At 58.7% G+C, this 42,160-nt stretch carries 48 protein-coding genes and 4 pseudogenes; 27 read left to right on the forward strand and 25 right to left on the reverse strand.

Annotation, left to right across the window (positions count from 1 at the left end):
- Positions 1 to 122: 122 nt before the first annotated feature.
- On the forward strand, positions 123 to 476 hold the full coding sequence (locus NKJ28_RS30140) for a hypothetical protein (RefSeq protein WP_352638184.1): 354 nt from the start codon (positions 123 to 125) through the stop codon (positions 474 to 476).
- Between the two features lie 213 nt (positions 477 to 689).
- Here the strand turns inward: NKJ28_RS30140 and NKJ28_RS30145 are convergent, their stop codons facing one another.
- Positions 690 to 980, reverse strand: coding sequence for a helix-turn-helix domain-containing protein (locus NKJ28_RS30145; protein WP_352638185.1), 291 nt, complete (start codon positions 978 to 980; stop codon positions 690 to 692).
- 651 nt (positions 981 to 1,631) lie between these two features.
- Here NKJ28_RS30145 and NKJ28_RS33095 point away from each other — a divergent pair.
- Together NKJ28_RS33095 and NKJ28_RS30155 are read left to right on the forward strand one after the other, a co-directional pair.
- A complete protein-coding gene (locus tag NKJ28_RS33095; protein ID WP_502899169.1) occupies positions 1,632 to 2,015 on the forward strand; it encodes a DUF6074 family protein in 384 nt (127 codons plus the stop codon).
- Between the two features lie 101 nt (positions 2,016 to 2,116).
- Positions 2,117 to 2,302: a hypothetical protein gene (locus tag NKJ28_RS30155; RefSeq protein WP_352579783.1), complete on the forward strand. Its 186-nt coding sequence runs from the start codon at positions 2,117 to 2,119 to the stop codon at positions 2,300 to 2,302.
- Between the two features lie 30 nt (positions 2,303 to 2,332).
- On the opposite strand, the gene NKJ28_RS30160 is transcribed toward NKJ28_RS30155, so the two are convergent.
- The 12 genes and pseudogenes from NKJ28_RS30160 to NKJ28_RS30215 form a co-directional block, all read right to left on the reverse strand.
- Positions 2,333 to 2,530, reverse strand: coding sequence for a hypothetical protein (locus NKJ28_RS30160; protein ID WP_352572056.1), 198 nt, complete (start codon positions 2,528 to 2,530; stop codon positions 2,333 to 2,335).
- 116 nt (positions 2,531 to 2,646) lie between these two features.
- A complete protein-coding gene (locus NKJ28_RS30165) occupies positions 2,647 to 2,886 on the reverse strand; it encodes a DUF982 domain-containing protein (protein WP_352456143.1) in 240 nt (79 codons plus the stop codon).
- 8 nt (positions 2,887 to 2,894) lie between these two features.
- The gene (locus NKJ28_RS30170) at positions 2,895 to 3,140 is read right to left on the reverse strand and encodes a DUF982 domain-containing protein (RefSeq protein WP_352638187.1); all 246 of its coding nucleotides are present in this window, start codon (positions 3,138 to 3,140) and stop codon (positions 2,895 to 2,897) included.
- An 8-nt stretch (positions 3,141 to 3,148) separates the two neighbouring features.
- Positions 3,149 to 3,394 carry a DUF982 domain-containing protein gene (locus NKJ28_RS30175; protein WP_352479083.1) on the reverse strand — a complete coding sequence of 82 codons (246 nt, stop codon included), beginning with the start codon at positions 3,392 to 3,394 and terminating at the stop codon, positions 3,149 to 3,151.
- A 232-nt stretch (positions 3,395 to 3,626) separates the two neighbouring features.
- A complete protein-coding gene (locus NKJ28_RS30180; protein ID WP_352450353.1) occupies positions 3,627 to 3,869 on the reverse strand; it encodes a DUF982 domain-containing protein in 243 nt (80 codons plus the stop codon).
- A 353-nt stretch (positions 3,870 to 4,222) separates the two neighbouring features.
- On the reverse strand, positions 4,223 to 4,450 hold the full coding sequence (locus tag NKJ28_RS30185) for a hypothetical protein (protein ID WP_352638188.1): 228 nt from the start codon (positions 4,448 to 4,450) through the stop codon (positions 4,223 to 4,225).
- A gap of 1,297 nt (positions 4,451 to 5,747) precedes the next feature.
- Positions 5,748 to 6,064, reverse strand: a pseudogene (gene tnpB / locus NKJ28_RS30190) (IS66 family insertion sequence element accessory protein TnpB); the annotation flags it as partial.
- Positions 6,065 to 6,110: 46 nt separating this feature from the next.
- Positions 6,111 to 6,518, reverse strand: a pseudogene (gene tnpA / locus NKJ28_RS33100) (IS66-like element accessory protein TnpA); the annotation flags it as partial.
- A gap of 160 nt (positions 6,519 to 6,678) precedes the next feature.
- Positions 6,679 to 6,918, reverse strand: coding sequence for a hypothetical protein (locus NKJ28_RS30200; protein WP_352458821.1), 240 nt, complete (start codon positions 6,916 to 6,918; stop codon positions 6,679 to 6,681).
- Between the two features lie 240 nt (positions 6,919 to 7,158).
- Positions 7,159 to 7,959, reverse strand: a complete 801-nt coding sequence (locus tag NKJ28_RS30205) for a DUF4336 domain-containing protein (protein ID WP_352638190.1) — start codon at positions 7,957 to 7,959, stop codon at positions 7,159 to 7,161.
- Positions 7,960 to 8,030: 71 nt separating this feature from the next.
- Positions 8,031 to 8,294 carry a hypothetical protein gene (locus NKJ28_RS30210; protein WP_352579249.1) on the reverse strand — a complete coding sequence of 88 codons (264 nt, stop codon included), beginning with the start codon at positions 8,292 to 8,294 and terminating at the stop codon, positions 8,031 to 8,033.
- An 851-nt stretch (positions 8,295 to 9,145) separates the two neighbouring features.
- On the reverse strand, positions 9,146 to 9,445 hold the full coding sequence (locus tag NKJ28_RS30215) for a hypothetical protein (RefSeq protein ID WP_352638192.1): 300 nt from the start codon (positions 9,443 to 9,445) through the stop codon (positions 9,146 to 9,148).
- 231 nt (positions 9,446 to 9,676) lie between these two features.
- Here NKJ28_RS30215 and NKJ28_RS30220 point away from each other — a divergent pair, with 231 nt between their 5' ends.
- The 7 genes from NKJ28_RS30220 (at position 9,677) to NKJ28_RS30250 (ending at position 18,025) form a co-directional block, all read left to right on the forward strand.
- Positions 9,677 to 10,819: a helix-turn-helix domain-containing protein gene (locus NKJ28_RS30220; protein ID WP_352638194.1), complete on the forward strand. Its 1,143-nt coding sequence runs from the start codon at positions 9,677 to 9,679 to the stop codon at positions 10,817 to 10,819.
- A 307-nt stretch (positions 10,820 to 11,126) separates the two neighbouring features.
- On the forward strand, positions 11,127 to 12,869 hold the full coding sequence (locus tag NKJ28_RS30225; protein WP_502899171.1) for a putative bifunctional diguanylate cyclase/phosphodiesterase: 1,743 nt from the start codon (positions 11,127 to 11,129) through the stop codon (positions 12,867 to 12,869).
- Between the two features lie 176 nt (positions 12,870 to 13,045).
- On the forward strand, positions 13,046 to 13,567 hold the full coding sequence (locus NKJ28_RS30230; protein WP_352638230.1) for a ubiquinone biosynthesis methyltransferase UbiE: 522 nt from the start codon (positions 13,046 to 13,048) through the stop codon (positions 13,565 to 13,567).
- Positions 13,564 to 14,742, forward strand: coding sequence for a class I SAM-dependent methyltransferase (locus tag NKJ28_RS30235; RefSeq protein WP_352638195.1), 1,179 nt, complete (start codon positions 13,564 to 13,566; stop codon positions 14,740 to 14,742). The genes NKJ28_RS30230 and NKJ28_RS30235 overlap by 4 nt, the downstream gene beginning before the upstream one ends.
- Positions 14,739 to 17,105 carry a SpoIIE family protein phosphatase gene (locus tag NKJ28_RS30240; protein ID WP_352638197.1) on the forward strand — a complete coding sequence of 789 codons (2,367 nt, stop codon included), beginning with the start codon at positions 14,739 to 14,741 and terminating at the stop codon, positions 17,103 to 17,105. Before NKJ28_RS30235 ends, NKJ28_RS30240 begins: the two co-directional genes overlap by 4 nt.
- Before the next feature lie 2 nt (positions 17,106 to 17,107).
- Positions 17,108 to 17,668, forward strand: coding sequence for a slr1658 superfamily regulator (locus tag NKJ28_RS30245; protein ID WP_352638198.1), 561 nt, complete (start codon positions 17,108 to 17,110; stop codon positions 17,666 to 17,668).
- An 18-nt stretch (positions 17,669 to 17,686) separates the two neighbouring features.
- Positions 17,687 to 18,025 (forward strand): slr1659 superfamily regulator, encoded by a 339-nt coding sequence (locus tag NKJ28_RS30250; protein ID WP_352450368.1) that lies wholly within the window; start codon positions 17,687 to 17,689, stop codon positions 18,023 to 18,025.
- Between the two features lie 213 nt (positions 18,026 to 18,238).
- Here the strand turns inward: NKJ28_RS30250 and NKJ28_RS30255 are convergent, their stop codons facing one another.
- Positions 18,239 to 18,403 (reverse strand): hypothetical protein, encoded by a 165-nt coding sequence (locus NKJ28_RS30255; RefSeq protein WP_352638235.1) that lies wholly within the window; start codon positions 18,401 to 18,403, stop codon positions 18,239 to 18,241.
- A gap of 77 nt (positions 18,404 to 18,480) precedes the next feature.
- Positions 18,481 to 18,932: pseudogene (locus tag NKJ28_RS30260) on the reverse strand (transposase); the annotation flags it as partial.
- Between the two features lie 91 nt (positions 18,933 to 19,023).
- Here NKJ28_RS30260 and NKJ28_RS30265 point away from each other — a divergent pair.
- Positions 19,024 to 19,493 (forward strand): annotated as a pseudogene (locus NKJ28_RS30265) (SOS response-associated peptidase); the annotation flags it as partial.
- A 546-nt stretch (positions 19,494 to 20,039) separates the two neighbouring features.
- Here NKJ28_RS30265 and NKJ28_RS30270 read toward each other — a convergent pair.
- A complete protein-coding gene (locus NKJ28_RS30270) occupies positions 20,040 to 20,564 on the reverse strand; it encodes a helix-turn-helix transcriptional regulator (RefSeq protein WP_352638199.1) in 525 nt (174 codons plus the stop codon).
- Between the two features lie 1,194 nt (positions 20,565 to 21,758).
- Between NKJ28_RS30270 and NKJ28_RS30275 the strand changes: the two genes are divergently transcribed.
- The 3 genes from NKJ28_RS30275 (at position 21,759) to NKJ28_RS30285 (ending at position 22,982) form a co-directional block, all read left to right on the forward strand.
- On the forward strand, positions 21,759 to 22,100 hold the full coding sequence (locus NKJ28_RS30275) for a hypothetical protein (RefSeq protein ID WP_352638200.1): 342 nt from the start codon (positions 21,759 to 21,761) through the stop codon (positions 22,098 to 22,100).
- A 357-nt stretch (positions 22,101 to 22,457) separates the two neighbouring features.
- Positions 22,458 to 22,640: an excalibur calcium-binding domain-containing protein gene (locus NKJ28_RS30280; RefSeq protein ID WP_352638232.1), complete on the forward strand. Its 183-nt coding sequence runs from the start codon at positions 22,458 to 22,460 to the stop codon at positions 22,638 to 22,640.
- Positions 22,641 to 22,661: 21 nt separating this feature from the next.
- Positions 22,662 to 22,982 carry a hypothetical protein gene (locus NKJ28_RS30285; RefSeq protein ID WP_352638201.1) on the forward strand — a complete coding sequence of 107 codons (321 nt, stop codon included), beginning with the start codon at positions 22,662 to 22,664 and terminating at the stop codon, positions 22,980 to 22,982.
- Between the two features lie 312 nt (positions 22,983 to 23,294).
- Here the strand turns inward: NKJ28_RS30285 and NKJ28_RS30290 are convergent, their stop codons facing one another.
- A complete protein-coding gene (locus NKJ28_RS30290; protein WP_352638202.1) occupies positions 23,295 to 23,681 on the reverse strand; it encodes a hypothetical protein in 387 nt (128 codons plus the stop codon).
- 146 nt (positions 23,682 to 23,827) lie between these two features.
- On the opposite strand from NKJ28_RS30290, the gene NKJ28_RS33105 reads away from it, so the two are divergent.
- The 3 genes from NKJ28_RS33105 to NKJ28_RS30305 all read left to right on the forward strand — a co-directional run bounded on the left by NKJ28_RS33105 (position 23,828) and on the right by NKJ28_RS30305 (position 25,103).
- Entirely contained in the window at positions 23,828 to 24,334 is a 507-nt protein-coding gene (locus tag NKJ28_RS33105; protein WP_502899138.1) for a hypothetical protein, read from the forward strand.
- Positions 24,327 to 24,590: a hypothetical protein gene (locus NKJ28_RS30300; RefSeq protein ID WP_352638204.1), complete on the forward strand. Its 264-nt coding sequence runs from the start codon at positions 24,327 to 24,329 to the stop codon at positions 24,588 to 24,590. Before NKJ28_RS33105 ends, NKJ28_RS30300 begins: the two co-directional genes overlap by 8 nt.
- 258 nt (positions 24,591 to 24,848) lie before the next feature.
- Positions 24,849 to 25,103, forward strand: coding sequence for a DUF982 domain-containing protein (locus NKJ28_RS30305; RefSeq protein ID WP_352638206.1), 255 nt, complete (start codon positions 24,849 to 24,851; stop codon positions 25,101 to 25,103).
- 352 nt (positions 25,104 to 25,455) lie between these two features.
- Here NKJ28_RS30305 and NKJ28_RS30310 read toward each other — a convergent pair whose 3' ends face one another.
- Complete coding sequence (locus NKJ28_RS30310; protein WP_352638208.1) at positions 25,456 to 25,932, reverse strand: Ros/MucR family transcriptional regulator; 477 nt, start codon at positions 25,930 to 25,932, stop codon at positions 25,456 to 25,458.
- A gap of 580 nt (positions 25,933 to 26,512) precedes the next feature.
- Complete coding sequence (locus NKJ28_RS30315) at positions 26,513 to 28,903, reverse strand: thiamine pyrophosphate-binding protein (protein WP_352638209.1); 2,391 nt, start codon at positions 28,901 to 28,903, stop codon at positions 26,513 to 26,515.
- Positions 28,904 to 29,032: 129 nt separating this feature from the next.
- Between NKJ28_RS30315 and NKJ28_RS30320 the strand changes: the two genes are divergently transcribed.
- Positions 29,033 to 29,506, forward strand: a complete 474-nt coding sequence (locus tag NKJ28_RS30320; RefSeq protein WP_352595435.1) for an Lrp/AsnC family transcriptional regulator — start codon at positions 29,033 to 29,035, stop codon at positions 29,504 to 29,506.
- 196 nt (positions 29,507 to 29,702) lie between these two features.
- On the opposite strand, the gene NKJ28_RS30325 is transcribed toward NKJ28_RS30320, so the two are convergent.
- Positions 29,703 to 30,335, reverse strand: a complete 633-nt coding sequence (locus NKJ28_RS30325; RefSeq protein ID WP_352638211.1) for an acyl-homoserine-lactone synthase — start codon at positions 30,333 to 30,335, stop codon at positions 29,703 to 29,705.
- Between the two features lie 73 nt (positions 30,336 to 30,408).
- Positions 30,409 to 31,158, reverse strand: a complete 750-nt coding sequence (locus tag NKJ28_RS30330; RefSeq protein WP_352638212.1) for an autoinducer binding domain-containing protein — start codon at positions 31,156 to 31,158, stop codon at positions 30,409 to 30,411.
- A gap of 128 nt (positions 31,159 to 31,286) precedes the next feature.
- Between NKJ28_RS30330 and NKJ28_RS30335 the strand changes: the two genes are divergently transcribed.
- Entirely contained in the window at positions 31,287 to 31,502 is a 216-nt protein-coding gene (locus NKJ28_RS30335; RefSeq protein WP_352595442.1) for a helix-turn-helix domain-containing protein, read from the forward strand.
- 27 nt (positions 31,503 to 31,529) lie between these two features.
- Here the strand turns inward: NKJ28_RS30335 and NKJ28_RS30340 are convergent, their stop codons facing one another.
- Complete coding sequence (locus tag NKJ28_RS30340; RefSeq protein ID WP_352638213.1) at positions 31,530 to 31,790, reverse strand: helix-turn-helix domain-containing protein; 261 nt, start codon at positions 31,788 to 31,790, stop codon at positions 31,530 to 31,532.
- 128 nt (positions 31,791 to 31,918) lie between these two features.
- Here NKJ28_RS30340 and NKJ28_RS30345 point away from each other — a divergent pair, with 128 nt between their 5' ends.
- The 6 genes from NKJ28_RS30345 (at position 31,919) to NKJ28_RS30370 (ending at position 37,584) form a co-directional block, all read left to right on the forward strand.
- Positions 31,919 to 32,710, forward strand: coding sequence for an IclR family transcriptional regulator (locus tag NKJ28_RS30345; RefSeq protein ID WP_352638215.1), 792 nt, complete (start codon positions 31,919 to 31,921; stop codon positions 32,708 to 32,710).
- The gene (locus NKJ28_RS30350; RefSeq protein ID WP_352638216.1) at positions 32,700 to 33,893 is read left to right on the forward strand and encodes a M24 family metallopeptidase; all 1,194 of its coding nucleotides are present in this window, start codon (positions 32,700 to 32,702) and stop codon (positions 33,891 to 33,893) included. Before NKJ28_RS30345 ends, NKJ28_RS30350 begins: the two co-directional genes overlap by 11 nt.
- On the forward strand, positions 33,890 to 35,182 hold the full coding sequence (locus NKJ28_RS30355; protein ID WP_352638217.1) for a threonine synthase: 1,293 nt from the start codon (positions 33,890 to 33,892) through the stop codon (positions 35,180 to 35,182). The genes NKJ28_RS30350 and NKJ28_RS30355 overlap by 4 nt, the downstream gene beginning before the upstream one ends.
- A 163-nt stretch (positions 35,183 to 35,345) precedes the next feature.
- Positions 35,346 to 36,092: a substrate-binding periplasmic protein gene (locus tag NKJ28_RS30360; protein ID WP_352458030.1), complete on the forward strand. Its 747-nt coding sequence runs from the start codon at positions 35,346 to 35,348 to the stop codon at positions 36,090 to 36,092.
- Positions 36,093 to 36,199: 107 nt separating this feature from the next.
- Positions 36,200 to 36,856 (forward strand): amino acid ABC transporter permease, encoded by a 657-nt coding sequence (locus tag NKJ28_RS30365; RefSeq protein ID WP_352458031.1) that lies wholly within the window; start codon positions 36,200 to 36,202, stop codon positions 36,854 to 36,856.
- On the forward strand, positions 36,853 to 37,584 hold the full coding sequence (locus tag NKJ28_RS30370) for an amino acid ABC transporter ATP-binding protein (protein WP_352638218.1): 732 nt from the start codon (positions 36,853 to 36,855) through the stop codon (positions 37,582 to 37,584). The genes NKJ28_RS30365 and NKJ28_RS30370 overlap by 4 nt, the downstream gene beginning before the upstream one ends.
- A 40-nt stretch (positions 37,585 to 37,624) precedes the next feature.
- Here the strand turns inward: NKJ28_RS30370 and NKJ28_RS30375 are convergent, their stop codons facing one another.
- Positions 37,625 to 38,680, reverse strand: a complete 1,056-nt coding sequence (locus tag NKJ28_RS30375) for a PLP-dependent cysteine synthase family protein (RefSeq protein ID WP_352638219.1) — start codon at positions 38,678 to 38,680, stop codon at positions 37,625 to 37,627.
- Positions 38,677 to 39,657 (reverse strand): GHMP family kinase ATP-binding protein, encoded by a 981-nt coding sequence (locus NKJ28_RS30380; RefSeq protein WP_502902234.1) that lies wholly within the window; start codon positions 39,655 to 39,657, stop codon positions 38,677 to 38,679. Before NKJ28_RS30380 ends, NKJ28_RS30375 begins: the two co-directional genes overlap by 4 nt.
- Before the next feature lie 394 nt (positions 39,658 to 40,051).
- Between NKJ28_RS30380 and NKJ28_RS33110 the strand changes: the two genes are divergently transcribed.
- Positions 40,052 to 40,717, forward strand: a complete 666-nt coding sequence (locus NKJ28_RS33110) for a LysR family transcriptional regulator (protein ID WP_502902235.1) — start codon at positions 40,052 to 40,054, stop codon at positions 40,715 to 40,717.
- Between the two features lie 126 nt (positions 40,718 to 40,843).
- Positions 40,844 to 41,392: an AAA family ATPase gene (locus NKJ28_RS30395; protein ID WP_352638222.1), complete on the forward strand. Its 549-nt coding sequence runs from the start codon at positions 40,844 to 40,846 to the stop codon at positions 41,390 to 41,392.
- Between the two features lie 228 nt (positions 41,393 to 41,620).
- Here NKJ28_RS30395 and NKJ28_RS30400 read toward each other — a convergent pair whose 3' ends face one another.
- The gene (locus NKJ28_RS30400) at positions 41,621 to 42,049 is read right to left on the reverse strand and encodes an MBL fold metallo-hydrolase (protein WP_352638224.1); all 429 of its coding nucleotides are present in this window, start codon (positions 42,047 to 42,049) and stop codon (positions 41,621 to 41,623) included.
- Positions 42,050 to 42,160: the final 111 nt, after the last annotated feature.

Genomic DNA, 42,160 nt, shown 5'->3' on the forward strand with positions numbered 1-42,160 from the left:
GGCCATCCTAAGGCTGACCTACGACCAGAGTTACAAAAGTTGAACTTCATCGGGGAACACTCCTTCTGTCTGCCTGTTCAATTTGCCAGGCGCATCCCGCGCATTCAGACAGGAGAAAGAAGATGAAACGCATCCTTTTGGCTTCGGCCGTGCTGGCGGTGTCGGCCGGGCTTTCCGTTGCCCAGACGACCAGCGGAACTTCGAGCGGAACCTCGACGAGCGGAACCTCGACCACGACGCCCATGCCCAGTACGACGGATCAGGGCACCGGCACGACGAGCAGCGGCACCAACATGTCCGGCGATCAGGGCACCGACACGACCACCACCAGCGGCACCACGAATCCGAACTCGGCCAGGGACTGCGCGCCCGGCCAGCAGACTGGCAGCGCTCAGCAGGCGGCGCCAGGTCAGCAGGACACGACAGCCAACACCGCCGCGCCGGGCCAGGTGAAAAAGACCGACCAAGCTTGCTGATTGGCATTCGCGCATCTTGCCTGAAGGGAGCTGCGGCCGCGCTCAGAGGAGAGGCTAACAGGTGATTTCGATCGACGCGCTGTATTGCCGATAGTGCTAGAGCGATTCGAACCCTACATCGGACAACGTCTTCGGGGTTGATCGTTGCGGCCGGCTTTGCAGTGGTTCCGGAGGAACGGAGCTTCCGCCGCGTTGCCCGGCGGGCTCAACCCACTACTGACTTCTGCGAGCCAAAGCCGGCGATCTCAACTCGTAGAAGTGAGCGGACCGTCTCGCCAGCTCGCAAAATCCCGTTGGTGTCAGACCTGTAAAACGGCGGAACTCATGAACGGCCTGCGATTGATCAAAGTAGGCCTCATCGACAAGCTGCGTAAATTTCTCGTTCGGATCTTGCAATATCGCTTTGATAGTTCGTCTCAACCGCGCAAGTTGGCGAAAGCGGACCGGCGAATTTGCCGTTGCTCTCCTGAAACGGTTCTCAAGCTGTCTCTCGCTCAGTCCCACAAGATCGCAGATTTTGGAGATCGATGATGTTCCCGTCTCGAGAAGTCGGAAGGCGGCATCGAGGGTGCGCCGCTCTGCTCGGGGATTGAGACGTTGCTGTAGAAAATGGTTCAGCAGGTGGACCCGCGTGCTGTCAAGCGCCGTGGTTACGACCGAAGCTGCGTCGCATTGTAGAAATGCGAAATGGCAGCGAAATCACGCGTGGCTCCGGACGCGTCAGCAACATTGTAGATCCACCGGCCTGCTGCGGCTCGGGATCAGCACCGACGCTGCACGTGCCAAACAACAGGAGGAAGGCCGGAAGCTGAGCCAGACTCTCTTTAACGGGTTCGCCGTTGACGGGATCCTGTAGAATTCGCGGCTGACCGGAGCGGAATGCGTGGCGGTCTACGACCGCGCCGTTGACGGCAGGCTCAGGGCCCGACGGGCCACGGCGCTCATGCGGAACTCGTGCCGGCGCTAAGGCAGCTGAACGTCCGGGTTATCCGTGGCGACATTGCGTAAGGGGCCGTCGGGCTATCTCTAGGTTGCCCCCTGCCCGACGCTAGGTCCCACCCATCGCACAGTACCGATGGTCATGTAGACCGCGGCCCCACGACTTGCCCCAGTTACTTGAAGGTAGTCCGCGAGTTGGCTGGGTGCTGCCACGGCTTGGATGGAAGAGGTCGGAGCCCGCAACGGGAGGGGTTCGTTACCTACAGCAGGGCAGCGGATACGGGCCTCTTCAATCAGGGCTGGAAGGACAGTGCCGATGCGATCTTTCCATACCGACGGCACTGTTCCCAAGGGACCGATCGCCTTAGTCGAGGCGCAAGGTTACGTCTTCGCAGCATACCAACCGCGCTGAACGCTCGCACCTACCAAGCCGGACAGCGCTACTGGTCGCTGCATGTTGCACCGGAGCGGAAGAAGCTCGAACGCCGAGGCTTTACCTCAAGCCAGATCGACGCCGAGATCAGCCGCTATGCGACGGCGATCAGCCGCATCCTTCGCTCTCAAAAGCAATATGGCTCAACACCGGATAGTGCCGCATGAGCGAGGGAGCGAGCATATCCGTCCGCGAAGCGGAACGGAGTGGGGGTGTGGGGCCTCAGGCCCCGCGTCTTCCTTCTGTTGGCGCTAACGCCGCCCGCGCGATGGCATTTCGTTCCGCCGTCGCTTGGATCGACCAGTCGCTCGCGCATGTCGCCGAGGCAGTGGAGCGCATGCCCGATGACAGGTTCCTCGCCGAGCACCAGGCCGCGCACGATGAGCCGCGCTCGCCGTCTGTCGACCTGGTTGCCGCCGTGCTTGAGCGCGAGTGGTGGCGCCGGGTGGCCTGAAGGTCGCGACGAATGAAACGCCGGCCCAGTTCAATCCGCGCGACGTCCTTCAAAGCTGGGGGGATCGATCTTCACCAAGCGGTCTGCGGCCTCGACCGCAGTTCGTATCCTGCTGCACAGCGCGAGATTTTCGGCCAGCATTTCTTCAGTGCGTTGAAGCGCGAGCTCGGTCCGGTGGATGCGCTGCCTGGCATTGGCAACTTCCGATGCCAAAAGATCGGCCGCCATCCCGTGGCCGTGGGGTTCCATAGTGTCCATGGGTTTCTAATACATGGGGGGCGATATCGTTCCCTGATGTCGGGCGAAACGGCGGGCCGCAGAAAAGCGCGATGGGCACCGGCCTGCTACTCACGGAGCACCCCCTCCTCCTTGGCAGCAGCCTCGAAAGCCTGACGGACCTCTTCCGGAGTCACACGGTCCTGAAGGGCGTCGGCGCACAGTTGCACAGCCTTCCTCCACTTAGGTCCCATCTTGGTCCACTTCATGAGTTCCTCGGCGGCACCCTCGACGTTGTTGCACCCGTAGGTGACCCCAGGTCGGTCGGTCTTAACGTACACCGGAGGGGAGAACCAATGGGTTACCACGACACCTCCTACTCAGGGGAGAGATACACGTTGGCCTCCTTAGCGGCAGCCTCAAAGGCCTTTCGTATTATGTGGGGGTCAATCGAATCGCCCTCCAAGGCTGACAGGCAGAGGGTCACCGCCTTATGCCAGCGAGGCCCTCGGCGGGTCCACATTTTGAGGTGCTCAAGGGCTTCCTTCGCATTGTCGCAGCCATGCCTGACACCGGTTTCAGTCTTCACGAACACCGGAGGGACGAACCAGATGGGCGCCATGATACCTCCTACTCAGGGGAGAGATACACGTTGGCCTCCTTGGCAGCCGCCTCAAAGGCTTCACGGACCTCATGGGGGGAGGCTCTGCCCTCGAACGCATCCACGCAGGATTGGACCGCCTTGGTCCACTTGGGGCCGTTTGTGTCCCACGCCATGAGTTCCTCGGCGGCTCCCTCGACGTGGCTGACCCCATTGCGAATGCCCGGACGTTTCGTCTTCACGTAGACCGGTGGAGAGAACCAGAGAGGACCCATAAGGGGGAACTTAGAGCGGCAAGAGCCCGCCGACCAACCCCGAATTTAGCCGCAGCTAAGGGAACGATGTAGGCCCACGCGGGTTTAGAGATGGCAGCGGGATTCTTCGTGGATGTGCAGCCGCTGTGGGGGGGTCCGTCGCCTCTCCCTCACCGGCGGCGGGCTCCTTTCGCGAAGGCGGTGTTGGTAATAGACACCTAGAACCTTATACCGCATCCAATTTAGCTAGTTCTCATTGGGGGAGTAATGTCCCCTCCTCTTTTGCAGCAGCCAGGAATGCCTTGCGGGCCTCCTCAGGTTCCATCTCGTCGAAAATCACGGCCATGCAAACGCGCACCGCGAGGTCCCAGCAAGGGCCACGCTTGGTCCACTTCATCAGCTCCTCGCCGGCAGTCTCGGCGTTGTTGACGTTGTGGATGATCCCGGGACGTTCGGTCTTGACCGGGACCGGAGGGTTGAACCAGTGGAGAGCCATGCGGTCACTCTTTGTCGGCCCGATCAAGTTCCTCCAGCAAATACTTTTGCTCAGCCCAGTTCCCGTTCTACAGGCAGAGTGAGCAGGTTGCGAAGGTAATTGCGGATTACTCCTCTAGCTATTGAAAATGGCGCAGGACGGCGCGCTTTCGTTGCGGCCACAGTGACTGAAGTTGGCTGACAGCTACTCGCGACAGTCGAAAGCCACGCAGAGGCATGGCAGTTGCTGCCTCGACGATCGCCTCGGTTAGTTCTTCGTCGGAGGCCACCAAGCAAGGCGCAGCCTCCCGAGCTTCGCGTAGTGCAGCTTTGATCGAGACCGTGTCGCCACGGTCCGCCCTGTTGAGGAGGCGGTTATTCGCGAAGATCGAACCCGACGAACAGGCCAAAGGCTGGGGCAACATTGACAATAAGCTCCACCAGCTCGCAGTCAGTTTCCGCCAGGTGTGGCCCGTCTCGGCGCACCGCTGCAATAGTCTCTTTGACGGAGATGATTTGGCCGCGACGGGCTTGTAGGATTAGCTCGTGAACAAGGTGTTTGGCAGTCACTTTGTCGGGTCGGCAGTTCATCCAAACGTTCATACAAGGCCTCCCACCTCAGCGAGAACCCAAGGGAACATTCATGATCCTCTGTCGAGAAAAATCAAGAAGAATGTTTGATAACTTCGGAGTGGGAATCAGGGGGACAAGCCACGAAGCGAGCCTCTATACTCTTTGACCTGACGCTCAGCCAGCCGGCTAGGGACCTTCTTCCGTCGGGCCCTGTTTGGCCCGATCAATAGCCGCAAGTAATGACTGTAGGGTTGGCGGCAGTTCTGGTTCGACCTCCAGATTTAAGAATGTTTGTACGTGATGACGATAGCCTTCGGAACGGATCAGTTTCCGAAACGCTTCGGAGACAGACTGATGGTCTGCTTTGTTGCTCGTTGTCATGTTCGGGAAGTCCGTCCCAATGAGCCGCAACTCGCCCGCAACGAATGGGTTCCATCAGGAGGTCGGAATATTTGGCTGAATTTTCTGAGCGGGAGATCGGATAACTGGCTCGCGCGAAGACCCCCCGTGCCCCCTTCGTTTGCCGCAGCATTAATCCTCGCTCTTTGAACTGAAGATTCATGTCGATCTAGCGTCGGTGTTGCACATCGTGAATCTTGCACGAGTCCAGCCTAGTGCGTCGCTCGCGTCTTCGGACTACTGGTGAAGCAAGTCCGATGTGGGCCTATCGCGACCCCGCTTCACCTGCCGTCCAGCCGTTCGCGCATTCGCGATCGTCGCTCTCGGCAACAGGCGGCGCGCCCGGCCAGGACGTGTCGCATGTGCGCGCTGTCGAAGGAGGCGCGCAGCAACATTTCGCGTGAAGCCAACGCGGGCATCCGATCGATCGTAACCTTTCTCTGCAATGAGCGCCTTGTTGCCGGCGATGGGCCTTCGGCTCTTACGCATTATGGACCACATGGTGGTCCCGGCACCCGATGCCGGCAACAGGTCTGCTTCGGAGCGTCGTGACAGAACTGGGCGACATGGTTGCGGTGGAGTAGGCGCCGTCGCCCTGGATGAACAACAACCTGTCGCATGCGGTGCATGCGTTGTCGAAGCTTTCGGTCGGTCATGCCGCGGCCGCATCGACAACAACCGCAACGGCATCAAGTCGTTGCTGAAAGCGCGCAAGGTATCTGTCACGACATAGCGTGCCGGCGAAGGTCCGCCCTCGCGACAGGGATTCGTTCTAGGCCAATCAGTCGGCAACGCGTCCGGCCAGATGAGCGAGAGCTTACCCTCGGTGTTGGTCTCGACCCGGCTCGCATAGAGGTGCCGTGAAGGGACATCTCCAAACGCTCATCGACGGTCGTCGATCACTGCCGACTACGAATCGAGATCGTATGGCTCGTGGCCTAGCTCGTTGTGATGAAGCGCGGACGCGCCGCCAGTCGAGATCTTCGGTAGCGCCGAGAGCTGCGCGGCCGTCAGCCGCATCATGCCGTCATGCACTTTCGGCCAGCGGAACTCCCCATCCTCCAAACGCTTGGCATAGAGGCAGACGCCGGTGCCATCCCAGAAGATCAGCTTGATCCGGTCGGTGCGCTTGGCCCGGAAGACGTAGACCGCGCCGCTGAACGGATCGGCGCCCAACGTCTCGCGCACCAGCGCCGCCAATCCCTCCGCGCCCTTGCGGAAGTCGACCGGCTTCGTCGCCACCATGACCTTGACCGCACCCGTCGGCCGACGTCGCCTTCAGCGCGCGGATCACCGCCGCCACCGTCCTGGTATCGGCGCCACGGCCGACCCGCATGGCGATGCCGTCGATCTCAAGCTCGATCACTCCGGCGTCTCGAGTGGCTTGCCGTTTCCGCTGCTTCGGTGGATGCCTGGCTACAGGCTCCGCCGCCGTCGCAACCGCCGGCACGAAGGCAGGAGAATCTTGCTGCACCGAAGCGGCCTGTTTGCGCGCTTCGCGGCGCCAAGCGAAGACCTGCTGCGGCCTGAGGCCATACCGGCGGGCGACCTCGGAAACGACTGCGTTCGGCTCCAGCGTCTCCGCGATGATCCGCGCCTTGTCATCCACCGACCAATGACGCCGACCGCCAGCGCCGTTGATCACCTCGAAACGTCGAGGCTGCCGCCCCGGGTCAAGCGTAAGGTCAAGTCCAGACACAAGCCGATCTCCGATCCCATTACTGAACCGGCAACCTCACAGATCGCGACCACTCCCGAAAGGTGGTCCCAAAACAGCGCTTACGAAAAGACCGCCTTAGCCAATCCTCAACATGCCAGCGACCGACGCGTCGCGCCATTTCCGGGCGAAGGCTTATCCCCTATGTTCCAACACAGGCGAAGGTCAAATGATCGGTTTGAACGAAAGTTGCCGTCGTCTGCGCGATGACAGAAATTAAAGCACGGTATTGTGCTGGAGAACCGAAAGCACTCCCACTACCGCCTGCAGCAGTGCGATCACCACCGAGAAGGTTATTCAGCTTCGAAGAGGCATGGCGGCTCGTCCCATAAGCGGCACGCGGCAACACTACTTCGAGCGTGTAGGCTTCGCCAGTGGCCATCCGATTATCGACGTAGATTGCAGGATGAGGGCCGAGGAGGTGCTGCAAGGTCACTACTGCCCAGATGCGGCAGAGACCACGTGCTACACTGACAGCCAGCGTCGGCTGGAGTGTGAACTTTGCCGTTCGTCTCGTCCATCGAAACGAGCAAGGAGCGCCAGGAGCGCTCATAAAGCGATAGGGGCGAGCGGCGGAGCCGACCCGAAATGGACATTTGGCTTCCCCCAAACCACTGCGTTACTAAGCCGACTTTCCGAATATTCTACGGACAATCTCGTCTTCATTCGCATCGAAGCAGCGGCCGTGACTGAGAATCACCCGCCGCGGTTGCCACGACCGGAGTTTGCTTATTACTGCCTGTGTCTTCCGTCGATGCAGGAGAATTGGCAGCCGCATGCCAAAGAAAGTCCGCCCGTGCGGGTAAGCCATCCGAGTCAGGTTGGTCACCGTGCGCCAAGGCTCATCGATCATGTCCAATTCGAGATTGATGATCGTGTCTGTAAGGATCAGCGTCTTTGAAGCGTGGTGGAAGAATATGAACTCTTTGAAGTAGCTACCGGGAAACAGCATCTGGTCCATGTCCCGCCGCCACTCCTCCGGCGGATCGGCTTTCAACTCTCGTGCAAACGTCACATCCGCGTGCCGTGCGCGTGCTCTTTGGCGGACTCCGGGCGATGCCCATGTTGTTGCCTCAGGGAAAGCCTTCCACCACTCACCGATATGAGCGTAGTGAAACTGGTTGGGTGACACGAGGTGGCGAATTCTGCCCAAGTTCCGTAACTCTTCGGCCAACCTCGAAGCAAACTTGATGGGCGAATGAAGGAACAGATCGCCGTTCGATAGGCGCACCACCGTCATCCGAGTGGTGAATGGCAGCGGAAGTTTTATTCCTGCTACCGTCAGATACTCAAACGGACCGTCAACGACGCCGATATCGGGTCCCTGAGGTTTGTAGACGTTCACCGGCTCGTAAAGGGACGCACTCACAGCCCATTCCACTTCACCAGCTCGGCGCAAGGCGATGCACGCTATCTGGGCCAAGTTTCGTCATGCCGAACCGCAGCACCTGCTGCTTCTGGTGGAGCAACAAAACTTGCGCTCGAGGGCAAGTCTCAAGACGTGCGTGCCAAGGCAATCGAGATCACATCGTCCGTGTCAATGTCAGGCAAATCGAAGATCATTGGCAATTGCCGCGTCATGGCCATCTTCACGATCAACTCTTCCATCGATTCAACCGGAAGGCTGGCGTTTGAACGCTGCCGCATTAACAATGCAAGCTTGTGGACCGGCACGGGCGTCGACTTCGCGCGGTCATCTAAAAGCCTGCCGATTTCGATCAGAACGTCTGCGTCGATGGTGTTGGGCAATTCGCGCATGGTCTATTACTCCCTGCCCCTGACCATGCGCGCCGCGGGCAGCCGAGTCTCGGGAAACCTCCGTACGTTTTTAACGATGTTGAAGAGCGTAAATGCAACTCTCTGGCTGCAGAGTGGCGTGAGCCGATAGGCTCGGCTGATGTTCACCACCGGTCGGCCCGCCTTGCCGTGTGAATTTGTACCCCCTTTAGAGTCGTGAGACCATTCTGCGAGAATGTCTGGAAACGAGCTCATATTTGCCGGTGCTCGATCGGTGACGAAAGCGAGACGGACGCGACCGAATAGGGACTTAGGTGATAACCGCGAAACCATCGGCGTACTCGCTTGCGCCAAGATGCCAGCGATCGAGACTTCCGCGACAGCAACGTCCGCTTGCACCAAAAAGAGCTTCCGAAGCAAATATCAACCGCTGGAGGGAGTAGTATTGAAAGCACTGTGAACCCGTGCCCGCGGCGGTTTTCAAGTCCGGTGTCTTGGCAACAGCGCGTCGCGACTGAACGGATTCATGCGACGCGCCTTCCCGCAGCCGTTTGCCGATGAGACTTGACAGCCACAAGTAGTTCGCGCTCGCTGGTGTGAGCATTTCGAAAAATGGCCACGACCATTACTGTCAAGATTTCGGCCGCCGGGTCCAAAGGGTCGAGATGCTCATCCGCGCAGACCTGATCGAACACGCGTTCGCAAATAGCCAGATCATGAGGGCTGAGGCAGGTGCGATTGAAATGCCGAGGCAGCATCTGTGCGAACCTTTCAGGGCCCGCTATGGTGCTTGCGGCGGGCCTTTTGCTGATGAACCGCTGAAGCGGTGGCTGTCAAAATGACATTGTCATCTGCAGTGACTAGGAATCAATTTAGTTGGTTCCTGATTGCTCCTTTATTAATCCTAGCATAAGCGCACACTCACGGGCTTTATATTGTCCGGTAATCATAAGTCTATAGTAATCCTGCCGCTTGTTTTCCGGGACGTGAAATCCGCGCCGAAATTCGGCTGCCTCTTTCGGAGTTCGAGTGCAACCGAGTTTGCTGGCGGTGACTTTCAAACTCGCCAGTGAGCATCCGACCTTTGCCGCAATATTTTTCAACGGCTCGTTGTTGCCGTATCCATCCAGAATTATCCTCCGACGAGCTTCGCTGTTGAGCCTAGTGGCCATTTTGGTGGTCTCCTCAACTAATATTCCACGATGCCCGATTCTATACGCACCAGGCTGAAGAGTGTCGTTGGCGTCACATCCAGAAACTTATCTCGGCATGCATTTCTGACTGTAATCCAGCGTGATCGCCGTTTCAGTCGCCTCGAGTCGGCCAGTCTTGCCAGATGCCTGAGGTACACCACATGATTGAGAGGGGCATGGGCATACCCGAATCGGATATGACACCACGCGATGGATGCTAAAAGGCAAGAGGAGGCGCTTGCGAGGCAGGCGCTGGAGCGTGATCGACGTCGTTGGCCGCGCGAAGCTCAACCTTACAATGAGGGTGCCCCGTCACTTGCGCCGGCGCTCGAACCTTTGCCCTTTTCAACGCTCGAACTGGCGCCAGAGGATCAATTCGCCGCTTGGCAGGCGCATATGGCACCGCTCGTCGAGGTCAGGTTGCCGGATGACAAATCGCTCGACGATGGCTTTCCCGCCGACCACACGGCTTGGAACCTCGACGGCATGCTGATCGTTCAACAGCGCGCACCGGCACATAGTTATATGCGTTCTGCCGCGAAGCTTCGGTCCAGCTCGATCGATCACTGGTATATCGCCTTGCCACGTACTGGCCGGTCGTGGACGGAGGTCGATCGCCGTGTAGCGGAGAACCAGCCGGGTAAATTGGAGATCAGATCGCTTGGCTACCCGTTTCGCGGGAGGACAACGGACTCCGAAAGTCTCTTTGTCTATTTGCCGCGCGATTTGTTCGCCGATGCGGCGGCAACCCTGGACGCCAAGAACAATTCAATTCTGTCGGGCAACTTTGCCAACCTCTTGCTCGATTACGTCAACAGCATCGAAGCAAGACTGCGCAGCCTCACGGCTGACGATCTGCCCCGCATCGTGCACGCAACACGCAGCATGATCATTGCCTGCCTCGGGCCTCCGGCGGAACAGGTTGCGGCCGCCGAACTATTGACGAGTGTCGCGCTAATGGAGCGAGCGCGTCGATACGTCCACCACAATCTGGATGCGGCTCATTTGACACCGGATTCAATGTGCCGGGCGCTCGGCGTCTCGCGCTCTCGTCTCTATCAGTTGTTCGAACCAAGCGGCGGTGTTCTCCATTACATACAAAGTCGCCGCCTTCTAGCAGCCCATATTGCGCTAAGCGATCCGGCGGACAGCCGGCGCATTGTTGAAATTGCTGAAGCCTTCGGGTTTAGTTCAGCGGCTAATTTCAGCCGGGCATTCAGCAAGGAATTCGGTTACAGCCCCCGCGAAGGCCGCAGCACTGTGGTGTTGCCGCGCCCCGCCAACTCTGTTTCGCTTGCCGGACAGGAGAAGGCCTCTTCCTTTGAAGATTGGCTCAAAGCGCTCGGAAGCTGAGTACAGGATCGGCGATGCTGATGGAGCGGGCTCAAAACAGCGGGGAAGGCCACGCCGCACAATATCTTCGTGTCGCGACCACCGCGCCATCAATCACATAGCTGATTCCCGCCAATTCACGATTTATTAACGAACTGTGACTGTTCGTCGTTACCGATAATTTGCCGCCAATCACGGCGGAGCGTACATTGCAATTACGCTGCATGCCGCGCTTGTTAAGAATTCGAGTTGAAAGTTTGCTAAGATTGACAGTTATGCTATTTCTAGACTGGGGCGCGCGAATTTGCACCGCCTATGGAGGTGGCTCTTGCGCCCAAAGGCATCAGGCGTCGGCACGGAGAGTGAGGGGCCTTCCTCGAGCGATGCTCTACGTGGCGGCGATGGGGTTCTCGCTGACCTTTTGGCGAACACGACCGAACTTTTGTCGATCTATGACCGCGACTTCCGCTTGACGCACTATGCAACCAGGCTCAAGGGCGTGTACGGAGGCGCGGTGGCGCTGGGCGCCGCCATCTGGGAGATCTACCCGAGCTTTCTCAATGCGAGGTATCGCGACGATTTCCTTCGTGTGTTCCAGGGCGGCTCTCCGGCGCGGATCGACTTGCCGCCATCATCAGGCGAAGCGCCCCGGTCCGTTTTCGTCTTCGCCACTGCAAATGGTGTGGGAATCATCGAATCAAGGGCGCACGGCGGGCGGAGCGCTGCGGAGGAGCAAGAGCATGTAATTCTGCTCCATCAGGCGACGCACGACGTGCTGACCGGACTGCAGAATCGGCGACAATTCGGCGAGCGGCTCCAGCAAGCACTGGCGGCCCTCGGCGGACCAAAGCCTAAAGCCGCCCTGTTGCAAATCGACCTTGACGATTTCAAAGCGGTCAACGACACGCTCGGCCATGGAGCAGGCGACACTCTTCTTCAACTCGCGGCGGGTCGTATCCGCGACGCGCTGCAGGACGGCGAATCCGCATACCGGTATGCGGGCGATGAGTTCGCTGTCATCCAATTGGGAAAGGAGCAGCCAGCAGAGGCTGAACGCCTCGCCGGATCTCTAGTCGACGCGTTCAAGGACCCGTTCGTCATCAACGGCATTCCCGTGTTCGTCGGCTCGAGTATCGGAATTGCTTTCGGGCCGGAGCACGGGACCGATGGCGAACAGTTGATGAAAGCCGCTGACATTGCTCTTTACGCGGCCAAGACAGATGGACGCGGCTGCGCTCGAACATTCAACCGTTCGATGCTGCTCTTGCTCGAGCAACGCGAGAATCTCAGGCGCAGCCTTCGAACCGCGCTGGAGCGCGGCGAGCTTTATTTGGAGTATCAGCCGCTCATTCGGCCTCCCTCGTCAGTGACCGGTTTCGAAGCGCTGCTGCGGTGGCGGCACCCTGAGGTCGGAATCATTCCACCCAACGTGTTCATACCGATCGCCGAAGCCGACGGTCTGATGGACGAGATTGGACGATGGGTGCTCGAGGAAGCCTGTCGCCAGGCGTTGACGTGGCCTTCCTCGCTGACAGTCGCAGTGAACCTGTCGCCGGCTCAGTTCCTTAGCGGTTCGCTGACGGACACCGTCGCTCAGGTCATCGACGCAGTTGGGATTGAAGCCGACAGACTTGAACTTGAGATAACCGAGAGGGTTCTACTTGAGAAGACGATCGACAATATAGACACATTGAATACGCTGAATGTCTTGGGAATACGAATATCGCTAGACGATTTTGGAACATACTATTCATCGTTGAGCTACCTTAAAAATTTTCCCTTCGATACGTTGAAGATAGATCAGTACTTTATTGCGGACTTGGAGACCGATCTCAAAAGCCAAACGATCGTGCGATCGATCATGAATCTGGCGCACGGCCTCGGGATAAATGTCACTGCCGAGGGGGTCGAGACCCCGGCACAGGCACGGTGGCTGATCAAGGAGAATTGCGATTGCCTGCAAGGCAACTTCCTGGGTAAGCCGCTTGGAGCCGAGGCGATCAGCGGTTTCATCAGGCGGTCCCCGCTGAGGGTGGTACGCGCGATGGAGGAATCAAAACAAGCGCTCTAGCGCCTTGCGCCCTTCGTTAACGGTGAGGCGGAGATTTCTAGAACGATCGAGGCAGATATCGCGCAATTCTTCGAGTCGGTGCGAGACTGACTCATTACGGGGCGCGGAGAAATTTTTCATGGCGGAGGCCATCACCCCGCGAGAGCTCAATACTGATGGAACAAGTGAGGATGCCGATGGGACCTGTTCATCATGACCTGGCTGGCGAGCCGACTTTTGAGCCGATGATCCAGATCGACATGGAAATCAAAGCTTTTGTCTCCGCTTGGAAGCATTGCGATTATGTCTCGACATACGTGGCCCGGATGATCAGTCAAAACAGGTCAGACTCGGTCCACCATTCAAATCTCTTTTCCTCTGCCTTCAACGAATTGCTGGAAGTCGCCTTTCGTACTCGCCATGCCGACGGCGAACTGGCATGCAGGGTGTCTCGCCATGGCGCGACGGATAGGATCGAGTTAACATTTCCTTGCGTGCCAGAGGAGCGCCAATTCTACGAAGAAGCCGTGTCGCAGTTCGTAGGAATGGAGGCCAGAGAGCGGTATCTCAATTCGGTGTCGGGAGATCTCGCGCCCAGCCGCGAGGTCGTACTCCTGGAACTGGCTGTTGACTACAACGCGACACTCTGGATCGAGGACGCCGACGGCGATGCAATCAAGCTTGTCGTGGACCTTCCGCTTGAGGGCTTGCAACATTGAGCCCTTACGACCTTCTCCCGCGCTTCAAGGCGCAATACGACGCCAACAACCAGGAGTTCTCCATTTCGGGAGTGGTCCGGCCTCAGGCGATCGATGAGCTTGGGCCGAGCATAGCATTGCTCCGCGATGCGATCGGCCATGTGCGCGGCGTTCTCTACGTCAATGTCAGGCGCCTGACGCAGATGAACAACGCTGCGTTTCACAGCTTTTCGAGGATCATCATCGACGCTTGTCGCGCTCGACCCGATCTCAAATTCGTGGTCATCACGTCAAGCGTCGTCGGATGGACCTCGCGAAAATTCGGTCGCCTGAGCGGAATCGAACCGAACATCACGGTCGAGGAGTATGACACTGAATTCTATCCGGGGCAGGGTTTTCTTGAGGAAGGCGGGTTCGTACCCATCCTGCGCACTCAGACAAAGATGACTTGGCGCCACGAGCGCACAATCTTGCCGCGACACGGCATGAGGCCCGGGATCGTCATGGCCGACATCTGTTGCGGGATCGGTGATTTCGCCGTGCTCGCGCAGAAGGAGTTCCAGCCATCGCGGATCGTCGCCCTCGACCACTCCATATCAAGCCTGAACTATGCTCGACAAGTGATGCGGGAATTCGACATCCGGGGCATCGAATATAGCTATGGCGATGCCTCGGAGATGCTGCTCGACGAAGCGCAGTTCGACTTGGTCACCTGCCGACATTCCCTTCAAATCTTCAATCGACCTGAACTCATTCTCAAGGAGCTCTACCGCATCTGCAAGCCAGGCGGGCGGGTCTATATCACCAACGAGAAGAATTCGCATTGCCTCGGCGAGCCGCGCGCCGAAAGCATTCGTTGGACCTACAACGAGGTGGCGAAGCTGTTCGGGCATTTCGAGATGGATGTCGAGCTTGGGCCCAAGAGCCGGCGATACCTGATCGAAGCCGGATTCGAAGACATCCGTGTGGAGACCTTCATGGTCACTAACCTGGACGGGGATCCGCAGGACTTCGCCGATGTCATTGCGGCCTGGGCGGACGTCTATGCGGGCGAGATGGCGACCAGACGCGGCGATGGACCGGAGTTCGTCGCACGCTTCCGGCAGGGCTTCGAGGATCATGTTTTCGCTGCGCTCCACCCCAAGGGTTATGCGGGTTGGCCGATCTGGGTCGCATCGGGGCGACGGCCGCAATGAAAGCCGACGATGAGCCTACACCGCGATTCGGCCTGCGCTCCTTTCGAGCGAAATTCGTATTGGTCGTTGGCGGCGCGGTATTGTTCGACCTCCTTTTGAGCGGTGGCCTGGCGCTTTGGAATGTTCAAAAGCTGTCGCGCGACGCAACCTCCGAAGTCGGTGAGGGCCTGACGATCGCAAACCAGGAATACATTCGTTCCTATGCCGAATCGACAGCGTTAAGCGTCGACCTGCTGCTCGATCGAGTCCATGGGGACGTCAAGGCGTTGGCCGGCGTGCTGCAGGCCCAGATCGACGATCCAAGCAGGCAACAACAGGTCGGAGCCACGCTTTCGCAGGAGGCGCCGGGCTCCGTGAAGGTCGTCTACGACTCGCGGGGCGATTGGGCGCAGAACCTGCCGGGAGCGCCTTCCGTGGTCAGCGTCTGGGGCTACCTGCTGGGCGCCGACCACAGTCCGCTGCCAAGCGTTCAGCAGGAAATAGAAGACAGCACCGTGCTGGACCTCGTTGCGCCGACGCTCATGGCCAGCGGGTCATCCAAGCTGCAAATGTATTATATTGGTCCAAAGGAACGGCCGATTTTCAGGACGGTACCGTATACGGACCAGGCACAGACCTTCGACCGGCTCTACCCAGGCCACAACAAGGCAGAGTTCTGGGAGTTTTTCTTTCCGGGAATCTATGGGTCATGGCAGCAATGGGCCAGGGATCCAGCCTCACGTCCGGTCTCTGACGATATCACCCAGACAGCGCCTTACACCGATGCGATCACGGGAAAGCTAATCGTCAGCTTTTTCCACCCGCTGTGGACGCGCGATCGCACCGGTATCGCTGGTACGGCGGGAGCAGACATCACTCTCGATCAACTCGCGGAAGTCGTCGAACGTGTGAAGATCGCTGAGACCGGGTTCGGCTTTCTCACAATGTCGACTGGCAACGTCGTGGCGATCAATCCGTCAGGCCAGGCAATCATCGGCCTGACTTCATCGAGCGATGCGGGCACCCAGGGCGTCACCGGCCTGGAGAGGTCCCTGCGGGGAAGTACGCAGCCGGCTATCGCGTTGCTGCCTCTCGACCAGAACAATGACGGTGTCATTCAGCATGTCATGCTCGCCGACAAGGGCGAACGCGTACCCTACATTGTTGTCCTCAAAAGATTAAAGCCGACCAATCTTTGGAGTTCGGGACCGATCAAGTCCGAAATGATGTCGGTCGGGATTGTCGTTCCCGAACGAGAGATCTATGCATCCCTGTTCGCCGCGCAGAGGAGTATTTCCCGCGCAACCAATCGTATCCTGCTCTTTCAGATCGCCGCGATCGTCGTTTCGCTTCTGATAGTTTTTGCCGCCGTGCTCGGAATTTCGAAGCGGATCACGGCAGGCCTCAGGGCGCTTGCCAGCGCCGCCCAGCGGCTCCAGTCCAAAGATTATTCAGTCCGCGTGAGCATTCCAACGCGCGATGAGGTTGGAGCGGCGGGAATCGCTTTCAACCGGATGGCCGAGCAGATCAGCTTTCACACGGAAAACCTCGAGCAACTCGTTGACGAACGAACCAGGGAACTTGGGGACGCAAATCAGGAGATTTCCGCACTCAACGAAAAGCTGCAGGACGAGAACGTCCGACTTGGCGCCGAACTCGCGGTCGCCAGGCAGATCCAGATGATGGTCCTGCCGAAACAATTCGAACTCGAAGCTATTCCGGGGCTGGAGATAGCGGCCTACATGCGGCCGGCCGACGAGGTCGGCGGTGACTATTATGATGTCCTGCAGAACGGGTCGCGGGTCAAGATCGGCATCGGCGACGTGACCGGCCATGGTCTGGAGAGCGGCGTGCTGATGCTGATGGTCCAATCCGTTGCACGGGCGCTGCAGGAGACCAACGAGGAGGATCCGCACCAATTTCTGGATCGGCTGAACAGAGCGATCTACAAGAACATCGAGCGGACGAACACCGGCAAGCATCTCTCGCTGGCCTTTCTTGACTTCGAAGATGAGCGGGTAACGCTATCCGGCCAGCATGAGGACGTTCTCGTCGTGCGTGCGGACGGAGACGTCGAACGTATCGATACGATGGATCTGGGTCTGCCGGTCGGCCTCGAGAATGATATCTCGAAGTTCATTGCCACGCGTGACATCCTGTTCGGAAGCGGGGACGTGATCGTGCTGCACACCGACGGTGTGACCGAGGCCGAGGATCAAGACAAAACTCTGTTCGGGTTCGAGCGCCTCTGCCAGAGCGCGCAAAAACGTCACGGCAGTAGCGCCGAGGACATCAAGACCGGCATCATCGACGATCTGATGGCTCATATCGGGATCCAGAAGATCCACGACGACATCACCCTCGTGATCATAAGGCACAAATAGCAATGACAACGCTGTTCGGTACCCCTGACATTGCAATCGGGATGAAAGAGAGCGTCAGTCGCGTGCGGCTGTTCGACGGACCTCTCGACTTGAGTTGGCGTCATTGTGCCACGACCTCGGACTTCATCGCCGATCTTTTCGCGTTGCGCTTCCGGTCGTCCCGCAATGACTACTTGGAAGTGCGACACAGCATCGGATATCTGGTCAACGAACTCATCGAAAATGCCGTCAAGTTTCGCGCACCGGGTGAGATCGTGATCGAGGCGTCGATGGATTCGGAGTGCTTCAAGCTCAAGGTGTCGAATGACGTCGATGGTGAAGATGCGTCTGAGTTCCAAAGTCTCCTGGCGGACATCACGGTTGGCGACCCCGTGGACCTGCTGATACAGCGAATTGAAGAGAATGCCGCGAACCCCGACATGGCAGGCTCCGGACTTGGATTGCTGACGTTGATGAGCGACTACGGCGCACGCCTGGCTTGGATATTCAGCGCCGCCGATGAAAGCGATCGGATTTGCGTGGAGACATATGCGTCCATTCCGATCTCGCAAATTCACAACTAAATGAAACGAAGCAAGACCATGGAAATCAAGACAGACGACTACCGTGTGTGGACTGAAGGAAGCGAAATTTTCTTCGACGGTGCGATGCGGCTTGCCAGTTCCGAGGCCGGTGCGCCTATCTCGGCGTTGGCGACCAGTGTTCTTGCCTGTAATCCGGCTTCCATTACGCTCAATCTTAAGGATCTTCACTTTCTAAACTCTTCCGGCATCAACCTGCTCGCGAAATTTACCATCGAGGTGCGCAAGCATCCCGATGTTCGACTCGTCGTGCGTGGAACGCCAGACATACCCTGGCAATCGAAATCATTGCCGAATCTGAAGAAGCTGCATCCCGCTGTGGTGCTTTTGATGGACTGACGAAGGTCGTCCGAAATTAGCCAAAGGACGGCGTGCAAGAGCGCTGCAAGAGCGAGATATGTACGCCCGGATAAGTATTCGGATGCGAAGCTAACGACAATTTGGCCACGTGCGCAGATGCTCGCAATGGCTTGGCGAGGGCTGGCACAGGCGGCAGGCGTCCGGGTTGGGGGGATGTCGGGCCGCCTGTGCCGATCAGCCGTCGCTGCGCAGTCAGAAGTGTGGCGTCGTGCAGTCGCGGTCCACGACCGTGAGATAGATCTTGTCGCTCGACGGCGCGGGCGACTTCGGCAGTGGCACGCGCTTGCCGGGATCAAGCAACTTCGCGAGCTTCCTCGCAAAGCCCTTGTCGAGCAGCCCCGCGACCGGCTCACGCATGTAGGCAGGAATCCGCGATGTGCGTGTCCCGTACGCCGAATGCAAGCCGCGCGGCTTCGAACGCGAGATGCAGCCGCTCCGAAGTTCGGTAGCAAGCCGCGGGGATCGTTCTCAACGGCAATGGCCTTTTCCTGCAAGAGCTTGCGGGCGGTCAGCAGCGCCCGGCGCTTCTGGCTCGTCAGGGTCTTCACATGCACCGGGCGAAACAGGTTGACCCGCATCATCTGCGCATCTGCGCAATGCCGCGGGCATCATTGCGATCGGTTTGTTCACCTGCGCCTTAAGGAATGCCTTGGTGTGGCGGGTCTCGATGCAGATCACCGGCAGGCCGGCCCTGGCCGGCCTTCGAACAACCACTGCGACAAAGGCCCGGCTTCAAGCCCAACCCGCTCAACCCACCAGGTGGGCTCCTTGAGCACCCGTGCCAGATCCTCCGGATGGCTCGCCACCTTTATCTCGCGGCAAATCTGGCGGCAAATCTGGCTTCGTCGATAATGCAAATGGCGGTCTCTTTCACTGACACATCCAATCACGCGTAATGATTCATGCTGCGCTTCTCCCTTCTGATGCTTGTGGCTGCCCATGCAGACCACGTTTATCATCAGCTCGAAGCGCAGCGCGCCAAGAGCGAGACCGTAAAGACCAACGGCATGTTCAAAGCCGCCTATCAGTCACGCCGCGCGCTGATGCCGATCGACGGCTTCTTTGAATGGAAGGACCGCTTTGGCACGGGCAAGAACAAACAGCCCTATGCCATCCCGATGAAGTCGGGCGAGCCGTTCGCCTTGGCGGCGCTCTGGGAGGATTGGCGCGACCCCGCTACCGGCGACAACATCCGCACCTTCACGCTGCTGACCTGTGAGCCGAATCCGCTCATGGCGACGATCCACAACCCTATGGCGGTGATTCTGACGCCCGAAGACTACATCACCCTGACGACCCCGGCCCGGAACATCTCATGAAGCCGTTTCCAGAAGAGCTGATGACCATGTGGAAGATATATTTTCTCTCGTTGTTACGTTGTGAGCATGCTTCTGAATCCGGTTCTTTGGCCATTATGAGGGGCACAGACAGGCAGGCAAAAGCATAATCACAACGTGACAACCGGCGGTTCAATCTGAGGAGAGAAAATAGAAAACGACATGATCGCCCTAACCACCCAATTCGATGCCATCCACCCGGAAAGCGGACGGATAGTCAAGGTCGTCGGCACCGACGGCACCAGCGCATTCTCGCCGAAACTTGTGCTTCGTCACAGCTGTCGACGGGACGCACGTCGAGGCTTTGGACTACGTCAAGAACAAGCGGCCGGGGGCATAATAGAGCAACCACAAGGCCGGTGATATCTAAGGATTCTGCGTGCGGTAGAAGGCGCAAATTACAAACGCGATGCCGATGAGGCGCATCAAACCAGGGGAATATGAATAGGCTACGAAATAGGCGATCCCAAGCACAGCAGTAGCTATCAACTACCTGGCTGTGTGCTTGTCCGTAGACGCCATTGCGGCTTTGGTGCCTGCGAGTGATTCTCTTTTTCGAGATTCATACTCCTCTGCCCGCCCCGCGCCATCGCCCAGCGGAAAATCAAAGCGTTTCGGGATTGGCTGTCTGCTGAGATGGATCCAAACGACGGCCCTTATGGCAAGACTGAAATGCGCCCAAGAAGAGCCACCAGTTCCGCCTGACGTTTCGTTTCGGTCTTGGCGAACAGCGAGGCAAGCTGGGAGCGGATCGTGGTGCGGCTGAGGCGCCAACTGCGGGCGATCTCCAGCGGCGCATCGCCCTGAGCCAAGCGCAATGCCAAGTGCGTTTCCGCGCTCGTCAAGCCAAACATCTTTTGCAGTGTCTGAGGATTTGGCCCCGACCTGTTCTCGCGGTCCAGTAACGCCACAATGCTCGTTCCGTCAGGAGCGATAAACCCGTTCTCGTTCAATATCACCGGCTTGTCGCCGTTGCTGCGGATCACCACCCACGATAGTGAGCCCGGCAGGAAATGGGCCGGAACATTCGCGATCAGCCGCCTCAAGGCCACCGAAAGACCGCTGGCCGTATCGGCCACTTCTCCCTGGCGCTCCAGCGTGGTTTGAGCGGCTGCGTTCCATTCGACCACTTTCCTCTCGCGGTTCAGCACGAGATAGCCGCAGCCGATGCGATCAAGCATGCCGGTTATGGATTCCAGGCTGCGTGCTCTTGGCTCCCCGACCCCTGCGCCCGATGCACGATCTGGAGGAAAAACATAAGAAGGCCGCGTCGTATGCGCCTCATGGTTATACTTGGTCGTTGTCGCAATATATCGGCTACCCGAAACAGCATCGCTGTGTCTATCCATCAGAGTCATTTTCTACCCCTACCCAACGTTTCACCAGCCAGAATAAAGTTATTCGTGATCTACAGAAAGTCTTCAAGTTATAATATCCATTCCGTAATAATCTTACTCGAAATCTGATAATTACACTGTTAAGATTCCCAGAATTTGCCCGCAATCGCGAGATTTATACCGTCCATAGATCATCAGCTGGTTGTAATCTTCCCGTTTGTGTTCCGGCATATGAAAGCCACGCCGAAATTCCGCCGCCTCCGTCGGGGTTCGAGTGCAACCGAGTTTACTGGCGCTGACTCTTAAACTCGCCAGTGAGCATCCGATCTTGGTCGCAATATCTTTCAAGGTTTGTTATTAAGGTATCGATGAAGAATTACCTTGCGGCGGGCTTCGCTTTTGAGCTTTGCGTTCATTTCGGGGGCTCCTCAACTATGCGTTCACAACACGCGATTCTATACGAATAAAATTGAAGATTGTCGTTAGCTTCACATCCAGAAACGTATCTCGGAATGCATTTTTTAAGATTTCTTCATGCCGCCAAGCTGCCAATAATATTCCTGCTCACCTGTTTCCGAATGCGCTCAAGTAAATGATCGTCCTCAAGGTCCATCTTCAGGGCCGTCTTCAACGCACTCTCGACACCGCGTCGGGCGGTCCGCTAAGAGGAACGACAATGAGCATCATTCGCTTGGATCGCGAAACCAAAGCTGAACTGCATTCTGAAGCGGTTAAGCTCATCGCCGGGCAGCCCCCTAAAGACGATAAAGGCGCTCATGGCGTATAAGTGCGAGCTTGAGACTCAAATTCTGGCTCTCGCTCACCGGCACCCTGGATTGGTGACCCTCGGGTATGACGACACGCGGCCAACCTTGGAATGAGCCATGGACGTCTGTCATGACGGCGAGCGACCCGGGACTTTTGACTTACAAGGAACCCAAACGGTCCGGAACAAGAAATGCCGGGCGGAGAATTCGAGGCCGAGGCAGCCGGTCATGACTGCTATCTTGTTTGCAGCACGACGGGGTCGAGTTGACGATGCACGATCTTATCAGTTTTTTGGAAGCGAACTCCACGCTGGTGCTGGCGAACCCGGCCGTCTTTGCCAGTTTTGCCGTTCTCTTCGGAGGAGGCGGATTTGAGGTCGGCCGCTATTTGTTGACCGAACGTCTCGCGAATCTGGAAAGCCGCATTGCCAGACGTGACGAGGAAATTACTGAACTAAAGGCAAAGAAGAAAGTACAAGATCGGGAGCCGCCGATGGTGCCGATAATCGGTACTATTGCAATTGGTCCCACCAACCGAAGTGACCCTGTAAATGTGGCAATTGGACAAGCTCGATGCAGAAGCGGCCGGGCGACTGCCAATGGAAGTCGATGAGCGTGTCAAAGGGCAGCCATCCGGCTTGTCGGGAAACCCACGAGAGCCACTGGGCGAATGGATCGACAGTTGCGCTAACGCGCTGGTTGAGGCGATCATCGCCGTCACGTCTGTCGTCGACATCAAGGCAATCATCTCGACAGCATCTGCGGCCCTCCGTGGGCGAACGGTCTAGCCGAGACTTTGGCCGATTTTCAAAACCCACCCGGCACGACTGGCAACTGCGTCGCCACCTTGGGCGTATTGCATGCCCGCTTAGCTTGCCGCATGTTCGGATGGGGCTTGGGAGGGCTGAAAATGCTGTTCTTCGTGGCGGTTTGCTTCTCTGCCAGCGCGACAACCTATCCAACTTATCCGATGAGCGCTTCGCCAAATGAACACATCGCTCAATCGTGGAGCTGTAGCCCGCGAACGACGTGCGGAAAGATTCGGTCCTGTGCGGAGGCAATCTGGTACCTGCAGAATTGCCCGTGGGGAGGCAATCTCGACCGCGATGGCGACGGAGCACCCTGCGAAAACCTTTGCGGCAGCAGCAATTGAGTACCACCACGGACTTGGCCAATGACACGCGGATCTTTCGCGGAAGATCTCGAAACCGCCGCTGAGCGCATAGCCGACATGCCTCGCGCGGATTTGCAGATTGTCCTGCGTCGCGCTGCTTTGATGCTAAGAAACGTCGGTGGCGTGCCGCTTGAGCCAGCAACCGCAGACGCACTCGATTCCATAGCAGCCGAGATGAAAATCGGCAGGCCGGAGCTTATCCAGATCAATCTGCGAGAATGGCTTGAGGCCAACGCGTATTTGCCGTTTCGGACTATCGACGAGGAAAGCGAGACGGGAGCGCCTAAACAAGGTCTGCTAGTTCCGACCTCCAACGGATGACCGATTTCCGCGTCTTTCAAGGCGCTGCATTCAAAGCGCACGTGCTTTGTTTCGGGCGTCACCTAGGGAAGGGCAACAGGAAAACATTTCCAACCATTAGCTTGTTGCGCCCACATTCTGGCGGCGGTCTATCTGGTGCGCATGCCGATCTTACATGCATGCCGAAGTCTGCCGGAAAACTTCCTTCGCCTGGCCGGTGCTGCCATTGGTGGCCGGCGCCAGCGACGGCCGAGACGCGCCCGGCCCTGGCGGCCCAGCGGTGTACCGGCCAACAGCCGCATTCCCGCAGCCGGGCTCGATCGAAAAATGCCGTCACTCGTCCCTCCACACGACGCGCCGCTCCCATCTGATTTCAACCAGCCGGCGGAAGCGGATCGTCTCCAATTCCTGACCGACAGGATGGAAAAGTTCGGCTCTCATCCATTCGTTGCGACCGCATTTTTCGCAACGGACCTTTGCCCGCACCTGGTCAATGGTGACGTTGCCGATCACCTTCCGCAGCTCCAGCGGCTTGTAAAAACGCTTGATGTTGCAGTGGCCGCAGCTGATGCGGGCCACCTGCCCCGTATTGTGGGCATGCATCAACGTCCATGGCGCGCCCCTCGGCCACTTTTCGGGTTGTTCTGGCATGCCTAGAAATGAGGAACATTTTCCTCGTCCGTCAAGGCGCTCTTGACTTTTTGTTCTGTTTTTGTTCACTTGCAACGTCAACAGCAAAAGGAGGCAGATATGAACCTGCTTTTGCGCGTCAAGGGTACCTCGGGCGAGGAGATTTTGCGTGGGTTATTGGCCCCCGAGGCTGTATTGGAGCGTGCCGGCATCACAGCAGACAAGCAGCAGAAGGCATGTTCGCGCTCGAGGGCTGGGACATAAGTGGTTTTCCCGATGACGGCCAGCCGACAGAAAAAGAAGACAAAGCCGCTCAAATCTGGATGAAAGCCCAGCTAGCGGCGCTTGAGGCATGTTGCGCTGGTTGGTCTGCCGAGAAAAGGCCGGGTGCCGCAGATTTGGAATTGCCGACCGACCCGGAAGCACAACTCGCCGACCTAGATGTCCGCCTCCTTCGCGACCTCAACGAAAGCCTTACGGGCAAGGTGAGCTTTCTTCAGTCCTTTGAGAGCACCAAGACAGGCTTTCTGGGCCGCGACGTGCTTCTTGCTGGTCGTCGTCGGCCATCTGTTCAGAAGGATATCGGCGGCTTGGGCAACCCGCTCCACAGTGCAGATAGTGTTCCGCGACCTGCCGAGTGCAACGCGCACAGGCTCCTCAAAACGATGCTCTTGCAGGCGCACCTCCCGAGTCTGGAACGTGACTCAATCCTCGGTCATGTGATAGGTTCCCGCCATGTCTGATCATGTTCTGCCCGGTCAAAAGAAGCCCAAGCTAATCGTCGTGGTGGCGTTCGATCGAGGCGAGGACGGCGAACTGTTTTCCGCCTTTGGTCCGGCCGATCAGCAAAGCGAGGAACGCGCCATCCGCACCGGTCAGGCGCTCGCAGGGAAGCACGTTGGCGTAATAGCATGGAGCCGCGACGCCGACCCGGCCGTTGGCGACTACGGTCCGCCGACCGTGCTATTCACCAGCGGTGACGTGCCGGATATGGAGTAAATTCAGCCCCGAGATCCATTTCGCGGTGTTCGGAGAACTCCCCTTCACTGGGTATTTGTGGATCATTTATTGGGTAACGCCGCTCTTGGCGAGGCGCTCTTCGAAAGTAGGGGGCCAAGCCCGACGTGCTGAAGCACTGGCCAGCGTCCATCGCGGCGGCAGCTTCTGGGCCAAGCGGATGCCTTCAGTTACTTGCGGACGTTTGATGTGGCGCAAAGGATCCGCAGAAGCTAACATAACTTGTTCTTGGAGGCTGTCGTGCGTACGAGACGTTTCAGAAAGCCCGTCGTCGTTCAACCCGGCCGGATCGATCGCGACAGAGTTGTTGCGTCGGTATCCGACGCGGCCGAAGTTCTGCTGAGGGATTGGCCGAGGCCGGAGGGCAAGTCGCGGCTGGCCGCAATCGAAGCATGCCTTGCCGTAATCCGTGGAGAAAAACCACCAAGGATAGCGCGCCAGGCGTTCATCGCTGCTGCCAAGGAGGCCAGGATATTGCTCGGGGAAGAAATTTAGGCTTACCCAGCACCCGTATGGCCATGCCCTTGAAGCACGGAGCGCTGCTGGATTCAGCGGCTTTGTTGCTTTGTGGCATCGAGCAGAGCGAGATGTATCGATGTAGTGCGATTTTACCGATATGATTTGATTGTCTGTTGAGGGCGACGATGTATCCGGTCGACTTATCGATCGCACATTGATCGACCTCTCCTGCCCCCGCCAGGATACGAGGACATGAAGACACAAGCCGTGCTGAAGCCTGTGTTGTGGCGTGAGCGGCGCTTACTAAACCGCAAAGCCAGGCAGCTCATTCCCAGCCACGCCACCTAGACCATCTAGACCTGACGGCATGGCCCGAAGTCGCGCACTGTCAGGCTTTGGCCTTGCGCTTTGTCGGCGCTTTCCTTGGCGGCGTTTTGGCAACCGCCTTGCGGCCGAGACCGGCAGCCTTGGCAAGCGCAGACCGCTGAGCCGCATAGCTGGGCGCTACCATAGGATAGTCCCACGCCAAACCCCACTTGGCTCTGTACTCATCAGGCGTCATGCCAAGCAAGCCCAGGTGGCGCTTCATCGACTTGAACTTGCGCCCGTCCTCAAGGCTTATAATGTATTCGGGAAAGATCGACTTCTTAGGATTTACCGCAGGCGTAAGTATTGGCGATGGTGCAGCGACCGGCCTAGCCAGGCCAGACAACGCAGAATTAACGCTGGCGATCAGATTCGGCAGATCCGCCACGGGCGTTGCGTTGCTCTGGACATAGGCTGCGACGATATCTGCTGTCATCCCTAGCAGATCGGCATTTCTCTGCCCAATTGCTTCCTTCATCAAAATCGTTCCCTTGTTCATCTCCGGGGTTCCTATTTGGAAAATTCGGCCTGCGCAATTGCAAAACAACGACGCTGGATTGCTCCAAGCACCGACTTCGGTGTACTGACGCCTGGCTCAGAAGAAAAATGAGATCGGTCGGCCCGCTCTCGACGGTCGACCCCAAGTACACCACGCACGGGCATCGCCGTGCGCTGCGAGAGCGGGCGCAGTTCAAACTCCGGGCAGACTTTCAAGGTTGTGAGGCGCCGATCACGTCTGCGCACTTGCGCACCTTGGATCCTGCCGCGAGATCGTGCAGCGCGAGCCTGTGGCCTGTTTCGAGTGACGCATGGAGCTCAGAACCAGCCCGGCCCGCGCGCCAAGCGATCACGGCGAAGTAGATAGCCATTTTCAACGCAGCACGGCCGTTGAAGGAGGCAGTGAACCGTGCAGAAGGAACACGAATTGGCCTGTGCTGTTAGCGAACACGAGATGCCAACCTCCCGCAGGCTGGTGCGGGAAAGATGTCCGGCACCACCCATGGCGGGTGACCCTCGCTTCGCCGCGGACGGGACTGGCGGCTGGCCACGCCGACGATCCCGGACGGCGACGCGCAGCATCAATCCAGCGCGCGCAGGTAGCGGATGGGGCGGCCAACAGCAATGCGATCTGCGGCCGTGGCGATGGAATTGGCGTCGATGCCGAAGTGGCGGTAAAGGTCACCGATCGTCCCCGACTGGCCAAAGTGCTCGACGCCGAGACTGCGCGTGCGGTGGCCGTACACCGAGCCCAGCCAGCCGAGCACCGCCGGATGACCGTCGGTGACGGAGACGATCGCGCAATGCGCAGGGAGATTGGCAAACAGCCTTTCGATATGGCTCCTTGCATGGACGAGGCCGCGTTCGCGCGCGCGACTTGCCGCCGTCCAGCCTGCGTTCAAGCGATCGGCCGAAGTCACGGTCAAAAGACCGACGTCCCGACGGTCCTCGGCCATCATGCCGACCGCCTCGATGGCTTCCGGCGCGACGGTGCCGGTGTAGGCAACGATCACTTCGGCATTGGGACCTGGACGCCGCAGCCAATAGCCACCATCGACAATGTCCTGCTCGAGCTGTGGCGTCATGGGACGAATGATCTGCTCGACCGGGCGCGTCGAGAGCCGCAGATAGACCGAGCCGCCGGTCTCGTCGCGCAGCCAGGTGCGCTCCGACTGCACGGCGTCGCCGTCGCGCTGCATATAATCCAGCGCAAAGCGCATGATGACGCCCAACTCGTCGACGAAGGCCGGCTCGTAGGCGGCAAGCCCGTCTTGCGCTATGCCGATCAGCGGTGTGGCGATCGACTGATGCGCCCCGCCTTCCGGCGCCAATGTGACCCCGGACGGCGTGGCGACAAGGAGGAAGCGCGCATCCTGGTAGCAGGCATAGTTGAGCGCATCGAGACCACGCTGGATGAACGGATCGTAGAGCGTGCCGATCGGCAGCAGCCGTTTGCCGAAAATCGAATGCGACAGCCCAAGTGCCGACAGCAGGATGAACAGATTGTTCTCTGCGATGCCGAGTTCGATGTGCTGGCCGGAGGTGCCGAATTCCCATTTCTGCGCCGAGGCGATGCGTTCGCTGCGGAAAGTGTCCGCGAGTGACTGACGCGCGAACAGGCCGCGCCGGTTGACCCAGGGGCCCAGATTCGTCGAAACGGTGACATCGGGCGACGTGGTGACGATCGCGTCAGCGAGGGCGCCGCCGGCCCGTGCAATCTCGTCCAGCATCCTGCCGAAGCCGACCTGGGTGGAGACACGGCCTTTGGCTTCCGCGACGAGACGATCAGGGATCACAATGTGCTGGGCGTGCCGGCGCCGCTGGCCCTTTGCGCCGAACGGCACTGCATCGAGGAAGCGCCGCAAGTCCCTCTCGTCGATATCGAGCCCCTCGAAGGCATCCCACTCGCGCCCTTCCCTGACCGACATCGAGGCGCGAAAGACTTCCATCTGATCCCTGGTCATCAATCCGGCGTGATTGTCTTTGTGGCCGGCGAGCGGCAGGCAGAAGCCTTTTATAGTGTAGGCGATGAAGCAGGTCGGCTGGTCATTGCCGCGTGCGGTCTCGAAAGCTTCGATCAGGCATGGCAGGTCGTGGCCGCCGAGATTTGTCATCAGCGCGGCGAGTTCGGCATCGGACCGCCGCTCGAGAAGCGATTTCAGTCCCGGTTTTTCACCGATGTCGGCCAACAGCCGCTTGCGCCAGGCGCCGCCGCCTTGAAAGGTCAGCGCCGAATAAAGCTGGTTCGGGCAGGCGTCGATCCAGGCCCTCAGCGCCTCGCCGCCCGGCTCGGCAAAAGCGGCTTCGAGCAGCTTGCCGTATTTCAGGATGACGACGTCCCAGCCGAAATTGCGGAAAATGTTCTCGAAGCGTTCCCAAAGGCCTTCGCGAACCACGGCATCGAGGCTCTGTCGGTTGTAGTCGACGATCCACCAGCAGTTACGCAGGCCGTGTTTCCACCCCTCCAACAGCGCCTCGAAGATGTTGCCTTCGTCCATCTCGGCGTCGCCGATCAGCGCCACCATGCGGCCCTCGGGCATGCTTTGGTCGCGAGCGCCGAGATAATCCTGCACAAGCGAGGCAAACAGCGTCTGCGCGACACCAAGCCCAACGGAGCCGGTCGAGAAATCCACGTCGTCGACATCCTTGGTCCGCGACGGATAGCTTTGCGCGCCACCGAGGGCGCGAAACCGTTCGAGCTTCTCCCTCGTCTGGTTCCCAAGGAGATACTGGATGGCGTGGAATACCGGCGAGGCATGCGGCTTCACCGCAACGCGGTCGTGTGGCCTCAGCACCGACAAATATAGCGCGGTCATGATCGTCACCAGCGAGGCCGAGGACGCCTGGTGTCCGCCAACCTTCAAGCCGTCCGTATTTTCGCGCAGGTGATTGGCGTTATGGATCATCCATGTCGACAGCCAGAGCACCTTTTTCTCCAGCGCCGAAAGTGCCTCCAGTTTTTGTTTGTCCATGCTGCAAGACTCCCGGTTGCGATCGTCGCAATCATAGGGCTGAGCAAGAACCGATTGTCGCTAATCTTGCATGAGATTGGCAGCTGCGTTAGCTGGTTTCCGCAATATCGACCAATGGAGTAACGTTCCATGCCAAAAACTCGACTAGACGGTATCGACCGAAAGATCATTGCTGCGCTGCAGGTCGATGGCAGGATGACGGCCCAGCAGCTTGCCGAGCGGGTCGGCCTTTCGGCCTCGCCCTGCGCCCGCCGGGTCCGCCTGATGGAGGATATGGGCGTGATCACCGGCTATGCCGCCCTGATTGACCAGGACATGGTCGATCTGCCGATCTCGGTGTTTGCCTCAATCAAGCTTGAGCGCCAGCGCGAGAACGAGCTGAAGCGGTTCAACGCGGCGATCGCACGCTGGCCGGAGGTGGTCGATTGCTATCTGATGACTGGCCAGCGCGACTATCTGTTGCGTGTGGTGGTGCGCGACCTGCACGCCTATGAGCGCTTCCTGAAGGAAAAGCTGACGCGGCTCGATGGCGTCTCCTCCATCGAGTCCAGCTTCGCGCTTGCGCAGATCAAGCGGTCGAACCGGCTGCCGGTCGAGACATGATTTTTTCCAAACGTTGGCAAGTCAATCGCTTAGTTTTCGGTTTCGAACAGCACGATTTCGCCCGGTGGTGACTGGAGCGGCCGTTTTTGCGATTAGCGTTTCGGCTGACAGGTAGATGCACGATCGCCGGCATCCACCAACTTGTCTGCCAGGCAGCCTGTTCGTTCGAGGCGTAACGCCCAACTGCGGCCCGCGGTCAGGCCAGCCGCTTGATTGGCGTTTCGGCCCAAAGCACGGGGTCGGTTATGCGGTAGAATTGTCGCGTCGCGGCCAAGGCGGACGGGCCGACGTCGACCATCACGCCGATGATGGTCATGTCATCGCATTTGAATGGAGCGCCGAGCCTTTTCGGGCACCACCCGATCGATGCCAAGCGGTCGAACCAGTAGTCCTCACAGACAATCGTCAGATTGCTAATGCCTCTTTGAATGCAGAATTCCAGAATTCCGCAGTAGATCACGCCGGCGACCTGGCAGGGCCGGCCGGGCTCGCGAAAATCCCGGGCCACGAAAAATCTCGTCCACTCATAGATATCGGGTCGGCGCGGAACGCCACCATCGGCAAGTTGCGGAAAGATTTCGCTCATCAGATGCGGTCTGAGGCTCGGCACCAGGCGGGATCCGGCAACGACACCTCTTCCCGGCTGGATACCGAGCAGATGAATCGCCTCGGATGTATCAAACGGGTCGATCTCGCGACTGTCGGGGCGCCTCAGCTCATGCCAGCCACGTTCATCGACATAGATTTCATGCCGCAGGCGGAAGTAGCTGTCGAGATCCCCTCGATAGGCAAAGCTGTTTGACGCGTCGACGACATGGACCTGAATCATTGCGGTTCCTCGAGATGGAAACCCATCCGACCACGCGACGATTGCCCGTGAAATACCCAGATCTGAGGATGGATCAAAGCTCGATTTCGTGCCTGCGAAAAGCCTCGACGATTGCGTGCACGACGTTGGCGGTGCTGAGCTTCTGCTTGATGTTGCGCAGGTGGGTAGTCACAGTGTTTTCCGAGATGCCAAGTATTCGGGAAACCTCCCATGCGGTCTTTCCTCCCGCGACCCACTGCAGGATTTCACGTTCTCGCTGGGAAAGCTTTTGTCTCGGCCGCCCGAGCGAGCTGCCAACGAGTCGTTCGGCAGCCGAGTAGGCATGGCGCGCAAGCGCATGAACGGTGCAGCGCACCGTCGGCGCCAAATCAATTTCGCGTCCGGCAACCGTTACGCAGGCCGGATTGCCAAATGATGCCTGGATTGGGATGCAGATCCCGTCCCAAAGCCCAAATTCTTTTGCCTCATCCATCACCCTCCTGGCATTGCTGTTCGTCAAGCCGTGATGGACGTCCCTCCAAAGGAACGGCCCGATTGCACCACGGCACAAAGCAACGCAAGGGTCATGGCGGTAGTGTCCGACAGCCCTGTAGTGGTCGTACCATTCCTGCGGCCAACCGTTGACAAGGATGTGTCCATCCAGCGATCCGGTGTCCTGGCGTGGCAATTCGGTGACGAGACAGGCTGCGTAGCCGTGACGTTCGATGCTCTTGCGCAGTTGCCGAATGATCTCGGCGGCGCTGGTTGCACGGTCAATCTGCGCGGTTGCTTCAAAGATTTGTATTAGCTGATCCTGTAAGACGCTCCCGTGAACCGCCGCCATTGTAGGCCCTTTCAATGTACTGAGACAAAGAAAACAATAAATAACTTAGGTCCGGCCGCAACATGCGCCATGACGTTTGACTACTATAGTAGGTGGCACTAAAGGGCGCGTTCTGACTGCCTCGCAGCATGAGGCTGAGGTCGGTTTTTGCTCGCAATCTGAGATTGCTACGCCAAGGCACGGGCCTGTCGCAGGAGCAGCTCGCGGACCTTGCCGGCCTTGATCGCAACTATGTCGGCAAGCTCGAGCGGGAGGAGAACTCACCGACCCTCGATACGCTGGAGGTACTGGCGTTGGCATTGCAGGTTGACGTGGAGCAGCTCGTCCGTCGCAACTCGCCGTGATCCACCGGCCAAGAGGCCGCGGGAGGATCAGGATTTTCTGCTGCGCCGCCCACGTTGCACCACAGCTGGGGCGTCTTTGCCTGGCCGTTTGGTCAATTCCTCGATGTCGACGCTTAATGCAGTGGCAAGCTTTGCAAGCGACAGAAGTGTGGGGTTGCGCCGGCCGGACTCCAGACCACTCAGGTAGGCGCGCGTGAACCCTGAACGGAACGACAGTTCCTCCTGAGAGAGGGCTTGTGCGCGCCGAATCCTCTGTACGTTCAAGCCGACAACCACCCGTAGGTCCATGAGGGCATGGTCGTCGCTGCGTACACTTTAGGACGACACACTATAGTGAACATTCGGCATTGACAGGCGCTGCCATTGCTGCTTTTCTCGTCATATTACGGAACGCCATTCCGAAATAAGGAACGCCAGTGACAGGAAATCTTTCGTTGGAACGTGGGCTTGCGGTTCTCAATGTCCTCAAGGAAGCGGACGAAGCGGTCGGGGTGCGCGAACTCGCCCGCCGGCTTGAGCAGAGTGCTCCCGCCGTGCAGCGAATTCTGAATACCCTGGCAGAGCAGGGCTATGTCGAGCAGTCGCCAGACTCGCGGCGCTACCGGCTGGGTCACTCCGTGCTGGCGCTGGCGCGGAAGGTCCTGGGCAGAGATCGCCTGGTTGGTTTGGCTGAAATCGAACTGCAGGCGCTGGCCGCCGAAGGGTGCTTCAACGCATTCCTCGGCATCAGGCGCGGCAATTGCGGAATTTATCTGCTGACCGTGCAAAGCAAGAGTCCGGTCGTCATTCGTTCTTCACCTGGCGAGACCTTCCCCTTGCACTCCACCGCGTTGGGCAAGGCGCTCCTGATGGAGCTGAGCGGCGAGGCGGTCATCGGGATCCTTGGACGCGGTCCACTGGAGCAGGTTGCCGTACGCACAGTCACCGATCCGCACAAGCTCGTTGCTCAAATCAGAGCGTCCGAGCCCATCGGCTACACAACATCCCTGGACGAGAATTTTACCGGGCTGATTGCGGTCGGCGCACCGCTTCGCGATGCATCAGGCACAATCATGGCTGCGATAAGTGTGGCCTACCCCCGGTCTGTGGGGCCGCATGTGGAGATCGCCGAGGTTGGAGAGTCAGTAATGGCAGCTGCGGCGCGCATCTCAGCAGGCCTCGGCTTTCTGGAAGCAAAACAGGCTCGGGATTCCCACCATGCTGCTTAACGAGGCCCGCCTGAAACAATGCATGTCGGCAGCCCGGTTTGATGCCGTCATAGCGACGATGCCGGAAAACGTGACCTATATGAGCGGCTTCTGGGCTCTGCCGCAATGGATCCGTCGTGGTCCGCAGGCCTATGTGGTGTGGCCAGCTCCCGACAAGGGCACGCCTGAAATCATCGCCAGCTCCAGCACCCTCGACCTCGTTGCCGATCAGGAACTGTGGGTAAGCAAGGTTCGGCGCTATGGCGACTTTTACGCCAATGTCGGTTCCTCGGCCACCGTGGACCTCGCCAATGAACGACACCTCCAGCTTCGAGACCTGCCGAGGCATGGCGATGCCATTGCGGCTTTGGTCGCCGCATTGGAGGAAGCCAAGCTCACCCGTGGGCGGATCGGCATAGACGAGGCGGGGCTCGCGCCAGGATACCAGGAAACCCTCAGAGCCCATTTTCCCAATGCGTCGTTCCTACCAGCCACCGCATTGCTTCGCGAGGTTCGTGCCGTAAAAACGGCAGATGAAATCGAACGGCTCGGCCAAGTTGCCCAGATTGCCGAACGCTCCATTCAAGCAGCACTCGGCGTTGCTCAGGAAGGCGCCACCGAAGCAGATCTGGCGCGCGCTTTTCATGTCAGGACGGTCGAGGAAGGCGCCCTGCCCGTACTGGGATGCATCGGCTTTGGCGAGCGCAGCGCGCTCATGAACGTCCAGCCGTCTGACCGCAGGTTGCGCGCTGGAGAAATCATCCGCTTCGACGTCGGTGGCCGGTTTCGGCACTACCGCGCCGACATTGCCCGCATCGCCGCGCTGGGCGAGCCGCCGCCGCAGGCGCATCGGCTTCAGCAGGCGCTGCTGCGCGGCGTTCAGCATGCCTGCGACATTATCCGGCCGGGCATGGCAGCAGCACAGCTCTTCGAGACGGTCGTGCGTGTGGTGAAGCGCGAAGGAATTGCCCACTACGAGCGCGATCACGTCGGACATGGCATCGGCCTTGATGGTTATGATGCGCCGACGCTCTCGGCGCGCAGTACAGACATCCTTGAAGAAGGAATGGTGCTGTGCGTGGAGACCCCCTACTACGAAATCGGCCGCTGGGGACTCCAGGTGGAGGACATGGTGGTTGTTCGCCAGCGCGGAGTGGAGCGGCTGACGCAGACGCACGATGCAATCACCCGGGTGCCGTTATGAGCCGCGCGGCAGGGTTTTCCTGTATTCGATGCGGCGCCTTGTTCCGGATCGATACCAAAATCGACTCACGCGGCTGCCCGATATGCTGTGCCGAAGCACCGGCCAATCTTAAGGTCGCCTACAATCCATCCGGAGCTACATCGGCCGCTTCCGCAGCGGGTGCCGCCCTGCCCTCGCTCTGGCGCTATGCCGACATGCTTCCTTGTGGACTCAGCGATGCAATCTCCTTGGGCGAGGGCCTGACGCCGTTGCTGAGCGCCGAGAAGCTGGGAAAGCAGCTCGGCGTCCCCAAGCTTCTTATCAAGGACGAGGGCGCAAACCCTACCTGGTCCCACAAGGACCGCTTCTCGACCGTGGCGGTGTCGATGGCACGTTTGAGTGGCGCACGCGTGGTGGCGACTGCTTCGTCGGGGAACGCCGGGGCCTCACTTGCCGCCTATGCTGCACGGGCGGGCCTGAAATGCGTCGTTGTCACATTCTCAGGCACCGCCGGCGCAATGTTGGCGCAGATCCGCAAATACGGCGCAAGCGTCGTATCCCTGGCCGACAAGTCCCATCGCTGGCCATTGCTTGCCGCTGGTACCGAGCGCCTCGGATGGTTTGCAACATCACCGTTTCACAGCCCCGTGGTGGGCAGTCATCCTGTCGGGATCGAGGGCTACAAGACCCTGGCTTACGAAATCGTCGAACAAATGCACGGTGCCGTGCCGGACTGGTGCGCCTTGCCTGTTTGCTATGGGGACGCGCTTGCCGGGCTGTGGGCCGGATTTAAGGACCTTCTTAGCCAAGGCAAGATCGAGCGGTTGCCGAGACTCGTGGCGGCGGAAGTGCATGGATCTTTGGCCAGAGCCCTTGCCGGCAAGGGAGATCTGGTTGCCGAAGTCCCCGCAAGCTTCGACACGCTTGCCATCTCGATCGGCACCACACGAAGCACGTTTCAGGCGCTCAACGCCCTGCGTGAATCTGGCGGCACGGCAATGCCGGTCGGCAATATCGGCTTGATAGCCATGCAGCAGCAGCTTGCGGCCACCGAGGGTGTTTTTGCCGAGCTTGCCTCGGTGACGCCATTTGCAGCTATCGAATCCTTGAGGCGAGAAGGCACCATCGCGCGGTCGGACAGCGTCGTTGCCATCGTGACAGCGAGCGGCCTCAAGGATTTGGATCGTTCGACCGGCGCGGGCCAAGCACAACAATCGTTTCGGTCAGTTGCCGAAGCGTGGGAACACCTTGCCCAGGACAGCGACTATTTCACGCCCTCTGATGAACAACGCGCGGCCAAGATGTCCTGAAGAGAAGATAGAGACGATCATGAACAGATACGACTTCTGATCGACTGATGATCTCGTCCACCACTGGACGGAATTGCGACTTCCAAAAGCTATCCACGAGAGGCAAATTCAACTCGCTTAGCGAGCGGAACCTCGATTCAAACATGATGAAAGGGGAATTTTCATGCTTCGCAAAACACTCATCGGCTGGCTCGCAGCCCTCAGTGTCGCAATGGCAACTCAGACGATGGCTGAGGAAACGCTCAGAGTCGGCGTCACGCCAACCGGAGTGCCGTTCACGTTTGTCGACACCGCAACCCAAAAGCCGACAGGCGCGATGGTCGATCTGGCAAGTGCGATTGCCGCGAGCCTTGGTACGACCGCCGATTTTCAAATAAACGCTTTTCCAGCCCTGATCCCGGCATTGACGACCGACAAAATCAATCTGATTTCCGCCAGCATGTTCATAACGGACAAACGAAAGCAGGTGATCGATTTCAGCACGCCGGTTTACGCGTATGGCGAGGCGATGTTTGTTGCTGCCGGCGATAGCAAAAACTACACGATCGAGGAGCTCAGAGGTGCGACCGTCGGGGCGCAGATCGGCTCGACCTACGCTGACGCTCTGGAAGCGCTTGGCGTCTTCGGTCAAGTCAAGCTCTACGACTCAATCGCTGACATGATGCGCGATGTGGTTCTGGGCCGCATCAAGGCCGGTTTCGGTGACGCCCCGATCGTCGCATATCAGCTTTCAAAGAATCCCGACCTGGGTGTTCGCCTCGTCGACGGCTATCAGCCGATGAAAAAAGGCGAGGTCGCGTTGGCGGTTGCCAAGGAAAATCCACTGCTTCTCGAAAAGGTGAATGCCTCCATCGCCAAGCTGAAGGAAAGCGGCGAATTAAGCCGAATATTTGCCAAATATGGCCTTTGAGGCCAACCCGCACTGACCTCGACAGAAGCGCCGGCTGGCAGGACCAAAGGATCGCATCGGAATGACCGGCTTTGACGGCCGGGGTACGTGCCAAGAGGAAGCCGGCCATGACCAAATTCATCGCGCATGCAACGGAATATCTGCCGCTTCTTCTTAACGGCGTTTGGCTGACCGTCATGATAACCTTTCTTGCGCTGTGTCTTGCGACGGCGCTCGGCCTTGTCTGGGCGCTGTTCAGGACATCGGGGATACGCTGTGTCGCCGTGCCGACGCGGCTCCTTGTCGACTTCGTGCGCGGCATACCACTGTTGGTGGTTCTCTTTTATATCTACTTTGTCGCGCCCGAGATCGGCATCAACCTGACTGCGCTCCAGGCTGGCACGATCGGGCTGGGGCTGGCTCACTCCTGCTATCTCGGGGAAACTTTCCGGGCTGGCATCGAGGCGGTCGATAAGGGTCAGGTCGAAGCGGCAAAATCGATCGGAATGAAGCGTCCGTTGATGATGCGCCGCGTCGTGCTGCCGCAGGCATTCAAGATTATCCTGCCGCCTTACGCCAACAACATGGTCATGCTGCTGAAGGACTCCTCGCTTGTGTCGGTGATTTCGGTTCAGGAGCTGACCATGCAAGGCAAGATGCTTGCGTCGTCCACATTCGACAACATGACAGTTTTTACCTTGGTGGCACTGCTTTACCTGTGCCTGACGGTTCCGCTGAACTTGTTTATGCGCAGAGTCGAAAGCTATCTTGGGGCGGCGGGATGATCACCTTTGACAACGTGCACAAGTCCTTCGGTGCCCACGAAGTCCTCAAGGGGATCAACGCCGAGATCGCCAAAGGACAGGTCGTATGTCTGATTGGGCCCTCGGGTTCCGGCAAATCGACGCTTCTACGATGTGTGAACGGGCTTGAGACCTATCAGCGCGGTCGCATCAGCATCGACGGCACCGTGGTCGATGCCGCCTCGCCCCAGGTTCACGCCATCTGCGCCCGCGTTTCCATGGTTTTCCAACGTTTCAACCTGTTTCCGCACCGCACAGCCCTGGAAAATGTCATGGAAGGGCCGCTCTACGTGCTGAAGGAAAATAGGAAGCAGGTCCGGGAGCGGGCCACGGCATTGCTCAATCGCGTCGGCTTGGCCGATAAGACGAATGCCTATCCCGCGTCATTGTCGGGCGGCCAACAGCAGCGCGTGGCCATCGCCCGCGCCCTGGCGATGCGCCCACAGGCCATTCTTTTCGACGAGCCCACCTCCGCACTTGACCCGGAAACGGTCGGCGAGGTCCTGCAGGTCATGCGCGCGCTCGCAGACGAGAACATGACCATGCTCGTGGTTACACACGAAATTCAGTTCGCCCGCGAGGTTTCCGATAGCGTCCTCTTTCTCGACGGCGGCCGGATCGTCGAGCAAGGCCCGGCCAAGGAGTTGCTTCGACATCCGAAACACGAACGCACTAGGGATTTTCTTCAGCGGGTGATGCACCCCGTCTGACTCTTGGCCGGTGCTGCCTTGTCGCGTCAAAGCTCTGAATTCAGACCTGTCGCTCCGCCGGGGACGAGCCCTCAAACTCTGCGAGAACGGCGCTTAGAGTTCTACGGTCCCAAGGAAATCTGGTCCATGCCGTCTCCTCGGCCGGGTGAATTCGCTTGAGAACTGTTGGCTCAAGTGGAATTGAGATTGGCCAGTCCTTCAAGCCGGCGAGCCAATCCGGGTTATAGACTGTATCGGAATGACGATGCCCTTCATCTGGCATTATCACGACGGTGGAGGCTTCGGGATTTTGCCTGGCGAACCATGCGCCGACCAAGGCTGCGGCGCCGCTGGTCGGGCCCATGAAGAGTCCGTGATCGCGAAACAGCCCATGCGCCATCGCGTAAGCCGGCAATGCGCCCACCCAATGAATATCGTCGATCATCTCATGTCGAACATTGTCCGGCAAAACGCTGTTGCCGAGCCCGCGCAGCATGCGCCTTCCGACAGGCTGGCCGAAGAGCATGCTTCTGTGGGTATCGACAGCAATCATCCTGAGATCTGGAAAGAGCTCACGAAGGAAACCTCCGGTTCCACACAGCGATCCCCCTGTTCCCACGCAGCCGACGAGGCAATCGACGCGGCCGAGTGAACGAATAACGAGATCCGCCAGGCGCGCGTAGGCAAACCGGTTTTCCGGACTGTCGTACTGTCGTGGCCAATACGTGTCCGGGTTATCTTGCAAGGTCTTCTGAAGGTACTCGAGCCGACCACGCTGATTGCCGTCTCCCTGAGGATCATCGATGGCCATCACTTTGGCACCGAGCTGTTCCAGCCGTCTCTTGAGTTTCACGTCGATGAGGCTGGAGGCCGTGACAAGTGTAAGCCCATAGCCACGGGCGGCAGCTAGCATGGCGATGGCCAGGCCGAACGTGCCCGACGTCGTTTCAATGATGTGCCCACCGCGCTTAAGGCGTCCTGATGCTTCTGCACGGTCCACCATGAATCGGGCGGGCAGCAGCTTCATGAGGGAAAAGCAGGCGGCGTTGAGGTTAGGCGCGAGCTGGGCAAATCGCGGTGTTTCATAGGCGCGTAAGTAGTCTTCACCTGCGCTCACTGGATTACTCTCGTTTCGGCGTTAAGGCCAAATGTATGAACATCTGTGAAGCCTGCGCCCCTCAACTGCCTTGCGAGTTCGACGGCGCGCATGGCGGGTCGCGGTGCGGCAGCATCCAGGAGGATGCCGATCAAAGTGCCACTGTGAGCCACTTGCACGCCGCATGCGTCATGCCCGCGCGCTATGTCCAGAACAGTGTTGAAAGCTGCCTTCGGCAGATACCTCTGACTTATCCTGGCGCTGATGGTTGCGACACGTCCAAGCAGGCGGGGATCTTGTTGCCTAATTGAGCGACACGCCAATCCGCGCAGAACACGGAAGACTCCGATTTCCTCACTATCGTAGCGTGCTCGTCGCATGCCCAGCGTGTCGATGGGCCGGGCACTGCCGTCCCTGAAACCCACAACGAGAAAGGGCGGGAACTCGCCTCCGAAATGTTCGATTGTACGGCCTTCCCGGTGAGCGAAGAGGAGAGCTTGGTCGCAGTAGGCGATGGCGTCGCTTGCGCCTTCCGCGGCCACCGCCAGTCGCGCAACAGTTGACTGGCGCAGCGTGACGCGCGCCGAAGCCGCGACCGCGCGGATCGACGCAATGACGTCTGCCGTAGAGGAACCGTAGCCGTGCCCTATCGGGATAGAGCTTTCGATCGTCAATTCTCCCCCTCTTCCAGCTACCCCGACATGCTCGAGCGTGAGGGCCGCCGCGCGCGCCGCTTTGATCCGGTTTGCGGGTCGCGGCCGAATGCCATCTTGTTCATCCGGCCAGAAGGTCACTAGCGACTCTTGCGACGTCAGCGGAAGCGTGACGAGTCCGCGACAAAGCCGTCCGTTTTCCGCTTCAAAGACGCCTTGGAGGAATTCCCCGTGATGGGCGTGTGCCCGACCGACTCCTACCACCAGAGGCCACGCGACAGTCTCGTTGTTGATGTTGCTCGAATGTGTCTGCTGGCCGGATCTCGGTGTGCTTGTCTGTATCACCGCATCATCTCCTCACCATGGCATTGGGCGATGATGCGTGCGACTGACCCGTGCTGTCACTCGCCAAATCTTGGTAGTGCCATTGGCAAGCACATCGTGCAAAGATACGGACAAGATTACCCCACCAATTGGAGCCTCCAATACTGGACTAAACACAGCAGCACTCGTTTCGGGAACGGTTGGCCATGCGCCAAGCAATCCGAAACGAGTGCGGCCATGCACGGTGTTTTCAGTATTGTTCTTCTAAGGAGGGTTGGACTGCCCACCCTTTGTCAATACTGAGATCTGGCGATAGCCCGCAGCGGCCAAAAGCGCTCAAACGCGTTTTGTCGCCAACTTGACTTTGAGCAGAGATGCGGAGCTCCGTCCAACTCGCGACCCTCAATTAGCACTTGTGGTCGCGGAGGAGAGGAGCTTTCTTCGCGCCTCGCGACGCGCAGGGATCGATCACTCCGCCGTCAGCCGGCGCATACGCGATCTCGAATACGCGATGGGAACGAGGATTTCGCCGCCATGCCCGCGACATCGGCCCAACCCCGGCAGGCGAGCGCCTTCCTGGAGCGTCCGCGCTCCGTGCTGCTCGAGCTTGATGATCCTCTCACTCTGGCCAGGACCGCCACCAAGATTGAACATGAAAGCTTTCCATCGGCTCCAACGGAATCATCGTCGCCGGCGAGGCTTGGATGCAATCATCGAGTTCGGGCAATCTCATGCAAATGTGACCGTCAGCTTGGTAGAGAGTTCTTATCCCTCGCCGAAGGCTGCTCTGGGTGCCACCCAGGCCGACGTCGTCGTGTCCTTCTCCTCCCGATTCACCGGCGGCGCATGCGAACTGACACGGTGGAAAGACACTCTGGCTGTCGTTCTTGCTTCAAATCATTCTCTCGCAAGCCATTCCGTGATCGAGTGGCAGGATCTGGACCAAGAGACGTTGCTCGTCCGCAGAGGCGAAGCATTTCTGCTCGCCGACGCTGTTGGACGCGGCGTGCAGCATCCTCCAATCCTCGAACATCACGTCAGTGCAGGCATCTTTTGCGCCTCGTCGGAAACGGGCTTGTAGTCGCTCTGATCCACGACCGAGATGCCGACGGGGTTCTTAAAGATGCGATCTGTCGTAAGCTGCGGATCGGGGGCAAACCAATTCAGATCTCCAGTTTAGCCCGTTGGCGACCCGACAACGCCAATCGTGCCTTACCGATCTTCGTCGCGTTCCTGCGCGATCGGTATTCGTCCTGACAGTTATCCGACCGTCATGGTCGGACAATCAACCCGGTTTCAGAGTCCGTCGTGCCTTGGCGAATGCTCTGTTTATTGTGATGAACCGGGTCAGCATCGGCGGGATCGGTTCCGGGCCAATCTCACAACTAAGGCGTCGGCGCTTTTAACGCCCTTGCCTCTGCGCGTCTTGCACGGCTGGGCTGCCGGTTTCCTTGCAAAACTGGAACTGTACTCCATAATTGCAAGGATATTTGGACGCCGCATCAGCATAGAACTCACCGAGACGCTGGACAGCATGCCCGCTGTTGCGCTGCTCGGGCCGCTTCAGGTCGGCAAGACAACCCTGGCGCCGGAAATAACCGAACGGCGTCCTTCGATCTACCTTGACCTCGAGTCGGACGCCGACCGCGCACGGCTTGCCGAGCCGGAGCTTTATTTGGCCGAGCATCAGGACAAGCTGGTTATCCTCGACGAGGTCCACCGGCTACCGAACCTGTTCCAGAACTGCGCGGGCTGATCGACCGCGGTCGGCTTGGCGGTCGCAAAGCCGACCGCTTCCTGCCAAAAATTTAACGCTTGGCACCCAACTAAACTGCCGCTCAGAGGTGGACAGCGGCTGTTTGTTTTGTCCACCCGAACGGGCAAGGAGCGCCAGTTGCTGACGTTTGGTTACACGCCGGAATGCAGACCTTCGGGAACGACGATGTTCGCCAGGACTTCAGGAGCCTTCCGAAGTTGTTCGCCTTCATTGCGCATTCGCGACAAAGCGAAATGCTCTGGCGGTTCTCTCGACCGCACCCAACCCCGGATAGACAAAATGGTAACCGAGGAGTCGGAAACGATCCGCTGCAGCACGGTCAACAAACCGTTGGCGGCTCGCAACAGCTGCATCCTTGTCGGTGTCGTTGCCGAAACGCCAGGCCGGATGCTCGAACGAAACGATCTCGTTTGTGACCACGTCGCCGGTCACGACGAGCATTTCAGGCCCGGCAAGCGCATAGGAGAAATGCCCGGGAGTATGTCCTGGGGTGGCCATAGCGTGTATGCCAGAAACGACCTCCTCGCCCTGCTTGACGGTGACGATATGCTCACGGATCGCGGAAAGATCCCGTTGTGACCCTTCCGCGAAACGATGGAGCGCCTCGGGCATTGTCGACGCATACTCAGGGTCCATCCAGAAGTCCCACTCTGCCGCGCCGATCTAGAGCGGTTCCTGATTTGACGGAATCGAAGGGGATTCCGGATCAGTCGGTTTTGTGATTCAAGATGCTGGCTGGAGTGGAGG

It is taken from the genome of Mesorhizobium sp. M0145 (genome assembly GCF_040322355.1).
In the GTDB taxonomy this organism is placed as follows: Bacteria; Pseudomonadota; Alphaproteobacteria; order Rhizobiales; family Rhizobiaceae; genus Mesorhizobium.

Excerpts from the sequence above, each read along its gene's own strand:
- NKJ28_RS30275 (WP_352638200.1), top strand. The coding sequence starts at position 21,759 with ATGCACGATCTTATCAGTTTTTTGGAAGCGAACTCCACGCTGGTGCTG.
- NKJ28_RS30220 (WP_352638194.1), top strand. The coding sequence starts at position 9,677 with ATGGATGCTAAAAGGCAAGAGGAGGCGCTTGCGAGGCAGGCGCTGGAG.
- NKJ28_RS30200 (WP_352458821.1), bottom strand. The coding sequence starts at position 6,918 with ATGGCCACTGGCGAAGCCTACACGCTCGAAGTAGTGTTGCCGCGTGCC.
- NKJ28_RS30255 (WP_352638235.1), bottom strand. The coding sequence starts at position 18,403 with ATGCGTGAGCCGGTCGCGGGGCTGCTCGACAAGGGCTTTGCGAGGAAG.
- NKJ28_RS30335 (WP_352595442.1), top strand. The coding sequence starts at position 31,287 with ATGAGGCTGAGGTCGGTTTTTGCTCGCAATCTGAGATTGCTACGCCAA.
- NKJ28_RS30350 (WP_352638216.1), top strand. The coding sequence starts at position 32,700 with ATGCTGCTTAACGAGGCCCGCCTGAAACAATGCATGTCGGCAGCCCGG.
- NKJ28_RS30175 (WP_352479083.1), bottom strand. The coding sequence starts at position 3,394 with ATGGGTCCTCTCTGGTTCTCTCCACCGGTCTACGTGAAGACGAAACGT.
- NKJ28_RS30315 (WP_352638209.1), bottom strand. The coding sequence starts at position 28,903 with ATGGACAAACAAAAACTGGAGGCACTTTCGGCGCTGGAGAAAAAGGTG.
- NKJ28_RS30170 (WP_352638187.1), bottom strand. The coding sequence starts at position 3,140 with ATGGCGCCCATCTGGTTCGTCCCTCCGGTGTTCGTGAAGACTGAAACC.
- NKJ28_RS30245 (WP_352638198.1), top strand. The coding sequence starts at position 17,108 with ATGACAACGCTGTTCGGTACCCCTGACATTGCAATCGGGATGAAAGAG.
- NKJ28_RS30355 (WP_352638217.1), top strand. The coding sequence starts at position 33,890 with ATGAGCCGCGCGGCAGGGTTTTCCTGTATTCGATGCGGCGCCTTGTTC.
- NKJ28_RS30320 (WP_352595435.1), top strand. The coding sequence starts at position 29,033 with ATGCCAAAAACTCGACTAGACGGTATCGACCGAAAGATCATTGCTGCG.
- NKJ28_RS30280 (WP_352638232.1), top strand. The coding sequence starts at position 22,458 with ATGAGCGCTTCGCCAAATGAACACATCGCTCAATCGTGGAGCTGTAGC.
- NKJ28_RS30160 (WP_352572056.1), bottom strand. The coding sequence starts at position 2,530 with ATGGCGGCCGATCTTTTGGCATCGGAAGTTGCCAATGCCAGGCAGCGC.
- NKJ28_RS30340 (WP_352638213.1), bottom strand. The coding sequence starts at position 31,790 with ATGGACCTACGGGTGGTTGTCGGCTTGAACGTACAGAGGATTCGGCGC.
- NKJ28_RS30250 (WP_352450368.1), top strand. The coding sequence starts at position 17,687 with ATGGAAATCAAGACAGACGACTACCGTGTGTGGACTGAAGGAAGCGAA.
- NKJ28_RS30155 (WP_352579783.1), top strand. The coding sequence starts at position 2,117 with ATGGCATTTCGTTCCGCCGTCGCTTGGATCGACCAGTCGCTCGCGCAT.
- NKJ28_RS30180 (WP_352450353.1), bottom strand. The coding sequence starts at position 3,869 with ATGGCTCTCCACTGGTTCAACCCTCCGGTCCCGGTCAAGACCGAACGT.
- NKJ28_RS30210 (WP_352579249.1), bottom strand. The coding sequence starts at position 8,294 with ATGCGCGAATTGCCCAACACCATCGACGCAGACGTTCTGATCGAAATC.
- NKJ28_RS30360 (WP_352458030.1), top strand. The coding sequence starts at position 35,346 with ATGCTTCGCAAAACACTCATCGGCTGGCTCGCAGCCCTCAGTGTCGCA.
- NKJ28_RS30325 (WP_352638211.1), bottom strand. The coding sequence starts at position 30,335 with ATGATTCAGGTCCATGTCGTCGACGCGTCAAACAGCTTTGCCTATCGA.
- NKJ28_RS30240 (WP_352638197.1), top strand. The coding sequence starts at position 14,739 with ATGAAAGCCGACGATGAGCCTACACCGCGATTCGGCCTGCGCTCCTTT.
- NKJ28_RS30300 (WP_352638204.1), top strand. The coding sequence starts at position 24,327 with ATGTCTGATCATGTTCTGCCCGGTCAAAAGAAGCCCAAGCTAATCGTC.
- NKJ28_RS30185 (WP_352638188.1), bottom strand. The coding sequence starts at position 4,450 with ATGAACGTTTGGATGAACTGCCGACCCGACAAAGTGACTGCCAAACAC.
- NKJ28_RS30370 (WP_352638218.1), top strand. The coding sequence starts at position 36,853 with ATGATCACCTTTGACAACGTGCACAAGTCCTTCGGTGCCCACGAAGTC.
- NKJ28_RS30230 (WP_352638230.1), top strand. The coding sequence starts at position 13,046 with ATGGGACCTGTTCATCATGACCTGGCTGGCGAGCCGACTTTTGAGCCG.
- NKJ28_RS33105 (WP_502899138.1), top strand. The coding sequence starts at position 23,828 with ATGTTCGCGCTCGAGGGCTGGGACATAAGTGGTTTTCCCGATGACGGC.
- NKJ28_RS30215 (WP_352638192.1), bottom strand. The coding sequence starts at position 9,445 with ATGGCCACTAGGCTCAACAGCGAAGCTCGTCGGAGGATAATTCTGGAT.
- NKJ28_RS30270 (WP_352638199.1), bottom strand. The coding sequence starts at position 20,564 with ATGCTTGATCGCATCGGCTGCGGCTATCTCGTGCTGAACCGCGAGAGG.
- NKJ28_RS30285 (WP_352638201.1), top strand. The coding sequence starts at position 22,662 with ATGACACGCGGATCTTTCGCGGAAGATCTCGAAACCGCCGCTGAGCGC.
- NKJ28_RS30330 (WP_352638212.1), bottom strand. The coding sequence starts at position 31,158 with ATGGCGGCGGTTCACGGGAGCGTCTTACAGGATCAGCTAATACAAATC.
- NKJ28_RS30400 (WP_352638224.1), bottom strand. The coding sequence starts at position 42,049 with ATGGACCCTGAGTATGCGTCGACAATGCCCGAGGCGCTCCATCGTTTC.
- NKJ28_RS30140 (WP_352638184.1), top strand. The coding sequence starts at position 123 with ATGAAACGCATCCTTTTGGCTTCGGCCGTGCTGGCGGTGTCGGCCGGG.
- NKJ28_RS30365 (WP_352458031.1), top strand. The coding sequence starts at position 36,200 with ATGACCAAATTCATCGCGCATGCAACGGAATATCTGCCGCTTCTTCTT.
- NKJ28_RS30310 (WP_352638208.1), bottom strand. The coding sequence starts at position 25,932 with ATGAACAAGGGAACGATTTTGATGAAGGAAGCAATTGGGCAGAGAAAT.